General features: G+C 75.8%; 57 protein-coding genes (2 of these 57 running past the window's edge). 21 read left to right on the top strand and 36 right to left on the bottom strand.

What is annotated here, in order from left to right:
- The 3 genes from moeZ to ACI789_RS14685 form a co-directional block, all read right to left on the bottom strand.
- On the bottom strand, positions 1–355 hold the start of the coding sequence (gene moeZ / locus ACI789_RS14675; RefSeq protein ID WP_457010124.1) for an adenylyltransferase/sulfurtransferase MoeZ. It extends 806 nt beyond the left edge of the window; 355 of the gene's 1,161 nt are visible here — the first part of the coding sequence; it begins with the start codon at positions 353–355; the stop codon falls past the left edge of the window.
- Positions 356–475: 120 nt separating this feature from the next.
- Entirely contained in the window at positions 476–1,459 is a 984-nt protein-coding gene (locus ACI789_RS14680) for a DUF3152 domain-containing protein (protein ID WP_457010125.1), read from the bottom strand.
- A 206-nt stretch (positions 1,460–1,665) separates the two neighbouring features.
- The gene (locus tag ACI789_RS14685; protein WP_457010126.1) at positions 1,666–2,715 is read right to left on the bottom strand and encodes an alpha/beta fold hydrolase; all 1,050 of its coding nucleotides are present in this window, start codon (positions 2,713–2,715) and stop codon (positions 1,666–1,668) included.
- Between the two features lie 67 nt (positions 2,716–2,782).
- Between ACI789_RS14685 and ACI789_RS14690 the strand changes: the two genes are divergently transcribed.
- Together ACI789_RS14690 and ACI789_RS14695 are read left to right on the top strand one after the other, a co-directional pair.
- Entirely contained in the window at positions 2,783–3,421 is a 639-nt protein-coding gene (locus ACI789_RS14690; protein WP_457010127.1) for a TetR/AcrR family transcriptional regulator, read from the top strand.
- A gap of 98 nt (positions 3,422–3,519) precedes the next feature.
- Complete coding sequence (locus ACI789_RS14695; RefSeq protein ID WP_456908332.1) at positions 3,520–3,756, top strand: DUF3107 domain-containing protein; 237 nt, start codon at positions 3,520–3,522, stop codon at positions 3,754–3,756.
- A gap of 53 nt (positions 3,757–3,809) precedes the next feature.
- Here ACI789_RS14695 and ACI789_RS14700 read toward each other — a convergent pair whose 3' ends face one another.
- Complete coding sequence (locus tag ACI789_RS14700) at positions 3,810–4,460, bottom strand: ferritin-like fold-containing protein (RefSeq protein ID WP_457010128.1); 651 nt, start codon at positions 4,458–4,460, stop codon at positions 3,810–3,812.
- A gap of 260 nt (positions 4,461–4,720) precedes the next feature.
- Between ACI789_RS14700 and ACI789_RS14705 the strand changes: the two genes are divergently transcribed.
- The 4 genes from ACI789_RS14705 to ACI789_RS14720 are packed head-to-tail and all read left to right on the top strand — an operon-like array spanning position 4,721 to position 9,412.
- Positions 4,721–6,394, top strand: coding sequence for a DEAD/DEAH box helicase (locus ACI789_RS14705; protein ID WP_457010129.1), 1,674 nt, complete (start codon positions 4,721–4,723; stop codon positions 6,392–6,394).
- A gap of 12 nt (positions 6,395–6,406) precedes the next feature.
- Positions 6,407–7,588 (top strand): outer membrane protein assembly factor BamB family protein, encoded by a 1,182-nt coding sequence (locus tag ACI789_RS14710; RefSeq protein WP_457010130.1) that lies wholly within the window; start codon positions 6,407–6,409, stop codon positions 7,586–7,588.
- Positions 7,589–7,631: 43 nt separating this feature from the next.
- A complete protein-coding gene (locus tag ACI789_RS14715; RefSeq protein WP_457010131.1) occupies positions 7,632–8,561 on the top strand; it encodes an alpha/beta fold hydrolase in 930 nt (309 codons plus the stop codon).
- On the top strand, positions 8,558–9,412 hold the full coding sequence (locus ACI789_RS14720; RefSeq protein ID WP_457010132.1) for an oxygenase MpaB family protein: 855 nt from the start codon (positions 8,558–8,560) through the stop codon (positions 9,410–9,412). Before ACI789_RS14715 ends, ACI789_RS14720 begins: the two co-directional genes overlap by 4 nt.
- On the opposite strand, the gene ACI789_RS14725 is transcribed toward ACI789_RS14720, so the two are convergent.
- Complete coding sequence (locus ACI789_RS14725) at positions 9,402–10,289, bottom strand: LysR family transcriptional regulator ArgP (protein WP_457010133.1); 888 nt, start codon at positions 10,287–10,289, stop codon at positions 9,402–9,404. The genes ACI789_RS14720 and ACI789_RS14725 overlap by 11 nt on opposite strands.
- Before the next feature lie 76 nt (positions 10,290–10,365).
- On the opposite strand from ACI789_RS14725, the gene ACI789_RS14730 reads away from it, so the two are divergent.
- Positions 10,366–10,992, top strand: a complete 627-nt coding sequence (locus ACI789_RS14730; RefSeq protein WP_457010134.1) for a LysE/ArgO family amino acid transporter — start codon at positions 10,366–10,368, stop codon at positions 10,990–10,992.
- 1 nt (position 10,993) lies between these two features.
- Here ACI789_RS14730 and ACI789_RS14735 read toward each other — a convergent pair whose 3' ends face one another.
- The 5 genes from ACI789_RS14735 to ACI789_RS14755 all read right to left on the bottom strand — a co-directional run bounded on the left by ACI789_RS14735 (position 10,994) and on the right by ACI789_RS14755 (position 14,500).
- A complete protein-coding gene (locus ACI789_RS14735) occupies positions 10,994–11,854 on the bottom strand; it encodes a RecB family exonuclease (protein ID WP_457010135.1) in 861 nt (286 codons plus the stop codon).
- Between the two features lie 126 nt (positions 11,855–11,980).
- Positions 11,981–12,838 carry a PHP domain-containing protein gene (locus ACI789_RS14740; RefSeq protein WP_457010136.1) on the bottom strand — a complete coding sequence of 286 codons (858 nt, stop codon included), beginning with the start codon at positions 12,836–12,838 and terminating at the stop codon, positions 11,981–11,983.
- Entirely contained in the window at positions 12,838–13,578 is a 741-nt protein-coding gene (locus ACI789_RS14745) for a PH domain-containing protein (protein WP_457010137.1), read from the bottom strand. Before ACI789_RS14745 ends, ACI789_RS14740 begins: the two co-directional genes overlap by 1 nt.
- A 7-nt stretch (positions 13,579–13,585) precedes the next feature.
- Entirely contained in the window at positions 13,586–13,744 is a 159-nt protein-coding gene (locus ACI789_RS14750; RefSeq protein WP_456918643.1) for a hypothetical protein, read from the bottom strand.
- 132 nt (positions 13,745–13,876) lie between these two features.
- Complete coding sequence (locus tag ACI789_RS14755; protein ID WP_456918642.1) at positions 13,877–14,500, bottom strand: DUF6758 family protein; 624 nt, start codon at positions 14,498–14,500, stop codon at positions 13,877–13,879.
- Positions 14,501–14,572: 72 nt separating this feature from the next.
- Between ACI789_RS14755 and ACI789_RS14760 the strand changes: the two genes are divergently transcribed.
- Positions 14,573–14,998 carry an NUDIX hydrolase gene (locus ACI789_RS14760; protein WP_457010138.1) on the top strand — a complete coding sequence of 142 codons (426 nt, stop codon included), beginning with the start codon at positions 14,573–14,575 and terminating at the stop codon, positions 14,996–14,998.
- A 94-nt stretch (positions 14,999–15,092) separates the two neighbouring features.
- On the opposite strand, the gene ACI789_RS14765 is transcribed toward ACI789_RS14760, so the two are convergent.
- Positions 15,093–15,602, bottom strand: a complete 510-nt coding sequence (locus ACI789_RS14765; RefSeq protein ID WP_456918640.1) for a MaoC family dehydratase — start codon at positions 15,600–15,602, stop codon at positions 15,093–15,095.
- A 178-nt stretch (positions 15,603–15,780) separates the two neighbouring features.
- Between ACI789_RS14765 and ACI789_RS14770 the strand changes: the two genes are divergently transcribed.
- Positions 15,781–16,224, top strand: coding sequence for a hypothetical protein (locus ACI789_RS14770; RefSeq protein WP_457010139.1), 444 nt, complete (start codon positions 15,781–15,783; stop codon positions 16,222–16,224).
- Entirely contained in the window at positions 16,221–17,153 is a 933-nt protein-coding gene (locus ACI789_RS14775) for an MFS transporter permease (protein ID WP_457010140.1), read from the top strand. Before ACI789_RS14770 ends, ACI789_RS14775 begins: the two co-directional genes overlap by 4 nt.
- Before the next feature lie 22 nt (positions 17,154–17,175).
- Here the strand turns inward: ACI789_RS14775 and ACI789_RS14780 are convergent, their stop codons facing one another.
- On the bottom strand, positions 17,176–17,469 hold the full coding sequence (locus tag ACI789_RS14780; protein ID WP_457010141.1) for a WXG100 family type VII secretion target: 294 nt from the start codon (positions 17,467–17,469) through the stop codon (positions 17,176–17,178).
- A 149-nt stretch (positions 17,470–17,618) separates the two neighbouring features.
- On the opposite strand from ACI789_RS14780, the gene ACI789_RS14785 reads away from it, so the two are divergent.
- Positions 17,619–21,854, top strand: a complete 4,236-nt coding sequence (locus tag ACI789_RS14785; protein ID WP_457010142.1) for an FtsK/SpoIIIE domain-containing protein — start codon at positions 17,619–17,621, stop codon at positions 21,852–21,854.
- A gap of 20 nt (positions 21,855–21,874) precedes the next feature.
- Here ACI789_RS14785 and ACI789_RS14790 read toward each other — a convergent pair whose 3' ends face one another.
- The 4 genes from ACI789_RS14790 to ACI789_RS14805 form a co-directional block, all read right to left on the bottom strand.
- Positions 21,875–22,387, bottom strand: a complete 513-nt coding sequence (locus ACI789_RS14790) for a DUF6912 family protein (RefSeq protein ID WP_457010143.1) — start codon at positions 22,385–22,387, stop codon at positions 21,875–21,877.
- Positions 22,388–22,459: 72 nt separating this feature from the next.
- Positions 22,460–23,839: a WS/DGAT/MGAT family O-acyltransferase gene (locus ACI789_RS14795; RefSeq protein WP_457010144.1), complete on the bottom strand. Its 1,380-nt coding sequence runs from the start codon at positions 23,837–23,839 to the stop codon at positions 22,460–22,462.
- A 125-nt stretch (positions 23,840–23,964) separates the two neighbouring features.
- Positions 23,965–25,257 (bottom strand): AAA family ATPase, encoded by a 1,293-nt coding sequence (locus ACI789_RS14800; RefSeq protein WP_457010145.1) that lies wholly within the window; start codon positions 25,255–25,257, stop codon positions 23,965–23,967.
- On the bottom strand, positions 25,257–26,078 hold the full coding sequence (locus ACI789_RS14805; RefSeq protein ID WP_457010146.1) for an SAF domain-containing protein: 822 nt from the start codon (positions 26,076–26,078) through the stop codon (positions 25,257–25,259). Before ACI789_RS14805 ends, ACI789_RS14800 begins: the two co-directional genes overlap by 1 nt.
- Positions 26,079–26,318: 240 nt before the next feature.
- On the opposite strand from ACI789_RS14805, the gene ACI789_RS14810 reads away from it, so the two are divergent.
- Positions 26,319–26,606, top strand: coding sequence for a helix-turn-helix domain-containing protein (locus ACI789_RS14810; protein WP_457010147.1), 288 nt, complete (start codon positions 26,319–26,321; stop codon positions 26,604–26,606).
- 29 nt (positions 26,607–26,635) lie between these two features.
- Here ACI789_RS14810 and ACI789_RS14815 read toward each other — a convergent pair whose 3' ends face one another.
- Positions 26,636–27,205 (bottom strand): hypothetical protein, encoded by a 570-nt coding sequence (locus ACI789_RS14815; protein ID WP_457010148.1) that lies wholly within the window; start codon positions 27,203–27,205, stop codon positions 26,636–26,638.
- Positions 27,206–27,303: 98 nt separating this feature from the next.
- Here ACI789_RS14815 and ACI789_RS14820 point away from each other — a divergent pair, with 98 nt between their 5' ends.
- Positions 27,304–28,173 (top strand): hypothetical protein, encoded by an 870-nt coding sequence (locus ACI789_RS14820; RefSeq protein ID WP_457010149.1) that lies wholly within the window; start codon positions 27,304–27,306, stop codon positions 28,171–28,173.
- Positions 28,174–28,204: 31 nt separating this feature from the next.
- Positions 28,205–28,759 (top strand): Rv3235 family protein, encoded by a 555-nt coding sequence (locus ACI789_RS14825; protein WP_457010150.1) that lies wholly within the window; start codon positions 28,205–28,207, stop codon positions 28,757–28,759.
- Positions 28,760–28,861: 102 nt separating this feature from the next.
- Here the strand turns inward: ACI789_RS14825 and secA are convergent, their stop codons facing one another.
- Positions 28,862–31,981 carry a preprotein translocase subunit SecA gene (gene secA / locus ACI789_RS14830; RefSeq protein WP_457010151.1) on the bottom strand — a complete coding sequence of 1,040 codons (3,120 nt, stop codon included), beginning with the start codon at positions 31,979–31,981 and terminating at the stop codon, positions 28,862–28,864.
- A 58-nt stretch (positions 31,982–32,039) separates the two neighbouring features.
- Here secA and ACI789_RS14835 point away from each other — a divergent pair, with 58 nt between their 5' ends.
- Entirely contained in the window at positions 32,040–32,432 is a 393-nt protein-coding gene (locus tag ACI789_RS14835; RefSeq protein WP_456918626.1) for a pyridoxamine 5'-phosphate oxidase family protein, read from the top strand.
- Positions 32,433–32,525: 93 nt separating this feature from the next.
- Positions 32,526–33,077 (top strand): GNAT family N-acetyltransferase, encoded by a 552-nt coding sequence (locus ACI789_RS14840; RefSeq protein ID WP_457010152.1) that lies wholly within the window; start codon positions 32,526–32,528, stop codon positions 33,075–33,077.
- Positions 33,078–33,125: 48 nt separating this feature from the next.
- On the opposite strand, the gene hpf is transcribed toward ACI789_RS14840, so the two are convergent.
- From hpf to ACI789_RS14910, 14 genes are all read right to left on the bottom strand, one after another.
- Positions 33,126–33,800 (bottom strand): ribosome hibernation-promoting factor, HPF/YfiA family, encoded by a 675-nt coding sequence (gene hpf / locus ACI789_RS14845; RefSeq protein ID WP_457010153.1) that lies wholly within the window; start codon positions 33,798–33,800, stop codon positions 33,126–33,128.
- Between the two features lie 38 nt (positions 33,801–33,838).
- On the bottom strand, positions 33,839–34,606 hold the full coding sequence (locus ACI789_RS14850; protein ID WP_457010154.1) for a ComF family protein: 768 nt from the start codon (positions 34,604–34,606) through the stop codon (positions 33,839–33,841).
- 85 nt (positions 34,607–34,691) lie between these two features.
- Positions 34,692–36,389 (bottom strand): LpqB family beta-propeller domain-containing protein, encoded by a 1,698-nt coding sequence (locus ACI789_RS14855; protein ID WP_457010155.1) that lies wholly within the window; start codon positions 36,387–36,389, stop codon positions 34,692–34,694.
- A 14-nt stretch (positions 36,390–36,403) separates the two neighbouring features.
- Entirely contained in the window at positions 36,404–38,146 is a 1,743-nt protein-coding gene (mtrB, locus tag ACI789_RS14860; RefSeq protein ID WP_457010156.1) for an MtrAB system histidine kinase MtrB, read from the bottom strand.
- 28 nt (positions 38,147–38,174) lie between these two features.
- Positions 38,175–38,891: an MtrAB system response regulator MtrA gene (mtrA, locus tag ACI789_RS14865; protein WP_457010157.1), complete on the bottom strand. Its 717-nt coding sequence runs from the start codon at positions 38,889–38,891 to the stop codon at positions 38,175–38,177.
- 200 nt (positions 38,892–39,091) lie between these two features.
- Complete coding sequence (ahcY, locus tag ACI789_RS14870; protein ID WP_457010158.1) at positions 39,092–40,576, bottom strand: adenosylhomocysteinase; 1,485 nt, start codon at positions 40,574–40,576, stop codon at positions 39,092–39,094.
- Positions 40,577–40,715: 139 nt separating this feature from the next.
- On the bottom strand, positions 40,716–41,609 hold the full coding sequence (locus tag ACI789_RS14875; RefSeq protein ID WP_457010159.1) for a GmrSD restriction endonuclease domain-containing protein: 894 nt from the start codon (positions 41,607–41,609) through the stop codon (positions 40,716–40,718).
- Positions 41,610–41,669: 60 nt separating this feature from the next.
- Positions 41,670–42,845 (bottom strand): mannose-6-phosphate isomerase, class I, encoded by a 1,176-nt coding sequence (gene manA, locus ACI789_RS14880; protein ID WP_457010197.1) that lies wholly within the window; start codon positions 42,843–42,845, stop codon positions 41,670–41,672.
- A gap of 105 nt (positions 42,846–42,950) precedes the next feature.
- A complete protein-coding gene (locus ACI789_RS14885) occupies positions 42,951–44,690 on the bottom strand; it encodes a glycerol-3-phosphate dehydrogenase/oxidase (protein ID WP_457010160.1) in 1,740 nt (579 codons plus the stop codon).
- 133 nt (positions 44,691–44,823) lie between these two features.
- Entirely contained in the window at positions 44,824–45,786 is a 963-nt protein-coding gene (locus ACI789_RS14890; RefSeq protein ID WP_457010161.1) for a DUF808 domain-containing protein, read from the bottom strand.
- 200 nt (positions 45,787–45,986) lie between these two features.
- Positions 45,987–47,132: an SIS domain-containing protein gene (locus ACI789_RS14895; protein ID WP_457010162.1), complete on the bottom strand. Its 1,146-nt coding sequence runs from the start codon at positions 47,130–47,132 to the stop codon at positions 45,987–45,989.
- Positions 47,129–47,353: a Trm112 family protein gene (locus ACI789_RS14900; protein WP_456918613.1), complete on the bottom strand. Its 225-nt coding sequence runs from the start codon at positions 47,351–47,353 to the stop codon at positions 47,129–47,131. The genes ACI789_RS14895 and ACI789_RS14900 overlap by 4 nt, the downstream gene beginning before the upstream one ends.
- A complete protein-coding gene (locus ACI789_RS14905; RefSeq protein WP_457010163.1) occupies positions 47,350–48,714 on the bottom strand; it encodes a phosphomannomutase/phosphoglucomutase in 1,365 nt (454 codons plus the stop codon). Before ACI789_RS14905 ends, ACI789_RS14900 begins: the two co-directional genes overlap by 4 nt.
- A gap of 81 nt (positions 48,715–48,795) precedes the next feature.
- Positions 48,796–49,197 carry a DUF3499 domain-containing protein gene (locus tag ACI789_RS14910; protein WP_456918611.1) on the bottom strand — a complete coding sequence of 134 codons (402 nt, stop codon included), beginning with the start codon at positions 49,195–49,197 and terminating at the stop codon, positions 48,796–48,798.
- A 152-nt stretch (positions 49,198–49,349) separates the two neighbouring features.
- Here ACI789_RS14910 and ACI789_RS14915 point away from each other — a divergent pair, with 152 nt between their 5' ends.
- Entirely contained in the window at positions 49,350–49,805 is a 456-nt protein-coding gene (locus ACI789_RS14915; RefSeq protein ID WP_457010164.1) for a metallopeptidase family protein, read from the top strand.
- A 31-nt stretch (positions 49,806–49,836) separates the two neighbouring features.
- On the opposite strand, the gene ACI789_RS14920 is transcribed toward ACI789_RS14915, so the two are convergent.
- Complete coding sequence (locus ACI789_RS14920; RefSeq protein ID WP_457010165.1) at positions 49,837–50,727, bottom strand: phosphotransferase; 891 nt, start codon at positions 50,725–50,727, stop codon at positions 49,837–49,839.
- Between the two features lie 102 nt (positions 50,728–50,829).
- Between ACI789_RS14920 and ACI789_RS14925 the strand changes: the two genes are divergently transcribed.
- A complete protein-coding gene (locus ACI789_RS14925; protein ID WP_457010166.1) occupies positions 50,830–51,840 on the top strand; it encodes a hypothetical protein in 1,011 nt (336 codons plus the stop codon).
- On the opposite strand, the gene ACI789_RS14930 is transcribed toward ACI789_RS14925, so the two are convergent.
- Positions 51,815–52,669, bottom strand: coding sequence for a hypothetical protein (locus ACI789_RS14930; protein ID WP_457010167.1), 855 nt, complete (start codon positions 52,667–52,669; stop codon positions 51,815–51,817). The genes ACI789_RS14925 and ACI789_RS14930 overlap by 26 nt on opposite strands.
- 141 nt (positions 52,670–52,810) lie before the next feature.
- Positions 52,811–53,149, bottom strand: a complete 339-nt coding sequence (locus ACI789_RS14935; protein WP_456918606.1) for a WhiB family transcriptional regulator — start codon at positions 53,147–53,149, stop codon at positions 52,811–52,813.
- A 232-nt stretch (positions 53,150–53,381) separates the two neighbouring features.
- On the opposite strand from ACI789_RS14935, the gene cofD reads away from it, so the two are divergent.
- Genes cofD through rfbA form a run of 3 tightly spaced genes read left to right on the top strand, consistent with a single transcriptional unit; the run spans position 53,382 to position 56,299 of the window.
- On the top strand, positions 53,382–54,341 hold the full coding sequence (cofD, locus tag ACI789_RS14940; RefSeq protein WP_457010168.1) for a 2-phospho-L-lactate transferase: 960 nt from the start codon (positions 53,382–53,384) through the stop codon (positions 54,339–54,341).
- Positions 54,334–55,398, top strand: coding sequence for a coenzyme F420-0:L-glutamate ligase (locus ACI789_RS14945; protein WP_457010169.1), 1,065 nt, complete (start codon positions 54,334–54,336; stop codon positions 55,396–55,398). Before cofD ends, ACI789_RS14945 begins: the two co-directional genes overlap by 8 nt.
- A gap of 28 nt (positions 55,399–55,426) precedes the next feature.
- Positions 55,427–56,299 (top strand): glucose-1-phosphate thymidylyltransferase RfbA, encoded by an 873-nt coding sequence (gene rfbA, locus ACI789_RS14950; protein WP_457010170.1) that lies wholly within the window; start codon positions 55,427–55,429, stop codon positions 56,297–56,299.
- Here the strand turns inward: rfbA and ACI789_RS14955 are convergent.
- Positions 56,292–56,427, bottom strand: the 3' portion of a protein-coding gene (locus tag ACI789_RS14955; protein ID WP_457010171.1) for a hypothetical protein. Its footprint extends 2,180 nt past the window's final position; only the last 136 of its 2,316 coding nucleotides appear in the window; the start codon falls outside the window, past its right edge; the stop codon is at positions 56,292–56,294. The two genes, rfbA and ACI789_RS14955, sit on opposite strands and share 8 nt — an antisense overlap.

A 56,427-nucleotide genomic window follows, 5' to 3' on the forward strand; every position in this document is an offset into this window, starting at 1 on the left:
GCCGCGTCTCGTGCAGGCGGACGTCGACGTACGGGTTGATCTCCTTGATCGTGTCCCGCGCGCTCTCGGCCTTGGACCGGCCGACGTCGGACTTGCCGTGGATGATCTGCCGCTGGAGGTTGGACTCGTCGACGACGTCGAACTCGACGATGCCCAGCGTGCCGACACCGGCGGCGGCCAGGTACATCAGCACCGGCGAACCGAGCCCGCCGGCGCCCACGGCGAGCACCTTGGCGTTCTTCAGCCGCTTCTGACCGTCCATGCCGACGTCGGGGATGATCAGGTGCCGGCTGTACCGGCGGACCTCGTCGATCGACAGGTCCTCGGCGGGCTCCACCAGGGGTGGCAGGGACACGGGTTGCTCCTCAGTCACTCGACAGCGGCCCGCGGGGGGCCGGCGTTCGTCGGGACAACAGCGTGACACGCGGGGCTGTTCCCACCCACGGGGTGGCCGCCTCGCCGGCCGGGGAGCCGGCTACGGGTGGGGCCAGGGGTTCTTGGCGCAGCCCTGCAGCCCCAGCGTCTGCTGCTGCATGACGGGGGCGAGCTGCCCCGGTCCCGGGCACTGCTGGTGGCCGTTGCCCAGGGCGTGTCCGACCTCGTGGTTGACGACGTACAGGCGGTAGGTCGCGACGTCGCCCTGGTAGTCCGGGACGGCGGTCTCCCACCGCGCCAGGTTGATCACCGCCCGGTCGCCGTACCGGCAGGAGGTGTAGCCGCCGGTGCCCACGCCGGGGCAGTAGGTCTCCATGTTCCCGGGGCTGATCAGCGTGACCTTGAAGTCGTACGCGCCGGCCGCGGCCTCCTCGGTCCCGACCCGCTGGAAGGACATCCGGCCGCCGGCGCCCCACGAGCGGGGGTCGCCGAGGGTGGCCTCGACGGCGGCGGCGAAGGCGGCGCCGTCCACGCCGATGCCGTCCTCCACCTCCACGACGAACCGCTCCAGCGGCCCGCTGCCGTAGACCTGCGAGGTGCCGGGGACCACGGTGACCGTGCCCGCGCCCTTCTGCACGAAGCCCGTCGCGGGAGCCTCCGCCTCCGTCGGCCCGGCATCACCCTCGGCCCGCCCGGCGTCCTCCGACGGCTCGCCGTCGCCGGTCGGCCCGGCGTCCTCCGTCGGCTCGGCGGTCGGGGCCGCCGCCGACGGCCTGGCGACGGCCGGGGCGGACGACGCCGCGGAGCCGGCCGTCCGGGACGTCGTCCCGGCGCCGGAGGCGACCAGGTCGAGGAGGGTCAGCACGGTCGCGATGGTCAGCAGCGGGATGGCGTAGGCCCGCCAGCCCCACCGGGTCAGGAACCGGCGCAGTCCGCCTCGGGGCTGCCGGGCGGGCGCGGGCGGACGGCGGTCGGCCGCGGCCCGGCGGGAGCCGGGCGGGTCGCCGGGTGCCGGGCGCGGACGGGGCCGGGGGTCGGCGACCGCGGCGCGGTCTCCGCTCCGGCGGCCGCTCGGCGGCGGCACCCGGGGCAGGCCGCGCGCCGGCACGCCGGCGCGGCCGCGGGGTGCGCCGGGCGGAGGGGGGAACGGGGGTCCGGGAGGCCGTCCCGGCCCGCGGCCGGGAGGGGCGTCCGGACGGCTCACCCGGCCAGGCTCTCACGTCAGGGAGGCGTCCGTGGAGACCTGATCGTCACGGCGCGTACCGGACTGTGTCGTCTCGGTGACGGCCCTCAGGAGGCGCGCGCCTCCGGGACGGCCTCGGCTGCGGCGACGTCCTCGGCCAGCCCGAGCACGGCCCGGGCGGTCGGCTCGGCCGCCTCCATCATCGCCACGTGGCCGACGCCCTCGAGGAGGAGCAGCCGCCCGTCGGGGACGGCGGCGGCCAGACGGGGCGCGAGCGCCGGGTCGACCAGCCGGTCACGGTCGCCCCACACCACGAGCGTCGGCGTGCGCAGTGACCGTGCCATCCGCCAGGCGTTGGCCGCACCGACCCGCAGGTAGGAGGTGATCAGCCCGCGCATGCTGCGGGTCAGCGCCCGCACCGCCCAGGGCTGCTCGGCGCGCTCGCGCATCTCCGCCAGCGCCTGCTGCAGCCGTGCGCGCGGCACCCGGGAGGGGTCGCCGAAGCACATCTGCACCATCCCGCGGACCTGCTGCTCGGGCGTCACCCCGGCGAGCCGCCGTTCGGCGACCGAGGGGATGCCGGGCAGCAGGAGGAGCAGCAGCGCGCGGCTGAACGCCGGCGGCACCCGGTAGACCGGCATCGCCGGGGACACCAGCGTGAGGGTGGCCACCAGGTCCGGCCGGCGGGCGGCCACGATAAGCGACACCAGGCCGCCCAGGGAGTTGCCCAGCAGGTGCACCGGCCGGCCCTGCGCCTCCCCCGGCTCGGCGGAGACCCGCTCCAGGACGTCGACGACGGCCTGCACGTGCCCGCGGATGGAGTAGGAGGTGCGCGCCGGCGGGTGGGAGCGGCCGAACCCGGGCAGGTCCACCGCCCAGCCGTCGAAGCGGACGGCCAGCAGGGCGGCGAGGTCGGTCCAGTTGGTCGAGGCCCCGCTGAGGCCGTGCACGTACAGCGCCCGCTCCCGGGGGGCGCCGTCCCGCGGCCCGTCGACCGGCCCGGACCACGGCGTCCGCCGGACGAAGACCTCCCCGCCGCGCACCGCCACCGGCTCCCCGGGCCACGGCTCCGGCAGCGCGCCGGGGCGGGGCAGCCGGGCGGTCGAGGGGCGGGCCTGCGGGGCTGGGTCGGAGGCGGGTCGGGGCGAGGGGGTCACCTCCCGAAGGTAGGTCAGCCCCGACGGGGCGCGCTGCCCGGTGACCCGCCGGTAACATCCGGGCGTCATGTCACTGCCCCGACCTGCACCCGAGTCCGTCCGTCGTTCGTCCCGCCTGCCGCGCGGGGCCCGGCGGCTGCAGCTGTTGCACGCGGCGCAGGAGGTGTTCGTCGCGCAGGGCTACCACGCCGCCGCGATGGACGACATCGCCGACCGGGCAGGGGTCAGCAAGCCGGTCCTCTACCAGCACTTCCCGGGCAAGCGGGAGCTGTACCTGGCGCTGCTCGAGCAGCAGGTCACCGCGCTGACCGACCGGGTGCGCGAGGCCATGGAGGGCACCGACGACAACCGCACCCGGGTGAACGGGGCCGTCGGGGCCTACTTCGACTTCGTCAACGCCGAGGGCGCCGCCTTCCGGCTGGTCTTCGAGTCCGACCTGCGCAACGACGACGAGGTCCGGGGCCTGGCCGACCGCGGGCACCTGGCGTGCGTGGAGGCGATCGCCGAGGTGATCGCGGCCGACACCGGCCTGGACCGCGAGCGCTCGCTGCTGCTGGCCTCCGGGATGACGGGGCTGGCCGAGACCAGCGCCCGCTGGTGGCTGCCCCGCAAGGGCACGGTGTCCCGGGACGAGGCGGTGTCGCTGATGACCGCGCTGTCCTGGCGCGGCATCTCCGGGTGGCCCCGGCTCGACGGCGAGCACTGAGCGTCCCCGTTCGCTGACGGCGCAGCTGCGCCGCAGGTCGGGGTCTGGCCGCTGCACTAGCGTGGGGTGCAGCCGCGCAACTCGAGGAGGCATCCCCCGTGGAAGTCAAGATCGGTGTCCAACACTCCCCCCGGGAGCTGGTCATCGACAGCCCCAACACCCCCGACGAGATCGCAGCCGAGGTGGCCAAGGCCATGTCCGGCGCCACGAAGGACGGCCTGCTGACGCTCGTCGACGACCGTGGCCGGCGGGTCCTGGTGCCGGTCGACCGGATCGCCTACGTGGAGATCGCCCAGGCCGACCAGCGCCGGGTCGGTTTCATCGCCGGCAGCTGAGACCTCGTGCGACGGGGCGTCTCCGCACTCGCGGAGGCGCCCCGTCGCCGTTCCTACGGGTTCAACCCGAGGGTGCGCATCCGCTGGGTGTGCGCGGCGGTGATCCGCTCGATCAGCCGCCCGAGCCCGGTCAGGTCGCCGGTGCCCACCATGATCAGCTGAGCCAACTGGTCCCGTTCGGCGATGACCGCCTGCGACTGGGTGATCGCCTCGCCCACCAGCCGCCGTCCCCAGAGCGCGAGGCGGCCGGAGACGGTCCGGTGCGCGGCGATGGCCGCCCGGACCTCGCGGACGGCGAAGTCCGCGTGGCCGGTGTCGGCGAGCACCTCCAGGATCAGCGCCCGGTCGGGGTCGGGCAGGAACGTGGCGATCTCCCGGTAGAAGTCGGCCGCCAGCCCGTCGCCCACGTAGGCCTTGACCAGGCCCTCCAGCCACGTGCGCGGCCGGGTCGACTCGTGGAAGGCGTCGAGCGCCGCGACGAACGGCGTCATCGCCGCGGTCGGGTCGGCGCCGAGTTGGGTGAGGCGGGCGGTGAGCCGGCAGTGGTGCCCGATCTCCGCGGCCGCCATCTGCGCCAGGGCCGCCCGGCCGGCCAGGGTGGGGGCCAGCCGGGCGTCCTCGGCGAGCCGGTCGAAGGCGGTCAGCTCGGCGTAGGCCAGCACCCCCAGCAGGTCGACGACGGCGCGCTGGTCGACCGCGGTCACGGGCGGCTCCTGTGCTCGGTGGTCCCGCCGCGCGTGCCCCGGTCGGGTGAGGCCCGGCCTCCCGGGCAGCGCGGCGCGCAGAGGCTAACCGTTGCGCACGTTACGATGGGAATCGGCGAGCCGCGCGGTTCGCTTGTGTATCTGTGCGCTGACGACCGCTGGACGACGCCCTCCGGGCTGTCTCCCGGGCCGATCCGTCGCCCGGTCTGCTGGCCGCGTCGGCGCTGGAACTGATCCCGCGACACCCGACGGGACCAGGTGTGACGCGGCCTCCCCGCCGCCGGAGCCGGTCCCCCAGCAGACCAGAGGCGAGAGCACTGACCTCCATCGACGACAACACCCCCACCGACCTCGAGCACGCCGAGACCGGCGCGCCCGCCCCCGAGCAGCTCGAGCAGGCCGCCGAGGAGCTCGGCGGCGCCCCCGTCGCCGCCGACGCGCCGCTGTTCAGCGACTTCGACGTCCACCCCGACGTCGTCGCGGCGCTGGCCGAGGCCGGCATCACCCGCACCTTCGCCATCCAGGAGCTGACCCTCCCGCTGGCGCTGGCGGGTCACGACCTCATCGGCCAGGCGCGCACCGGCACCGGCAAGACCCTCGGCTTCGGCGTCCCGCTGCTGCAGCGCGTCGTCCCGGCGGCCGAGGGCGGCGACGGCGTCCCGCAGGCACTGGTCGTCGTCCCCACCCGTGAGCTGTGCGTCCAGGTCGCCCGCGACCTGTCCACCGCCGGGTCCATGCGCGGCATCCGGGTGCAGGCCATCTACGGCGGCCGCGCCTACGAGCCGCAGGTGCAGGCGCTGCAGGCCGGCGTCGACGTCGTCGTCGGCACGCCGGGCCGGCTGCTGGACCTGGCCGAGCAGGGCCACCTGATCCTGGGCAAGGTGCAGGCGCTGGTCCTCGACGAGGCCGACGAGATGCTCGACCTGGGCTTCCTGCCCGACATCGAGCGGATCCTCGGCATGGTCCCCACCAAGCGGCAGACCATGCTGTTCTCCGCGACGATGCCCGGCCCGATCGTGAACCTGGCCCGCCAGTTCATGACCCAGCCGACGCACATCCGCGCGCACGGCAACGACGAGGGCTCGACCGTCCCGCAGACGACGCAGTTCATCTACCGCGCCCACAACCTGGACAAGCCCGAGCTGCTCGCCCGCGTGCTGCAGGCCCGCGGGCGCGGCCTGGTGATGGTCTTCTGCCGCACCAAGCGCACCGCGCAGAAGGTCGCCGACGAGCTCGTCGAGCGCGGCTTCGCCGCCGCCGCGGTGCACGGCGACCTCGGCCAGGGCGCGCGTGAGCAGGCGCTGCGCGCGTTCCGCAGCGGCAAGGTCGACGTCCTGGTCGCCACCGACGTCGCCGCCCGCGGCATCGACGTCACCGGCGTCAGCCACGTCGTCAACTACCAGTGCCCCGAGGACGAGAAGACCTACGTGCACCGGATCGGCCGCACCGGCCGCGCCGGGCAGACCGGCGTCGCGGTCACGCTGGTCGACTGGGACGACATCCCGCGCTGGCAGCTGATCAACAAGGCGCTCGGCCTGGACTTCGACGAGCCCCAGGAGACCTACTCCACCTCGGCGTGGGTCTACACCGACCTGGACGTGCCCGAGGGTGCGACCGGCCGGCTGCCCAAGGCCCAGCGCACCCGCGAGGGCCTGGACGCCGAGGCCGTCGAGGACCTCGGCGAGACCGGCAAGCGCACCCGTGGGGGCTCCCGCGGTCCGGCCCGCGAGGACGACGAGAAACCGGCCGCCGCCCGCAAGAGCCGGTCCCGCCGGCGCACCCGGGGCGGCGGCGCCGCGGCCGCCGCGCCGGACTCCGGCGCCGAGCAGGCCCCGGCGACCGAGCCCGCGGCCGAGGGCGCCGCGTCCGCGCCGCGCCGTCGCCGTCGCCGCCGCGGGGGCGCCAACCGGGGCTCCGCCGAGCCCGCCGCGTAAGAGAGGACCCCCTTGCCCCCCACCGCTCACGGGCTCGCGGCGGGACCCTGCAAGGGGGCCGCGCGCCGCCCGCCCCTGCGGGTGTGGGTCTGGACGGCGGCCACGCTGGCCCTCGTGGTCGTCGCCGCGCTGCTGTGGCGCGGCTCCGACGCGGCGGCCACCGAGAGCACCACGGCAGCACCGGCCGGTGTCCCCGACGGGACGCCGGCCGGCGCCGTCTCCGAAGCGTGGACGTCCGCGACCGCGACGAGCGGGGACCGGCCGCGCGCGACGGTGCACGAGGGCCGGGTGCTGGTCGCCGAGGCGCACGGCGTCCGGGCGCTCGACGTCGCCACCGGCACCGAGGGGTGGCACTACACCCGGGCCAACGCACAGCTGTGCGACTGGACGGCCGTCGGCAGCGTGGTGGTCGCGGTCTTCCGCACCGAGGACCGCTGCGACGAGGCGGTCGCGCTGTCGGCCGACACCGGCGTGCGCGCCTGGACCCGCAACGTGAACCTCAGGACCGACGTGGTCCTGCACAGCACCGACGGGATCGTGCTCGCCGCCTCGCCGTTCGGGGTGGTCACCCTCGACCCGGTCGGGGACAACATCCGCTGGCGGCAGGCCCCGACGCCGGGGTGCCGCCTGCTGGGCGCCGACGTCGGGCAGACGGGCGTCGTCGTCCTCCAGCGGTGCGCGGAGACCGCCGCGCTGCAGCTGCGGCTCTTCGACGGCTACGACGGGTCCGCGGTGTGGAGCCGCGACGTCCCCGACACGACGGCCACGCTCGCCGGCGTCGACCGGACGGTGGCCGTGGCCGGAGCCGCCGGGGTGCAGCTGCTCGCCGCCGCGGACGGCGCCCCGCTGGGCTCCCCGGTCCCCGGCGCCGGCCCGGTGCTCGTGCGCGGCGTCGGCGACGACCTGCTCGTCCTGGCCGGCGGCACGCTCTCCGCGGTCGCGCAGGACACCGGCGCGGTCCGCTGGTCCACCCCGGCGACCGGGCTCCCGGGCGACGTCGCCGGCAGCAAGCAGCTCGGCGTCGAGGCGCCGGTGCCGGTCCCCGAGGACGGCGCCGTCGTCCTGCGGGACCTGGCCACCGGCGCCGAGGTGGGCCGGAGCACCGTGGAGGAGCTGCCCGCCGGTGGGGTCGCCACCGTCGCGGGCCCCGTCGTCGTCCTCCAGCTGACCGACCGGGTGGTCGGCTACCGCTGACCCGGGACGCCGCCCCCGGCTCGCGCCGGGGTATGACTGGGGCATGGTGATGCCCGGCGGCCCCGACCACAGCGCTCCCCTCTCCATCGCCCCGGACGACCTGCGGCAACTGGCCGAGCACGACGCGCACCACCGCACCTTCCCCGGCGGCGCCGGGCCGCTGACCGCGCTGGACACCGGCAACGACGGCGAGCGGGGCACCGTGCTGATGGTCGCCGGGTACACCGGGAGCAAGGAGGACTTCGCGCCCCTGCTGCGGCCGCTGTGCGCGGAGGGGTACCGGGTCGTCGCCCTGGACCAACGGGGGCAGTTCGAGTCGCCCGGTCCCGACGACCCGGCGCGCTACACCGTGGCGGAGCTGGCCGCCGACGTCGTGGCCGTGGGCCGGTCGCTGGCGGACGAGGCGCGGGCCGGGCTGCACCTGGTCGGGCACAGCTTCGGCGGGCTGGTCAGCCGGGCCGCCGTACTGGCCGACCCGGCGCTGTTCGCCTCGCTGACCCTGCTCGGCTCGGGACCCGCTCGGCTGACCGGGCCGCGGGCCGACCTGCTTGAGCACCTGTCCCCGCTGCTGGACGCCGGCGGGGTCCCGCTGGTGAACGAGACGCTCGAGCAGCTGGCCATGACCGACCCCCGGGCGCAGGCGGTGCCGGCGCCCACCCGGGCGTTCCTCTCCCGCCGGTTCCTCGCCAACAGCGCCGCCGGGCTGCGCGGCATGGCCGACGCGATGACCACCGAGCCCGACCGGGTCGCCGAGCTGGCCGCCACCGGCGTCCCGGTGCTCGTCGTACACGGCGCCGCGGACGACGCCTGGTCGCCGGCCGCGCAGGAGGACATGGCCCGGCGGCTGGGCGCCCGCTACGCGGTGGTCCCCGGCGCCGTCCACTCCCCCGCCATCGAGAACCCGTCGCGGACGCTGGAGGTCTTCGTCCAGTTCTGGGCCGCGGTGGCCACCCGGACCGGAACCCCGTCGTGAGGCTCTCGGCCCGCGACTGGACGCCGGAGGAGGACCTGCTCGGGTTCTTCGGTCCCGGCAGCGTGACCTGGCGGGTGCACGCCGACCCGGTGTTCTCCGTCGGCGGGCTGCGCGCGCTGCTGCTGCAGGCCCTGCACCCCGTCGCGATGGACGGCGTCGCCACCAACTCCCTCTTCCGCGAGGACCCGTGGCCGCGGCTGGTCCGCACCGCCGCGTACGTCGACACGCTCACCTTCGGCACGCGCGCCGAGGCGGTGCGCGCGGTGCGGCGGGTCCGCGGCATCCACCGCCGGCTGGGCGGGGCCGTCGACGGCCGCGCCTACCGGGTCGACGACCCCGACCTGCTGCTGTGGGTGCACTGCTGCGAGGTCGACTCGCTGCTCGACGTCGCCCGCCGCGCCGGCGTGGTCAGCGGCGCGGACGCCGACCGCTACGTCGCCGAGCAGGTGACCGCCGCCGTCCTGGTCGGGTGCGCCGAGGACGACGTGCCGGGGACGGTCGACGCGCTGGCCGGGTACTTCGCCGACGTCCGCCCGGCGCTCGCGCCCACCCCGGCCGCGCGCGACGCGGTCCGCCTCGTGCTCGCCCCGCCGATGCCGGCGTGGGTGCGGTTCCTGACCCCCGCGCGCCCGGCCTGGGGCTCGCTCGCCTCGCTCGCGGTGGCCACCCTGCCGCGGTGGGCGCGCCGGATGTACTCCCTGCCCGGGCTCGGGGTGACCGACCCGGCCGCGACGGCCGCCCTGCGGGCGTTCCGGCTGGGCATGCTGCGGCTGCCGCAGCGGGTCCAGCGCTCCCCCATCGTCTGGGCGGCGTACGAGCGCGTCGCGCAGGCCGAACCCGTCAGCGCGTGACGGCGGCCTGGTCGAGCGTCCGGCGAGCGGCGGCGAGGACCACGGCGGCGACCCGGTCCAGCGACGGCGAGCGCAGCTTCCACTGCTGCCAGTGCAGGACGACGTCCACCGCGCCGTCCGGGTCGAGCTCGACCAGCTCCCCGGCCGGCTCCTGCTGCGCGGGCACCATGCCCCAGCCGAACCCCAGCCGGACGGCGGTGACGTAGTCGGCCGACGCGGGCACGTGGTGCACCGGGGGCTGCCCCGCGTCGATCCCCCGGCCGCGCAGGTAGCGGTACTGCAGGTCGTCCTTGCGGTCGAAGACCACCACCGGCGCCCGGGACAGGGCCTGCTCGGTCGCCCCGTGGGGGAACCACCGCCCGGCGAACGCCGCGGTGGCCATCGGGCGGTACCGCATGCTGCCCAGCCGGGTCGCGGTGCAGCCCGGCACGGGGTCGGGATCGGCGGTGACGGCGGCCATCACCCGGCCGTCCCGCAGCAGCGCGGCGGTGTGCTCCTGGTCCTCGCGGTGCAGGTCGAAGGCGAGGTCGCCGGACAGCGGCGCGAGGGCCGGCAGCACCCAGGTGGCCAGCGAGTCGGCGTTGACCGCGATCGGGAGGGTCACGGGCCCGGTCGTGCCGTCGTCGGCCAGTTCCCGGGTGGCGTCGGCGGTGAGCAGCGCCACCTGCCGGGCCAGCCGCAGCACCGCCTGCCCGGACTCGGTGGCCCGCACCGGCTTGCTGCGCACCAGCAGCACCCGCCCGGTGGCCGCCTCCAGCGCCTTGAGCCGCTGGCTGATCGCGCTCGGCGTGACGTGCAGCGCGCGGGCGGCGCCGTCGAGGGTGCCCGCGGTGACGGTCGCCTCCAGGGCACGCAGGTGGGCGAGGTCGAGGTCCACGACGCCATTAGAGCGGCTTCAGGTTCTGCAGGAACTCCGTGGGCGCTTATGGCGCTGGTCCGCCTACCGTCCGTCCGTGTCCCCCGCACTGCTGGCCGCCGTCTCCGGCCTCGGCCTCGGCCTGTCCCTGATCGTGGCGATCGGCGCGCAGAACGCGTTCGTGCTGCGGCAGGGCCTGCGGTCGGAACACGTGACCGCCGTCGTCGCCATCTGCCTGCTCTCCGACGTCGCCCTGATCACCGCCGGGACCGCCGGTGCCGGCGCGCTGGTCTCCCGGCTGCCGGCGCTGCTGACCGTCGTCTGCTTCGCCGGGGCGGCGTTCCTGTTCGTCTACGGGCTCATGGCCGCCCGGCGGGTGCTGCGTCCGGCCGCGCTGGTCACCGAGGCCGCTGGCCGCCGGGCCGGCCTGGTCGTCACCGTGACCACCTGCCTGGCGCTGACCTGGCTGAACCCGCACGTCTACCTGGACACCGTCGTGCTGCTCGGGTCCCTGGCCGGTACCTGGGACGACCTCCGCTGGTGGTTCGCCGCCGGCGCGGCGGCCGGCAGCGCGGTCTGGTTCATCGGCCTCGGCTACGGAGCCCGGCTGCTCCGGCCGGTGTTCGCCCGGCCCGCCGCCTGGCGGGTGCTCGACGCCGGGATCGCCGTCGTGATGCTCTCGCTGGCGGTCTCACTGGCCGTGCGCGGCGTCCAGGGCGGCTGAGTCAGGCCGGAGCGACCTGCGTCTCCTCCTCGGCGAGGAAGCTCCAGGTCTCCCGCGCCGGGGTGGCCGCCTGGCCGACCGGGCAGCTGGGCCGGAAGTCGCACCAGCCGCACTGCCGGCCCGGAGCGGCGGGGAACGCCTCGTCCGGGTCCCGCCCCTCGTCCAGCGCCGCGGTCGCCGCGCCGATGTCGGCGGCGACGTCCTCCGCGCGCCGGACGTGGTTGGCCAGCGAGCGCTCGGTGTGCTCGAACGCGGCAACGGTGCCGCTGGGCAGGTGGTGCAGCTCCACCCGGCGACACGGCCGGCGCAGCGTCCGGCGGACACCGAGCACGTAAGCGGCCAGCGCCGGTGATCCGCGGGCCTCGTCGTCGGTGCTGGGCACCCGGCCGGTCTTGTAGTCGACGATCACCAGCTCGTCCCCCCGCTGGTCGATCCGGTCGACGCGGCCGGACAGCGCCAGCCGCTCGGTGGTGGCCGCGACCTGCCGCTCGGTGCCGACCGGCTCGTCGGCCGGGTCCAGCCCGCCCACGTAGTCGGTGAGCCAGGTGGCCGCGCGCGCCCGCCAGCGGTCGGCCTGCTCGGCGTCCCGGAACCCGGCCGGGGACCAGACCGAGTAGAGCAGCTGCCGGATCGAGACCGCTGTGCGCTTCGACAGCGGCAGCTCCCACCACGAGCGCAGCGCCGCGTGCACCCCGGACCCGACCGAGTTGTGCGCCCAGGCCGGGCCCTTCTGCGGCGTCGGCCGGTCGACGTAGGCGTACCGGTACCGGCGGGGGCAGTCGGCAAAGGTCGCCAGCTTGCTCGGCGTGGCCGGGAACAGCCGTCGCGGCATGCCCGGCATCTCCAGCTGCGTGCCTCCCACACCCGCCACGCTAGCCGCGGGCAGCGACGGCTCGGCGCACCGCGGCACGGCGTGGTTCGGACGCGGTGCCGGCGTGGTTGCGGCGTCCGGCCGGCGTGGTTGCGGCGTCCGGCCGGCGCCCCCGCGTCAGTCCCGGTACGGCGGGACGCCGGTGCCGGCGGCCAGGATCGCCTCGAGCTGCTCCGGCGCGGTGGTGCACGCGGCGATCGGCGTCGTCTTGTTGGTCCCGTGGTAGTCGCTGGAGCCGGTCACCAGCAGGTCGAGCTCGCCGGCCAGGCCGCGCAGGTGCGCCCGCTCGTCGGGGTCGTGGTCGGGGTGGTCGACCTCCAGGCCCAGCAGCCCGGCGGCCACCATCTGCGCGATCGCCTCGTCGCCGACCACCCGTCCCCGCTTGGTGGCCAGGCCGTGCGCGAAGACCGGCACCCCGCCGGCGGCCCGCACCAGCGCGATGCCGTCGAGCACGTCGGTGTCGGCCTTGGCCACGTAGTAGGGGCTGCGGTGGTGCAGCAGCGTGGCGAAGGCGTGGTCGACCGACTCGACGACACCGGCGTCGACCAGCGCCCGCGCCACGTGCGGGCGGCCGACGACGCCGCCCCCGGATCGCTCGACGACCTGGTCCCAGGCCACCGGGAAGCCTGCCTCGGCCAGCGCGGTCACGATGCGCTCCCCGCGGCCGAGCCGCTCGGTGCGCAGCCGCGCCCGCTCCTGCGCCAGCCCGGGGTGCTGCGGGTCGAACAGGTAGGCCAGCAGGTGGACGCTGATCGGCGGCGCCGCCGCGGGGAACCAGCGGCAGGACAGCTCCATGCCGGGGACGACGGTCATCCCGGCGGGGCGGGCGGCCGCGGCCTCGGCCCAGCCCGCCGTGGTGTCGTGGTCGGTGAGCGCGACGACGTCCAGGCCCGCGGCGTGCGCGGTGGCGAGGAGCTCGGCTGGGCGCTCGGTGCCGTCGGAGACCGACGAGTGGGTGTGGAGGTCGATCCGCATCACCGGTCAGCCTGCCGCACCCGCCGTCCGGCGACGCGGCGGCGCGACGGGCGGGCCCGCGGGATCGGCTCGGTGTCGCGCCGTCCGTCGTCCGGGGCGGCGCGCGGGCCCCTCGGCGTGGGCGGGGGCGGGGACGACGGCGGCTCCGGCTCGCCCTCGTCGTCCCCGGAGGACGCGGCACCGCCGCCGCCGAAGAGCAGGTCGCTCACCTTGCGGTACAGCTGGTCGGCGTGCGGCAGGTAGGTGATCTCCGCCAGTGCCTGCTGCTGGCCCGCGGACTCGAAGCGGAACGTGCCGTAGCCCAGCAGCTGACCGACCAGGGTCTCCCGGTAGGTGAGGTCGGTGATCCGCCGCAGCGGCAGCAGGGCGACGGTGCGGACGACGATCCCGCTGGTCAGCAGCACCCGCCGGTTGGTGACGATGAAGTGCCGCATGTACCACTCCCCGATGCGCAGGCCGAGGTAGACCAGCGCGCCGACGAGCACCAGGAAGCCGGTCGTGGTGGCGACCTGGTTGTCGCGGTCGGCGTTCGCGGTGCCGATGTGGCCGGCCCCCCACAGCAGCAGCCAGCCGCCGACGACCAGCGCGGGCAGCGACTTGGCCAGCGGCTCGACGAGCACCGCCCAGTGCCGCCGGGTGGCCACCACCGGCGGGCGCTCCTGCGGGAGCGTGAACTTGTCGGTGTCCTTGCTCCACCTGGGCCGGCGGCCGTTGGTGGGCCGGGGTGCCGGGCCGGTCATGTCCCGGCTAGATCAGCGACCCGACGAAGTCGGCCAGGGACGACGCTGCGTCGCCGAGGGCGTGACCGGCGGTGCGCACGATCTCCGCGGAGCTCTCGGGAGCCTGGATGATGTAGAAGAGGACGAAGGCGACGACCAGCCAGGTGAGGACCTTCTTGAGGTTCACCGTCACCTCCGTGGGTGCTGTGCGGAGCGCCGGGACGGGGGTGCCCCAGCGGCGAGCACCATGGGTAACACACGCCTCACGACTCCCTCCCGGGACACGCCGCCGGGGTTGCGGCCGGTCCGGTCCGGTCCGTCACGGCCCCGGCAGCAGGTGCTCGCTCGGCGGGCCGAGCGGCAGATCGGGGTACAGCCGCTCGCGCAGGTCGAGCAGTTCCAGCTGCTCGGCCAGCAGCCAGGCGGCCGACATCGGCCACATGACCAGCCACAACCAGACCCCGAAGGCCTCCCCGACGAAGGCCGCGCGGTCGTCGGAGGTGGGCACGGCCCACAGCGGCGCGTGCTGACCGGCGGCCTTGACGTCGGCCGAGGAGGGTCCGGAGAGGACGTCACCGGGATCGGGGCCGGGCAGGCCCGCGTAGCCGCAGCCCACACCGGTGCCCGGCTCCTCGGCGATGAGCACCAGCTCGGCGGAGCCACCCAGCGGGGCCGGTCCGGCACAGTCCACGACGATCGCGCGCGCCCCGGGCTCCCCGCCCCACGCCAGCCCGGTGACCGACCAGCCCGACGGCATGGGGTCGGGCACCCAGGCCGGGACGCGGGCGTCGGCGGTGACCGCGGCGATGGCGTCGTGCGCGACCAGCAGCGTGTGGTGCAGCGGCGTCACCGCGCCGTGCACGTGGCACCAGGCCTGGCCAGAGTTCCCCGGGCGGACGACGAGTCGTTCACCGCACCGGGGACAGACCGTGGTGGCAGTCATCGCGCATCACCGTCCTGTGACCGGAGGGGTTCGTCAAGCGTTGGCACCGACGGCGCTGCGTACCGTGCGGGCGTGTCCTCCCCGAACGATCCCGCGCCAACTGTGGTGGCCTGCGTCGGGGCCGTGGTGCACGACGCGCGAGGTCGGTTGCTGCTCATCCGCCGCGGTCACGAGCCCAGCCGGGGGCTGTGGTCGGTGCCCGGGGGACGCGTCGAGCCCGGGGAGACGCCCGAGGCCGCCGTCGAGCGGGAGGTGCTCGAGGAGACCGGCCTCCGGGTGCGCGCGGGTGCGCCGGTCGGCCGGGTCCGCGTCCCGGGCGCCGGCGTCGTCTACGACGTCGTCGACCTCGCCTGCACCCTGGTCGACCCCGACGCCGTCCCCGTGGCTGGGGACGACGCGGACGCCGTCGCCTTCGCCGACGCCGCTGAACTGGCGGCGCTGCGGTGCACCCCGCGGCTGGTCGAGACCCTGGCCGGCTGGGGCGCGCTGCCCTCCTGACCACGCGCCTCCGCCGCGCGACACGAGCGCGGGCGCCTGCGTCGCGGGGCGTGCACTCGCGGCAGGCCCACGGCGGGGCGTGCGCGCGCGGCGCTCAGCCGCGGGGCGTCGGCTCCGGGCGCCCGGGCTGCTCGCCGCCCCGGGCCTCGCCGTAGGAGCGCTTGGGCACCATGACCTTGCGCCGGAAGGTGCAGACGACGGTGCCGTCCTGCTTGTAGCCGACGGTCTCGACGTGCACGACGCCGCGGTCGTCCTTGGACCGCGACTCGGTCTTGTCCAGCACGCGCGTCTCGCCGTAGATGGTGTCGCCGTGGAAGGTCGGCGCCACGTGCCGCAGCGACTCGATCTCCAGGTTGGCGATGGCCTTGCCGGAGACGTCGGGGACGCTCATGCCCAGCAGCAGGGAGTAGACGTAGTTGCCGACCACGACGTTCCTGCCGAAGTCGGTGGTCTCCGCCGCGTAGTGGCTGTCCAGGTGCAGCGGGTGGTGGTTCATCGTGATCAGGCAGAACAGGTGGTCGTCGTACTCGGTGACGGTCTTGCCGGGCCAGTGCTTGTAGACGGCCCCGACCTCGAACTCCTCGTAGTACCGACCGAACTGCATGGACGTCCTCCGGTGTCGACGCTGACGGCGGGACCCGGACGACGACGGGAGGGCCTCCGCGAGCGAGGGGCCAGTTGCCCACGACGCCGCGTCGGTGACCCATCTGGACGGGCGCCGATCCTACGATGCGCGGGTGCCACCGGCTCCCCCCGTTCGTGATCCCGGGGAGGCCGGCGTCGTGACGCTCTCCCCCGCCGGCCGGCTGGTCCGGCTCACGGCCGCCGCCGCCGTGCTGCTGGTGCTGCTGGCCGGTTCCGTCTGGGGATCCGACGCCTCGTTCCCCTTCGGCCCGTTCAAGATGTACTCGACCCGGGCCGACCCCGACCGTCCGGTGGTCTCCACCCGCGTGGTCGGGATGACCGCCGACGGCGTGGAGGTCCGCCTCTCCGGCGGCGAGGTGGGGCTGCGCCGGGCCGAGTTCGAGGGGCAGCTGCCCCGCCTCGTGGACGAGCCGGAGCTGCTGGCCCTGCTGGCCGGCACCTACGCCGCCCACCACCCCGACGCCGAGCCGCTGGTCGAGGTGCGGGTCGTGCAGCGCCGCTACGAGCTCGAGGGCGGCCGCCAGACCGGCGAGGTCACCGACAGCGTCCTCGTCGCCCAGGACCTGGAGGGCACCCCGTGAGCGCCACCTCCTCCCCCGGCTCCCAGCCGGCCGGCGACTCCCGGGTGGCAGCCGGCCGGCACGGCTGGTGGTTCCGGCCCGTGCCGCTGGCCCGGATCGCGGTCTTCCGGACCATCGCCTACCTGTTCGTCCCGGTCGACGTCTTCCTGACCACGGCGTGGGTGCGCGCGCACGCCGACGTCCCGACCGAGTACTACCAGCCGCTCACCATCGGCCAGCTCCTCCCGCTGCCTGTCCCCACGTCCACCGTGGTGCACGTCGTGCAGTGGGCCCTCGTGGCCGCGGCGCTGGCGGCGGCCACCGGGCGAGCGCCCCGCCTGCTGGGCACCGCGGTGTTCCTCCTCTACTTCGAGTGGATGGTCATCGCGATGAGCTACGGGAAGGTGGACCACGACCGGATCGCCTACCTCGTCGCGCTCGCGGTGCTGCCGACCATCGGGCGGGTGCGCTGGCGCGACCGCCGCTCCTCGGAGGCGGCCGGCTTCGCCATGGCCGCGGTCTTCGTGACCGTCATGCTCACCTACTTCCTGGCCGCCTGGGCGAAGATGCGGTTCGGCGGCTGGGACTGGGCCACCGGCTCGACGCTGGCCCGGGCGATCGTGCGCCGCGGCACCGTCCTGTCGGACTGGACGCTCGAGGTCCCCGGTCTGCTGGTGGCCGCCCAGTGGGCGATGCTCGTCCTCGAGTTCCTCGCCCCGCTCATGCTGCTGGTCTGGTCCAACCGCGCGCGGGTGGCCCTGGTCGTCTTCCTGCTCGGCTTCCACGTCGCCGTCTTCGCCAGCGTGAAGATCATCTTCTTGCCGCACTGCGTGGCGATCCTGTCGATCCTCCCGTGGGAGCGGCTGCCGGACACCGCACGGGAGCTGCGCGGGCGGATCGGACGCGGCGGGCCGGCCACGGTGCCCGCCGACAGCGCCCCCGCGCCCTGAGCGCGCATCCTCCCGGCGGCCGTCACAGCAGCGCGCTGATCCGCGCGGCCACATCCGCCTCGTGCTGCTGGTACGAGGCGGCCACGCTCTCGATCAGCCCGCCCATGCCGGTGAGGGCGTCGCTGACCCCCTGCGCGCTCAGCCGCCACTGCTCGTAGAGCTCGCTGAACCGCACGGCGGCCTGGCTGTCGGTCCAGCCGTCCAGGACCGACGCGTTGACGCTGCTCGACAACGTGGCGTGGCGCGCTGCGCTCTCGGCGGCCTCGGACCGGCACTGCCCGGCCATCGACTGCAGGGTGGCGATGTCGACCTTCACTGCTCCTCCTCGACCCGGGCCCGTCCCGGTCGCGGCGAACGGTAGGGCGCAGCCGGGTACCTCCAATTCCGTCGTCCACAGGCCCGGTGCCCGTCCACAGATGTCCTGCCCCGGCCCGCTCCCGGCAGGCCGACGGTGAGGGTCGACGCGTGCGTCCCCGTCTCGAGTCCTCCCCGCCCGCGGCCCGTCGTTGGTCCCTCGTCACCGCCGCCGGCACGGTGGACGTCGAGGTCACCGCGGCCGGCGACGAGCGGCTGGGCGCCGTGCTGCCCGCCCTCGCCGAGGCGCTGCGACTGCCCGAGGCGGAGCTGTGGGCCGGCTCCGCGCGCCTCGCGGGCGACGTCCCGCTGACCTCCTCCGCGCTGGCGCACGGCGCGCTGCTCGGGCTGGGCCGCGCCGGTCCTCGCGGTGCCGCGGCGGATCGAGCCAGCGCCCTGGAGCTGCACGTCGTGGGCGGCCCCGACGCGGGCACGACCCTCCCCCTGGCACGCGGCCGGCACGTGGTGGGCCGTGGCGGGGAGGCCACTGTCCGGTTGGAGGACCCGGACGTCTCCCGGCGGCACGTCGTCGTCGACGTCGGCGCCGGAGGTCTGGCGGTGGCCGACCTGGCCTCCACCAACGGCAGCCGGCTCGGCGACGAGGTGCTGTGCTCGAGGCCCCGCCCCTGGCCCGCCGGCACCGTCCTGCGGATCGGGGCGAGCGCGCTGGTGCCGGCCATCCCCACGGACCCTCCTGCGGCCGCGCAGCCGGCGCCCGGCGGACGGCTGCGGCTGCGCTCCCAGCCGCGCCTGGACCCGGTCCGGCAGCCGGTCGAGGTCCGTCTCCCGGCACCCCCCGTCCGCACTCCGCGGCGACCGCTGGCCTGGGCCGCCGTCGCCCTGCCGGTGGTGGCCGGGATCGTCCTCGCCTGGGTGCTCGGCACTCCTCACTTCCTGGTGTTCACCGCGCTCGGTCCCGTCGTCGCGGTCGGCACCTGGCTCTCCGACCGGTGGACCGGACGGCGGGGCGGACGACGGGCGGCGGCCGAGCACGCCGCGGCCTCGCGCGCGGCGGAGGAGCGGGTCGCCGAGGCCGTTCACGCCGACGTGCTCGCGCTCGGGTCGGCTCACCCGGACCTCGCCGCCCTCGCCACCGCGGCACGGCGCCGCACGACCGCGCTCTGGCGGCGGTCACGGGACGACGCCGACGCGCTGACCGTCCGCGTCGGCACCGGCCCGGGCGCGACCGCCGTGACGCGGGTGCTCGCCGACGGCACCCGGGAACCCGTGACCTCCGAGCACCTCCCCGCGGTCGTCGCTCTCGCCGCGACCGGCGGGCTGGGCGTCAGCGGCCCGCGCGCCCGCGTCCTGGGCGTGGTGGCCGGCGTGGTCGCGCAGCTGGCGGCGCTGCACTCCCCGGGCGACCTGACCCTGGCTCTGCTCACCTCCGACCACCGGCTCCGGGACTGGAGGTGGGCACGCTGGCTGCCCCACCTCGCCGACGACGACGTGCAGGTCGGCGCCTCGCCAGCTGCCGACGACGACGGCCCGCTGCTGCGGTGGCTGGCCGGCCTGGTCGCCCGCGGCGGCCCCGCAGGCGGCGTCACCGGCCCGGGAGCGCACGCGGGGGCCTCCCGGTGGACGGTGGTCGTCGTCGACCGTCCGGTGGGTACCCGGCTGGCCACGGCGCTGCGCGCCGCCCGCCCGGCCGGGGTCGTCGTCCTGGCTGCGGGGCCGTCGAGGCAGCAGCTGCCGGTCGCGGCCGACGCCGTCCTGGAGTCGGCCGGGGAGACGGGCACGGGCGCGCTCCTGCACCGGGTCGGCAGCGCCGGCCCGGTGCAGGTGACCGTCGACCACCTGCCGCTGCGGGTCGCCGCCGCGCTCGCCCGCGACCTCGCCGGGCTCGCCTCGGCGGCCGCCGAGGACGAGCTCCCCCGAGAGGTGTCGCTGCCCGGCCTGCCGCGCCCCGGCCTGCGGGTCGAGGACGGCGTCGTGCGCGGCGAGTGGTCGCGGTCTCGGGACTCCCTCGTCGCCACGCTGGGCCGCACGGCCACCGGGCTCGCCACGGTCGACCTGTGCCGGGTCGGCCCGCACGCGCTGGTCGCCGGCACCACCGGGTCGGGGAAGTCGGAGCTGCTGCAGACCCTGATCGCCAGCCTGGCCCTCGCCCACCCGCCGGACCGCTGCTCGTTCCTCCTGATCGACTACAAGGGCGGCGCCGCCTTCGCCGACGCCGCCTCGCTACCGCACACCGTGGGGCTGCTGACCGACCTCGACGGATCGTCGACGGCCCGGGCGCTGCGGTCGCTGAGCGCCGAGCTGACCCGCCGGGAGGCTCTCCTGGCGGCACACGGCGCCACGGACCTCGCCGCCCTGCCCGACTCGGTGCCGTTGGCGCGGCTGCTCATCGTCGTGGACGAGTTCGCCGGGCTCGCCGAGGAGCTGCCCTCCTTCGTGTCCGGGCTCGTCGGCATCGCCCAGCGCGGCCGTTCCCTCGGTGTCCATCTCGTGCTGGCCACCCAGCGCCCGGCAGGCGTGGTCTCCCCGGAGATCAAGGCCAACTGCACGCTGCGCATCTGCCTGCGGACGACGGACGAGGCCGACTCCAGGGACGTGCTCGGCACGCCCGCCGCGGCCCGACTTCCCGTCGGCGTCCCGGGGCGGGGGCTCCTGCGCGCCGGTGCGGGCACCCCGGTCCTGTTCCAGGCCGCGCGCCCCTCGGCACCGGCCGCGGACGCCCGGTCGCAGGACCCTCGGGTGCGGACGCTGCGCTGGCCGTCCCCGGGAGCCGAACCGGTCGAGCAGCCGCCCGGCGGACCGTCGGAGCTGGCCAGGCTCGCCACGGCGCTGTCCCGGCACGCGGCGGAGACCGGCACCCCGAGTCCGCACCGGCCGTGGTGTCCCGCGCTGCCCGAGGTCCTGCGCGCCCGGGACCTGCCGGCCGGTCCACCCGCCGAGAAGACGGACGCCCCGTCGCGGCTGCGGATCGGGCTCCTGGACCGTCCCGACCGGCAGGTGCAGGAACCACTGGTCCTGGACCTGGGCCGCGGCGGGAGCTGGCTGGCGGTGGGCGGCGCCCGCAGCGGCCGCACGACGTTCCTGCGCACGGTGCTCGCCGAGGCGGTAGCGGCGCTCCCGCCCGACGAGCTCCACGTCCACGTCCTCGACCACGGCGGTGGAGCGCTGGCGGCCGGCGTCGCGGGCCTGCCGCACACGGGGACGGCGGTCGGCGGCGAGGACCCGCTGCGGACCGTCCGGCTGCTCGACCGGCTGGGTCAGGAGGTGGCCGCGCGGCGCGCCGGGGCGTCGCCGACGCCGTGGCCGAACCTGGTGCTGCTCGTCGACGGCGTGGAGGCGCTCAGCGCCCAGCTCGACGAGGCGGAGCCCGGCCGCGGTGCCGCAGCACTGCTCCGGCTGCTGCGCGACGGCGCGGCTGTGGGGCTGACCTGCCTGTTCACCGCCGACCGGGCCGTGCCCGGCGGGCGGCTGGCCGGCGCCGTCGGCACCCGGCTGGTGCTGCCCCTCCCCGACCGCGCCGACTACGCCGTCGCCGGCATCCCCGCCCGCGCCGTCCCCGACCGGCGGCCCCCGGGCCGGGCTCTGCTGGGCGAGGACGCCGTCGAGTGCCAGCTCGCACTCCCCCGCGAGCTGCCGCCGCCGGCGGCGTACCGGGTTCCCGCGGGCGCACGCCGGCCGCTGTCGGTGCCGGAACTACCGGCCGATCCGGTGCTGCCGCCGACGCCCCGCACGTCCGCCGGTCCGGGCCTGCCCCTCCCGGTGGGACCGGGCGGGGACGAGGGCGCCGTGCTCCTCGTCGATCTCGCCACCACGGGCGGGCTGCTCGTGGCCGGCCCACCGGGGAGCGGCCGCAGCAGCGCGCTCGATGCCTTCACCCGCCACCTCTCCACCGCCGGGGTGCCGGTGCTCCGAGTGGTCCGAGGCGCAGCCGCCGTGCCTGGCGCCGGGGATGGCGGCGACACCCGCATCGCCGACTCGGACGTGGCGGGGTGGCGGTCCTGGCTGACGTCTCTGGACGGCGCGCGCGGCGCGGTCGTGGTCGACGACCTCGGCACGGTCGCCGAGTGCCCGGTGCTGACGGCCATCGCCGCGGACACCGGAGCCGACCGGCTCGTCGTCCTCGTCGCGGGAACGGCGGCGGAGCTCTCGTCGGTCTACCGGGGGCCGGTGCCGGCGCTGCGCCGGGGCCGTGGCGGCCTGCTGCTCTGCCCCGCCCCCGGGGACGCCGACCTGCTGGGCATCCGACTCCCCCGGACCCCGGTCCCCCAGCGACCGGGGTCGGGATGGCTGGTCACGGGCGGGGTGCCCCAGCGGGTCCAGGTGGCTCGGCAGCGTCTGGCGTCACCGGCCGGGACGCCGGACCTCGCAGGAGCCGGAGCCGCGGCGTGAGACCGGCGCCCGCGGGAGGGTCAGAGCAGCTCCAGCACCGTGCCGATCTCCTGGCTGGCGTACCAGGCCAGCTCGTGGCCCTCGGCCTGGTCGACGACGAACTGCGCGTCCTCGCTGCCCAGGTCCGCCTCGAGGACGACGTTGACCGCGGCGCGCACGTCGTCCTCGGCGTCGGCGCCGTCGATGTGGGCGCTGGCGACGTCGCGGAGGGCGATGTCCCCGGTCACCCGCACCGCGCCGGGGTCGGCGTCGGGGTCGTCGACCTCGGAGACCGCAGCGTCGGGCACGTCGGCAGCGACCACCACCCGGCGCCGCGCCGCGGTCGGATCGACGTCGATCAGCCGCAGGCTCGCGCGGGCCGCCCCCAGGAGGGCGGCGTACTCGAGCTCCTCCACATCCGCCTCGGCGTCGCTGAGCGCGTAGAACGCGCGCAGCCGCGGGGTGACCGCGAAGGCGGTGTGCGGACCGGCGAGGCGACCGTCGTCCACCAGGGTCTTCAGGGCGCTCGTCGTCGCAGGCAGGTACACGCGCACCGGGCAGGCTCCTCCTCGCTGGTGGACTGCGCGACGGTATCCCGGCGCCGACCGCGGCCGTTCGCCCGAGGGTCAGCCGGCGGTCTCCACCAGCACGCCGATCTCCTGCTCGAGGAGGTCGGCGAGGACGTCGACGTCCCCGACGCTGTCGCGGTCGGCGTTCAGGCCGAAGAACAGATGACCGTCGTAGCTGGTGATGCCCACGGACAACCCCTGGCCGGGAGCCAGCGGGATGACGGGGAAGACCTCGCGCATCCGGCCTCCGGCCGCGTACAGCGGCATCTGCGGGCCGGGCACGTTGGTGACCACCAGGTTGGACATCCGCCGGGTCAGGCCGCGCGCCGCCCGGGCGCCCAGGGCGTGCAGGGTCGGCGGGGCGAACCCGGTGAGAGCGATCAGCGTCTCCGCGCCGACCGAGCGGCTGTGCTGGCTCACCCCGCGCATGGCGTAGCTGATCCGGGCGAGCCGGACGCGCGGGTTCGGCTCGCCGACGGGGAGGTCGACGAGGTAGCTCGACACCCGGCTGCCCGGCGCCTCCTCCCCCTCGCCCTGCACGGACACCGGGACCAGCGCCCGCACCGAGGTCGAGCCGACGACCGCCTGGCCGCGGGAGAGCAGCCAGTCCCGCAGCGCGCCGGCGACCACCGTCAGCAGGACGTCGTTGACCGTGCCGCCGTGGACCTTGCGGACCTGTTTCACGTCGTCGAGCGCCGCCCGGGCCACCGCGACCCGGCGCTGGCTGCCGTTGGCGGCGTTGAGCGGGCTGTGCGGGGCCGGGAACAGCGCCGAGCGGGCCGTGCGGGCCACGCCGCGCGCCGCGCTGGTCAGGCGCACGCCGGTGGAGCGCACGTCGGCGACCGCCTGCCGCGCGGTGTCGACCACCGCCGTGGGCCGCTGCACGTACTCACCGACCGCCTCGCGGACCAGCCGGACCCCGCTCGGCAACCGCCGCGGCCGCCACGGTCCGGGTTCCGGCAGCGCGGCGTCCGGGGAGGAGTCCAGGAGCACCTGACCGATGTCGACCGTGCCCAGCCCGTCGACCAGCGCCGGATGGGTCTTGGTGATGACCGCGACCCGGCCGCCGGCCAGCCCCTCCACGAGGTAGACCTCCCACAGGGGGCGGCCCCGGTCCAGCGGCCGCGCGGTCACCCGGGACACCAGGTCCAGCAGCTGCGACTCGGTTCCCGGACGGGGCACCGCCGAGCGGCGCACGTGGTAGTCGACGTCGAAGTCGGGATCGTCGGCCCAGACCGGGTTGGCCAGGTGACCCGGGACCTCCAGGACCCGCTGCCGGTACCGCGGCACCAGCGGCAGGCGCGCCTCGACCAGGGCGGCGATGGCCTCCAGCCCATGCTGCGGAGGCTCGAGCACCAGCACCCCTGCGACGTGCATGGGGCTGTCCGGTCTCTCCAGGTAGAGGAACGAGGCGTCCAGGGTGGTCAGGCGCTCCACGGTCGGTCTCCTCCTGGTCGGGAGGTCACGCTACGACGCGCCGCGGTCGACCGGCCACCGGCGCACGCCCTCCGGCCCGGGCCCCCGGTCGCCCGGCCGCCGCTCACCACGCGGTGCCGGCCACGTCAGCCGGCCCGGCGGCGGAGCCGGGAGCGCCGGGCGTCGAGCGGCGCCGGCACGCCGGTGACCGCCGCGGCGAGGGCCCGCAGCTCACGGCGCAGGGTCGAGGCGGGGGCGACCTCGGCGAGCGTGCGGCCGGCCGCCAGCGCCGCGTCGGTCGCCCGGCGATCGGCGGGCAGGAAGAACGCCACGTCGTGTCCGGCGAACCGCTCGAGGGCATCGGCGATCTCCCGGCGCGGGTCGCCCGGCACCGGGCCGCGCCGGACCTGGTTGACCACGATCACCGGTTCGACGTCGGGGAGGACGTCACGCAGGTCGCTCAGCGCCCGGATGCTGCGCTGCAGCGCCACCGGGTCGGCCCCGCTCACGCACAGCACGGTGTCGGCGGCCTCGAGCACGGTCAGCGTCACGCCGTTGCGGCGCGGCGCGGCGGTGTCGAACGAGAGCTCCTCGTCCTCCTCCAGGCTGAACGCGCAGTCCACGACGGTCAGGTCGGCCGCCCGGCGGGCCTCCTCGAGCACGGCCGCGACGCCCTGCGGGCGCAGCTCCGGCCAGCGGTCGGCGCGGGCCAGGCCGGTCAGCACCCCCAGTCGCGGGCGCACCGCCCAGGACAGGCGGGCCAGGGCGGCCTCGTCGAGAGTGCCGGCGACCGCGTGGCGCGCGGCACCGGCGAGGCCGGGCGACTCGTCGAGCAGTCCGAGCACCTGGGCGACCACGCCGCCGTACACGTCGGCGTCGACGAGGAGCGTCGGGACGTCGAGCCGGGCCGCCTCGTCGGCGAGGCCCACCGCGACCGTCGTCCGGCCCGGGGCGCCGGTGGGGCCCCACACCGCGACGACCCGTCCCCGGCCCGGCGCCCGGCCCTCCGGTTCCTCGGGCAGGCTCGTCGCCGGCAGGGCGGCCCGCGGATCGGCGATGTCGCGGCCGGCCGGGAGCCCCCCGGTCACCGCCTCGCGCAGCGCGCGGGCGATCGCGTCGGGCTCCGTGTCGGCGGGCAGCACGTGGGTGACCCCGAGCGCGCGCAGCCGGTCGGCCGCCCGGTCGTCGCCGGGCTCGACCAGCCCCACGACCGCGACACCGGCCGCGGCCAGCCGGGCGACCGCGTCGCCGTCCAGCCGCCGGAGGTCCGCCGACAGCAGCGCGGCCTGGCCCGTCCCGGTGGCCGCCGCGGCCAGCAACTCCGAGACGTCGACGCAGCGACGGACGACGGTGACGCCGTGGTCGGTCCGGTCGAGGGCGCCGACCAGCGTCGACTCCCAGTCGGCTCCGGTGACGGCGGTGAAGACCTGCAGCGCCATCAGTCCGTCGGCTCCGCGGCGCTGCCCGGACCGGTCGCGGCAGCGGCCTCGCGCGCCTTCGACGTCCGGCTGTCCCCGGCGGCACTCGGCGCGGAGGAGCCCGACGTCCGGGACGACCGCGACGGCGAGGACTCCGTCGGGTCGGCATCCGCCGACGCGGACACCTCGTCGTCCGTCCCGGCGACCGCCGGGCCACCGTCATCCACGGACTCGTGGACGACGACAACGAGCGGACGCCCTCCGATCGCCTCGAGGACCTCCGGCGCCGCGTCCGTGGGCACCGACACCACGACCTGCACCGTGGTGGTCGCGGAGGACAGCACGCCCTCGCTGCGACCGGACACCGCCTGCACCGGCGCCGCCTCGACGACCAGCGCGACCCCGGCCTCGTCGTCCCGCGCCGCGGCGACCGGGTCGCTCACGGCGTAGACGTCGACGACCTGACCGCGGACCAGCCCCGGCGGCACGTAGCCCGCCTGGACCGGCAGCGCGAGCTGGACGAGCTCGGCCGGCTCCTCCAGCGCCGACCGCGGGAGCAGTTCCCCGCTGCGCACGGTGCGGGCGAGGGTGCGCCCCTCCGGGCGGGTCGAGGTCGCGAGGTAGGACCCGGCGGCCTCGTCGAGCCGGACGTCGACGGGGACGAGGTCGGCCTCGGCGAGCACCGTGCCGGCGGCGAGGTCGCCCGCCGCCGACCAGACCGGCACCGTGGCGTCCGCGGCGGTGACGATCCGGGCACCCAGCAGCACCGACCCCAGCACGAGGACCACGCCGAGGACCAGCCGCAGGTCCAGCCAGCGCGGCGGGCGGACCCGGCGTGGCACGGGCCCGGCAACGGGATCGGCCGTCGACGGCGCGGACGGGGTGAGGCGCGCAGAAGTCACGGCCAGCGGTTCCTCCGATCTGCGACGAACCGTGGACGAGCTCGGTGGGCCACGGTCGAACGCAGATGATGCGATATGAACGCTGATGCGCGCAGTCGCCGTCCACACGATCGGGTGTGGACGGCGCCCATGCCACCCGGACGGGGCTGCCAGACTGTGCGGGACCGGACGGAGACCCCGATGCCCACACCGCGCTTCCTGACCCTCGACGACGTCGCCGAGATCCTCAACGTCTCGTGGGCGCAGGCGTATGCGCTGGTCCGCCGCAAGGAGATCATCGCCATCCAGATCGGTGGCCGGGGCCAGTGGCGGGTCGAGGTCGACGAGCTCGAGCGGTTCATCCAGCAGAAGTACGCCGAGGCCCGCGGCGGCACCGTCCCGGAGGAACCGGCGGCCGTCGAGCACGACGAGACCGCCCAGGACGCCGACAGCACCGCCCCCGCCGGCGGAGGCCGCCGCCGGCGCTGAGCCGACGCGCCCGCCGGCGCTGAGCCGGCTCAGTCCAGACCCGGAGCGAGGGTCCGCACCACCGCGACCGCCGGCAGCGCGAGCGCCCGGACCCCGCGCACCGCCGCCGCCCGCCGCGGCTCGTCGGCCGCGTGCTCGGCCATCTCCACGAAGTCCGCGCCCACGGCGTCCACCGTCCCGACGTGGGTCGACCCGTCGTCGAGGACCACCTGGACGACGCTGCGGTCGCGGGCCAGCCCGCGCAGGGCCCGCCGCAGGTCCAGCCGGGGACGCACCGATCCCGCGGAGTCCGTCGGCGCCGTCGTCCGCACCAGGCCGGTCACCGTCCGCACCACGGGGAGCGCGACGAGGACGTCGCGGCGCCGGTCGTCCACCAGGAGCAGCCAGTCGCTGCCGACCTCGGCGAGCACGCCGGCGACGTCGCCCGCACCGCGGCAGCGCAGGACCACCGACCGTCCCCGGGCACCGGCGAGCCGATCGGCCAGCCGGACCGCACCCGTCTCCGCGCGCCGACGCGAGCCGTCCTCGGCGCGCTCGGCCGCCACCTCCGCCGCGTCGAACTCCGCCTGCAGATCGGCGAACAACTGCTGCCAGCGCATGACCGCCACCCCCTGCCCACAGCCTAGATCCATGCTGACTCTTGCGTTTAATTGCGTTTGCTTGATTTAGTCTCCGCCGACCGAGTCGAGGAGGAGACATGTCGATCCGCCGCCTGCTGGCGACCGCCGCAGGGATGGCCGCAGTGGCCACGGCCCTGCGCGCGCTCACCCCGGACCTCTCCCCGCTGTTCTCGAGTGGCCTGGACGTGCAGCGGGTCGTGGACGCCCACGGCCCGGAGCACCTGCTGCTGTCCGGGGTCGCTGTGCTCGCCTGGGCCATCTGGGCCTGGGGTGTGCTCGGCCTGCTGCTCACCGCGCTGTCCGGCCTCCCGGGGCTCGCCGGCTCCGTCGCCCGGGCGCTGACCCGCGGACTGCTCCCGGCCGGCCTGCGCCGGGCGGCCGCGCTCGCCCTGGGGGTCGGGCTGGTGACCGGGCCGGTGGTCGCCGGCTGCACCACCCCGCCCGCGCATCCCGGTACCGGGCTGGCGCTCGCTGCGGCCACCGCGGGCCCGGTCCCGGACTGGCCGACCACGGGGGCAGCACCGGCGGCGCCCTCCGCCGGTCCGGTGGCCGACTGGCCGACGGCCACCCCGGCCCCGGCGCCGTCCACGCCGGCGCCGTCCACCCCGGTGCCGTCCACGCCGGCGCCGTCCACGCCGGCGCCGTCTCCCTCGCAGTCCCCGCCATCCCCGCAGTCCGCGCCGGACGCGCCGTCCGACCCGGCGGCGACCGCCTCCGACCCCGCCCCCGACTGGCCGCTGCCCGGTCCCGGCGACCGCGTCGTCCTCCGCGGCGAGTGCCTCTGGCAGATCGCCGCCGGCGACCTGCGCACGTCGCTGGCGCGCGAGCCGAGCGACGCGGAGATCGCCGCCTCGGTGCGCGCCTGGTGGCAGGCCAACGCCGCGGTGATCGGCCCCGACCCCGACCTGCTCCTCCCCGGGCAGGTCCTGCACCCACCCGCGCGATGACCCCGCCGACTCACGAGCCCTGGAGCCCCCGATGACCGCACCCTCCCCCGCCGACACCGAGCGGCAGGTCCTCAGCGCCGCCACCCTGCGACTGACCGTCGTCCCGACGCCGCAGCCGCCGCTGGAGGAGGGACCGGCCCTCCGGCTCGTCCTCCCCGGTGTGCCGGTGCCGCGGCCGGTGCACCGGCCCGGTCCCCGGCCGCGTCCGGAGGTCCAGCCCGGCTCCTACCCCGCGGGGTTCGAGCCGACCTGGTCGGGACGCGCCGACCTCCCCGACCCGAACCTGGCCGGACGGCGGCTGCTCACGCTGACCCTGGAGGCGCTGGCCGGCCGGCGACCGCTCACCCAGGTGCAGCCGCTGACGTCGGTCGGCGTCTACGCCGCACTGAGCAGCGGGCGCCGCCCCCGCTGGTGCTCGGGCGGCACCGCACCGCTGCTGCTCGGGCGGGTGCACGTCTGCGAGCCGGTCGACGGCGTCGCCGAGGTCAGCGCGGTGGCGCGCCGCTCCGGTCGGGCGCACGCGGTCGCCGCAAGGCTGGAGGGCATCGACGGCCGGTGGCGCTGCACCGCTCTGCAGATCGGCTGAGCAGGACCCCGGGAGGACCCTCCGCGCGGGACCCGGGACGGTGCCTGACGAGACGACGACGCCCCCGCCGGCGGACCGGCGGGGGCGTCGTCGTGACGAGCCTCAGGAGCGGGACGGCGCTCCGTGGCAGACCTTGTACTTCTTGCCCGACCCGCAGGGGCAGGGCGCGTTGCGCGCCGGCTCCTTGGTGCCGGTCACCGTGGCCGACTTCGCGGCCTTCGCCCGGCCGGCGTCCTTGGCCGACGCGTCCAGGCTCGGCGCGGAGTAGGTGAGGTTCTCCGGGCTGCGCCGTGGCTCGTCCAGCCCCTTGACCGCCAGCTCCGGGCCGGTGTCCGACGGCGCGGCCTGCGCCGCCGGAGCGGCCTGCGCCGCGGCGGGCTCGGCCTTGGCCGCACCCGACCTGCGAGCGGACGGCGTCGGAGCCGCGGCCGGGGCCGGAGCCGGGGCGGAGGGAGCCTCCGCCGCGGGAGCGGCCGCGGAGGGGGCAGCGGGCGCCGGAGCCGCAGCGGGAGGAGCCGCGGGCGCCGGGGCCGCCGTAGCCGCCGTAGCCGCCGTAGCCGCCGGGGCCGGAGCGCCGTCGCCGTCCACAGCGGCCGGAGCCGGCGCCGGGGCGGCCTGGGCCGCCGCCTGGCGGGCCAGCACCCGCCGGGTGCCCTCCTGGGCGGCGGCGAGCGCGGCGGCCTCGGCTTGCGCCTGCTTGGCCTGGGCCTCGGCCGCCTGCTGCTCCTTGGTCTTGACCTCCAGGTTGAACAGGAAGCCGACCGACTCCTCCTTGATGCCGTCGAGCATCACGTTGAACATGTCGTAGCCCTCGCGCTGGTACTCCACGACCGGGTCGCGGTTGGCCATCGCGCGCAGGTGGATGCCGGCCCGCAGGTAGTCCATCTCGTAGAGGTGCTCGCGCCACTTGCGGTCGAGCACGGAGAGCAGCACCCGCCGCTCCAGCTCCCGCATGACCTCCGAGCCCAGCGCCGTCTCCCGCTCCTCGTAGGCGCGGTGGACGTCGGCCAGCAGCTCCTTCTTCAGGACGTCGGCCGTGAGCGCGGCCTGCTCGCCGTCGGCCGCGCGCTCGAGCAGGTCGTCCACCGAGAAGCCGACCGGGTAGAGCGCCTTGAGGCCGCTCCACAGCTGGTCGAGGTCCCAGTCCTCGGCGTAGCCGGTCTCGGTCGCGCCGTCGACGTAGGCGCTGATGACGTCGTCCACCATGGCCTGGACCTGGTCGGCGAGGTCCTCGCCGTCGAGGATCTTGCGGCGCTCGTCGTAGATGACGGTGCGCTGGCGGTTGAGCACCTCGTCGTACTTGAGGACGTCCTTGCGGACCTCGAAGTTCTGCTGCTCGACCTGGGTCTGCGCCGAGCGGATCGCCCGGGTGACCATCTTCGACTCGATCGGCTGGTCGTCGGGGACGCGCAGCGTGGTCATCATCGACTCGAGCATCGGCCCGTTGAACCGGCGCATCAGGTCGTCGCCGAGGGAGAGGTAGAACCGCGACTCGCCCGGGTCGCCCTGCCGGCCCGACCGGCCGCGCAGCTGGTTGTCGATCCGGCGGCTCTCGTGCCGCTCGGTGCCCAGCACGTAGAGGCCGCCGGCGTCGGTGACCTCCTGGTGCTCGGCCTCGACCTGCTCCTTGGCCTTGGCCAGCGCGTCGTCCCAGGCGGCCTCGTACTCCTCCGGTGTCTCCGCCGGCGACAGGCCGCGGGCGCGCAGCTCCTCGTCGGCGATGAACTCGGTGTTGCCGCCGAGCTGGATGTCGGTGCCGCGGCCGGCCATGTTGGTGGCCACGGTGACCGCACCCAGCCGCCCGGCCTGGGCGACGATGTGCGCCTCCCGCGCGTGGTTCTTCGCGTTGAGCACCTCGTGCGGGATGCCGCGGCGCACCAGCAGCTTGGAGAGGACCTCGGACTTCTCCACGCTGGCCGTGCCGACCAGCACCGGCTGGCCCTTCTCGTGCCGCTCGGCGATGTCGTCGATGACGGCGTCGAACTTGGCCTGCTCCGTCTTGTAGATGACGTCGGAGCGGTCCTCGCGGACCATCGGCCGGTTCGTCGGGATGGGGACGACGCCCAGCTTGTAGGTCTGGGAGAGCTCGGCCGCCTCGGTCTGGGCGGTGCCGGTCATCCCGGAGAGCTTCCGGTAGAGCCGGAAGTAGTTCTGCAGCGTGATCGTGGCGAGGGTCTGGTTCTCGTCCTTGATCTGCACCCTCTCCTTGGCCTCGATGGCCTGGTGCATGCCCTCGTTGTACCGCCGTCCGGCCAGCACGCGGCCGGTGAACTCGTCGACGATGAGCACCTCGCCGTTGGTGACGATGTACTGCTGGTCGCGGTGGTAGAGCTCCTTGGCCTTCAGCGCGTTGTTCAGGTAGCTGATCAGCGGGGAGTTGACCGCCTCGTAGAGGTTCTCGATGCCGAGCTGGTCCTCGACGAACTCCACGCCCTCCTCGGTGACGGCGACCGTGCGCTTGGCCTCCTCCACCTCGTAGTGGACGTCGCGCTTCATCAGCGGCACGATCCGCGCGAACTCGACGTACCACTTGCCGGCCGACTCGGCCGGACCGCTGATGATCAGCGGGGTGCGGGCCTCGTCGATGAGGATCGAGTCGACCTCGTCGACGATCGCGTAGTGGTGCCCGCGCTGCACCAGGTCGGCCTTGTTCCAGGCCATGTTGTCGCGCAGGTAGTCGAAGCCGAACTCGTTGTTCGTGCCGTAGGTGATGTCGCAGGCGTACTGCTCCCGGCGGTGCGCCGGCCGCTCCCCGGAGAGGATCGTGCCCACGTTCAGGCCGAGGAACCGGTGCACCCGGCCCATCCACTCGGCGTCGCGCTTGGCCAGGTAGTCGTTGACCGTGACGACGTGCACGCCCTCGCCGGTCAGCGCGTTGAGGTAGGCCGGGAGGACGCCGGTCAGCGTCTTGCCCTCACCGGTCTTCATCTCGGCGATGTTGCCCAGGTGCAGCGCCGCGCCGCCCATGATCTGGACCCGGAAGTGCCGCTGGCCGAGGGTGCGCGTGGCGGCCTCCCGGACGACGGCGAAGGCCTCCGGCAGGAGCTGGTCGAGGGTCTCGCCCTCCTCCAGGCGCTCCTTGAACTCGTCGGTCTTGGCGCGCAGTTCCGCGTCGGTGAGGTCGGCGACGTCGTCCGCCAGCGACTCGACCGCGTCCGCGATCTTGTTCAGTCGCCGGAGGATCTTGCCCTCGCCGGCGCGGAGGATCTTCGAGAACACCACGGGCACCAGCGTAGGCGGCCCGTGCGCGAGACCCCGTCGAATCGCTCACAATCCCCGGGTGGCGCACGACCTGGACGACCTCGGCCCCGGCCTCCTCACCTTCCTCACCGAGCGGCACCTGGCCACGTTGACCACGCTGCGGCCCGACGGGACGCCGCACGTCGTCCCGGTCGGGATGACCTACGACGCCGCCACCCGCACCGCCCGGGTGATCACCTCCGGCACCTCGGCGAAGGCCCGGCACGTGCGCGCGGGCCAGGGACGGGTGGCGGTCTGCCAGGTCGACGGCCGCCGGTGGGTGACCCTCGAGGGGACGGCGGTGGTGCGCGACGACCCCGCCGCCGTGGCCGACGCCGAGCAGCGCTACGCCCGCCGGTACCGGACCCCCCGGGAGAACCCGGCGCGGGTGGTGCTGGAGATCTCGGTCGACCGGGTCCTCGGCACGGCGTGAGAAAGGACCCCGTCCCCCTCACCGCTCGCAGGCTCGCGGCGAGCCTCTGGACGGGGCCGGACGTCCGGCCGGAACGTGCCTGACCATCGGGGTATGGACCTCGACGGGATCGACCTGACCACCGAGGTGGTGCGCACCGAGCGGCTGGTGCTGCGCCCGCACCGCCCCGACGACGAGGACGCCGTCTTCCGGGCCTGCCAGGACCCTGGGATCCAGCGCTGGATCACCGCGATCGCCGTCCCCTACACGCGCGCCCAGGCGCACGGCTGGGTGGCCGAGGTGGCGCCGCGCGAACGGGCCGAGCGCCGCGGCCTGCCGGTGGCGGTGGAGGCGGACGGCGAGTTCGTCGGGTCGGCGGGGCTGCACCTGCGGGAGGGCCGGTTCGGTCCCGAGGTCGGTTACTGGATCGCCCCGTGGGCCCGCGGCCGGGGGTACGCCGCCGAGACCGCGCACGCCCTCGCCGAGTGGGCGCTGGGGCTGGGCGCACCGCGGGTGCACCTGGTGGCCGACGTCGACAACCTGGCCTCGCAGGCGGTGGCGGTGCGCGCGGGCTTCACGCGGGAGGGCGTGGTGCGCTCCTGCCTCGACCGCCGGGACGGCACCCGGGCCGACGCGGTCCTCTTCGGGCGGGTGGCCGGCGACTGAAGGCGCACGGAGGCGGGGCGCCGCGCGCCCCGCCTCCGTGGGCGGGGTCTAGAGAGGGGCCGCCGAGGGCTGGGCGGGCTGCTGGACGGCCTGGCCGTCGAGGGGTGCGTCGACGAGTCGGATGAGGCCGTAGTCGTAGGCGTGCCGGCGGTAGACGACCGTCGGCTGGCCGGTGTCGGCGCACTGGAACAGGTAGAAGTCGTGGCCGACCAGTTCCATCTCGTGGAGGGCCTGGTCGACGGTCATCGGGGTCGCGGGGTGGTGCTTCTCCCGGACCACCCGACCGGGCAGGTGCTCGTCGAGGTCGGTGACGTGCGGCCCCTCCGAGAGTTGACGTTCGCGGTCCAGGGCCTCCAGGACGTCGGTGTCGGCGCCCCCGCTCACGCGGACGGAGGCGGGAGTGCGGCGGCCGTGGTGCACACGGCGGCGGTCGGCTGCCTTCCGCAGCCGGTGGTCGAGCTTGCCGCAGGCCAGGTCGAGCGCGGCGTAGAAGTCCGGCGCGCTCGCCTCGGCCCGGACGACGGGACCCTTGCCCCGGAGGGTGATCTCCACACGCTGGCACTGTGCGGACTGGCGGGGGTTCTTCTCGTGGAAGAGCTCCACGTCGACGCGGAGGATCTTCAGCTTGCCGTCGAAGCGTTCCAGCTGGCCGACCTTGTCCTCGACGTGCGTTCGGTAGTGCTCGGGGACTTCGACGTTCCGGCCACGGACCACGATCTCCATGAGACCTCCCGGTTGTTCGGGCTGTGATCGGTTCCACGCTAGTCGCCGTTGCCGGGTCCCGACAGTCGACGGCGCGGACCCGGCGGGACCGGAACCGGCCCGCCCGGAGCGGCCCGCCGGGGCGTCGCCGCGACCACCGCGGCGAGCACGGGTGGGCCTCCCGGAGCGACAGCCGGCCCCAGCACGGCGGCGGTCTCGGTGAGCGTCGCGCCGCTGGTCACGACGTCGTCGACGACGACCAGGGCCGTACCCGCAGGGAGTGGGGGGACGCCGTCGGACAGGGCGAAGGTGCCCGCCAGGTTGGCCCTCCGCTGCGCCGCCGACAGACCCGCGGAGTCCCGGACCCGGCCGGTGCGGCGCAGCAGCCGCTCCTCGGCCGCGGGCAGTCCGGCGGCACGCAGCTCGGCGACCGCGCGGCCGGTCAGCTCGCGGACGTGGTCGCGGCCGCGGGAGCGCAGCGCCGCCCGCGAACTGGGCACCGGGACCAGCCGCACCGTCGCCGGGACCGCGGGCAGCCCGGCCAGCACCCCGGCGACCGCCAGCGCCAGGGCGGTCCCCAGCGGGCGGGCCAGCTCGGCGCGGCCGCGCTCCTTGAACGCGTTGACCGCCGGGCGGACCGGGCCGGTGTACGCACCGGCGGCCACGGTGGGCGGGAACCCGGCCGGGAAGCGGCGCGGCTGGGCCAGCCGCGGAGCGGCGAGCAGCGCGGCGCACCGGCGGCACAGCACCGCCCCGGGCAGCTCGCAGCCGGCGCAGGTGCGTGGCAGGAGCAGGTCGACCAGCGCCGAGAGCAGCCCGCCGTCCACTCCCCCAGCCTCGCGCCTGCACCTCGGGCCCGCCCAGATCTCCCGGCCGGTTGTGGACGACGCCCCGCTCTCCCCGAGGCGGCCCTCAGAGCGGGTAGAACGGCTCGTTGCCGGGCTGTGGCTGGGCACCGCGGACGAGGGTCACCCACGTCCCGCCGGCCACCTGCCACTGCCAGATGGTGCCCCCGGCACTGACCAGCGGCACCCGACCCGGGGCGGCCGCCACGCGGGTCGGCTGGCTGGGCAGCCCGGCCGTGGGCACCTCGCTGAGCCCCCAGCCGTCCACGCCCACCACGTAGGGGTCGATGCGGTCCTGCCCGGCGTCGCCGGCCAGCACGAGCAGGCTGCCCGCGGTCCGCCAGGCCACGTCGACGACCGACGACAGGGTCGGCGCCACCGCCCGCAGGTCGCGCAGGGCCACCGGCCCCTCCTCGGACCGGACCACGGTGCCGACGTAGAGGCTCTGCCCCTGCCCGTTCTCCGCCACGACGGCGGCGCGCGCCCCGTCCGGGGACAGCTGCAGCACGGTGGTCCGCCCGAGGCCCGGCAGCGTCGGCGCGTTGACCGGCTGCGCGGTGCCGCCCGCGGGCACGCGCACCACCGCCCCGCCGTCCCGGACCACCCAGAACTCCGCCCGGGTGGCGGCGACCGTCGGCACGCTGAGGGTGCTGCCGGACAGGACCGGGACCAGGTCGCCGCCGTAGGGCCCGGCGAGCAGCGTCGCCTGCCCGTCGGCCTCGGTGACGCCGACCATCTGGTCGAGCTCCCCGGTGCTCCCGCTGGAGACCGCCGCGCTGGTGAGCCGGTAGGCGCCGGTCCCGGCCGGGCCGGGCGCCGGGGCGGCGTCCACGGTGCGCAGGACGCCTGCGTCGAGGTAGTGGCCGACGGCGTCCACGGGGACCGCGTCGGGGTCGAACGCCGCCCAGGTGTCCACCGTCTGGTCGGCCGGGACGCCGTCGAGCCGGACCGGGTCCCCGTCGAGGCGGATCTCCACCGACTGCACCGTGAGCGGCTCCAGCGTCCAGACCAGCTGGGCGCACACCGCGGCCAGGCGTGCCGGCTCGGCGTCGGCCAGGCCGGTCAGGTCGACGGTGAGCGTCTGGGTCGACGCGGTCACAGTGCTGCGCAGCCCGGCCCCGGCCAGCTCGTTGCGCACCCCCGCCGACAGCATCGACGACGGCCCGTCGAGCAGCCGCTCGACCAGCACCGTCGGCTGGGACTCCCCGCTGATGAGGTAGCGGGGGTCGGGCACCACGCGCTGCCCGGTCTGGTCGACGAAGTAGAGGTCGCGCCGTTCGTAGAGGCGCTCGAAGTCGGGCTCCAGCATGAGCAGCCCGTCCGGCGGGTCGGTGATCCGCCACTCGTTGGCGACCTGCTGGAGCGTGAACTCCCGCGTGTAGACCTCCTGCGGGGCGACGGTGAACACGCCGCGCTGGTCGATCGTGCCCAGCTGGTTGGCGGTGAGGACGACGGAGCCCGCGTCGGTGGTGACCGTCGTGTAGTCCTGGCCCAGGACGGTGATGCCCGCCTCGTCCGACCACGTCCCCGCCGCGTCCGGGGCGAGGTGCTCGCGGGCCACCGGGTGGGTGCGGACGGCGCTGGCCGCGGCCTCGACGAACCCCCGCACGACCTCTTCCGGGGTCGCCCCCGGCTCCGGCGACAGCGGCTCGATCCCGACGTCCCCGTCCGGGCGGCTCGGCGCCTGGGTGATCTGCACCGTCGGCGAGGACGTCGGCACCGTGGAGCACGCGCCCAGCAGGACGAGGAGGACTGCGGCCAGCACGCCTGCCCGGCCCCTCATCCCGCGGCCCCCGGACGGCGGGCCACCGCGGGCCGCAGCGGCAGCGGCGAGCTGGTGAGCTCCACGCCGGCGGTCAGCGGCACGGTCAGGCGGAACTGGGCGCCGGCGCCGGGCTGGCCCCAGACCTGCAGCCAGCCGCCGTGCAGCCGGGCATCCTCCAGGCTGATCGACAGCCCCAGGCCGCTGCCGCCGACGGTGCGCACCCGCGACGGGTCGGCCCGCCAGAACCGGTCGAACACGTGCTGGGCCTCCGCCGAGGAGAGCCCCACCCCGTGGTCCCGGACCGTGACCGCCGCCGCCGTCCGGTTCGCCGCCCAGGTGATCTCCACCGGCCTGCCCGAGCCGTGCTCGATGGCGTTGCCCACGAGGTTGCGCAGGATCCGCTCGACCCGCCGGGCGTCGACCTCGGCGATGACCTCGTGGTCGGGGCCGGTGACCGACAACGCGCAGCCGTGCCGCTCGGCCAGCGTCGACATACCCCCGGCCACCCGCCCCACCAGGGCGCCGAGGTCGGTGGGCGCCGCGTCGAGGACGGCGGCGCCGGCGTCGTAGCGGCTGATCTCCAGCAGGTCGGTCAGCAGCGCCTCGAACCGGTCCAGCTCGGTGTGCAGCAGCTCCGCCGAGCGGGCCACCGACGCCGGGAAGTCACCGCGCGACTCGTAGAGGATCTCCGCGGCCATCTGCACCGTCGTCAGCGGCGTCCGCAGCTCGTGCGAGACGTCCGAGGTGAACCGCTGCTGCAGCTGGGACAGCCCCTCCAGCTGGGTGATCTGCCGCTGCAGGCTGTCGGCCATCGCGTTGAAGCTGGTGGCCAGCCGGGCGAGGTCGTCCTCGCCGCGCACCTCCATCCGCTCCTCGAGCTGGCCCTCCGCCAGCCGCTGGGCGGTGCCGGCCGCCTGCCGCACCGGGTCGACGACCAGCCGGGTCACCAGCACGCCGATGCCGACGACGAACAGGGTGAGCGCGATGCCGCTGATCGCCACGGTGCTGCGGATCAGCGACAGGCTCTCCTGCTCCTGGTCGAGCGGGAAGGCGTAGTACAGCTCGATCCGCTCGGCCGACGACGCGTCCGAGGGCACCGGGGCGCCGATGAGCAGCGTCGGCCGCGGCTCGCCGGAGGCGTCGGGGACCATGGCGTACTGGGAGAACTGGCCGCCGGAGGCGACGTCGGAGCGCAGCTCGTCCGGGATGGCCGGGTAGACGTAGCGGCGGCTGGTGGCGGTGCGCTCGGTGTCGCCGCTGCGGTGCACCATGACGACGTCGAAGTCACCGGCCGGGCTGCCCCGCTCCAGGAGGCTCTTGACCGTGCGGTCGAGGGTGGAGCGCACGCTCGCGGCGTCCCCGGTGGCGATGCCGGCGACCTCGGTCTGCGCGTACAGCACCCCGGCCTGCGCCTGGTCGACCGCGGCCTGCCGCTTCACCGACAGCAGCTGGTCGCGGATCTGGCTGAACAGCACCATGCTGACGATCACCACGACGGTGCCGGCGACGACCATCGTGATCGCGCCGACGCGCACGTGCAGCGACGACCGCCACGCGTGCAGCGCCCGCGCGGCCAGTCGCCGGGTGACCCGGCGGACCCGGCCCGCGCGGCGGCGCAGCTGCCGGCGCAGCGCCGCCAGGTCCCCCGGCAGCCATCCGCCCGCCGGTGCGACCACGCCGGCCGAGGACGACGGCGGCGCCGCGGCCTGCTCGGGGACGGACTCGACCTCCGGGACCGCCGGCCGGGTCGTGCTCACGGTCGACCCGGGGCGTCCAGGACCTCGCTCACGGCGGCCCCGCCTTGTAGCCGACCCCGCGCACCGTCAGCACGATCTCCGGCTTCTCCGGGTCGCGCTCGATCTTGGCGCGCAGCCGCTGCACGTGGACGTTGACCAGCCGGGTGTCGGCCGCGTGCCGGTAGCCCCACACCTGCTCGAGCAGCAGCTCGCGGGTGAACACCTGCCGCGGCTTGCGGGCCAGCGCCACCAGCAGGTCGAACTCCAGCGGGGTCAGCGCGATCGGGACGCCGTCCCGGGTGACCTGGTGGGCCGGGACGTCGATCTGCACGTCGCCGATGGCCAGGTTCTCCGCCTGCCCGGTCTCCCCGCGGCGCAGCTGCGCGCGCACCCGGGCGACGAGCTCGACGGGCTTGAACGGCTTGGTGACGTAGTCGTCGGCACCGGCCTCGAGGCCCTGGACGACGTCGATCGTGTCGCCCTTGGCGGTGAGCATGACGATCGGGACGGTGGACTGCTGCCGGATGTCCTGGCAGATCTGCAGGCCGTTGCGGCCGGGCAGCATCAGGTCGAGCAGCACGATGTCGGGGCGGGTCTGCTGGAACACGCCCACCGCGCGGTTGCCGTCGGAGACGAACGCAGGCTCGTAGCCCTCGCGCCGGAGCACGATGCCGAGCATCTCGGCGAGGGCGGCGTCGTCGTCGACGACCAGGACTCGGCCGCGGCTGGACCCGTTCTGGGGAGCGGTGGGTGGCACGACGACCATTCTGCGCTGGTCCCGGACGAAAGCGGGGGCACCCGCCCGGTCGGTCGACCGGACGGGTGCCCCACACGTGTCCCCAGTCGCAGGAGTACGCCCCCACGAACTCGGGAGAGGCCCCTTACAGGGCTGGTGACGTACTGGAACGGCCACCCTTCAGGGCCCCGCGCCGAGCGTGCGAGGCGTGGGGGGGAAGGGTGGTCCTTTCAGTAGCGGTAGTGGTCGCTCTTGAACGGACCCTCGACCGGCACGCCGATGTAGTCGGCCTGCACCTTGGTCAGCTCGGTGAGCTTGACGCCCAGCGCGTCGAGGTGCAGCCGGGCCACGTGCTCGTCGAGCTTCTTCGGCAGGACGGTCACCTCCGGCGCCTTGCCCTCGTAGGCGGCGCGGTTGCTCCACAGCTCGATCTGGGCGAGCACCTGGTTGGAGAACGACGCGCTCATCACGAAGCTGGGGTGCCCCGTGGCGTTGCCCAGGTTCAGCAGCCGGCCCTCGGAGAGCACGATGATCGTGTGGCCGTCGGCGAACCGCCACTCGTCGACCTGCGGCTTGATGGTGGTCCGCTCGATGCCCGGGGTGCGGGCCAGGCCGGCCATGTCGATCTCGTTGTCGAAGTGGCCGATGTTGCCCACGATCGCCTGGTGCTTGGTCCGGCCGAGCTGCTCGGCGGTGATGATGTCCTTGTTCCCGGTGGCCGTGATGATGATGTCGGCCTTGCCGATCACCTCGTCGAGGGTGGTCACCTCGTAGCCGTGCATCGCCGCCTGCAGCGCGCAGATGGGGTCGATCTCGGTGACGATGACGCGGGCGCCCTGGCCGCGCAGCGACTCCGCGCAGCCCTTGCCGACGTCGCCGTAGCCGCAGACCACGGCCACCTTGCCGCCGATCATGACGTCGGTCGCGCGGTTGATGCCGTCGATGAGCGAGTGCCGGCAGCCGTAGAGGTTGTCGAACTTGCTCTTGGTGACCGAGTCGTTGACGTTGATCGCCGGGAACAGCAGCCGGCCCTCACGGGCGAGCTCGTACAGGCGCATGACGCCGGTGGTGGTCTCCTCGGTCACGCCCTCGATGGCCTGGCCGATGCGGGTCCAGTACTGCCCGTCCTCCGCCAGGGTGCCGCGGAGGACGTCGAGGATGACCCCGTACTCCTCGGAGTCCACCTCCGTCGTCTCCGGGACGGCGCCCTCGGCCTCGAAGCGGGTGCCGAGATGCACCAGCAGGGTGGCGTCACCGCCGTCGTCGAGCAGCATGTTCGGGCCGACGACGTCGCCGTTCTCGTCGCGGAACTCGAACAACCGCTGGGTGCACCACCAGTACTCGGGCAGCGTCTCGCCCTTCCAGGCGAACACCGGGACGCCGGTGGGCTCCTCGGCGGTGCCGTCGCCGACGACGATGGCCGCGGCGGCATGGTCCTGGGTGGAGAAGATGTTGCAGCTCACCCACCGGACCTCGGCGCCGAGCGCGCGCAGCGTCTCGATGAGGACGGCGGTCTGCACGGTCATGTGCAGCGAGCCGGCGATCCGCGCGCCGGCCAGCGGCTGCGCGTCGCCGTACTCGGCGCGCAGCGCCATGAGGCCGGGCATCTCGTGCTCGGCGAGGGTGATCTCCTTGCGGCCGAAGCCGGCGAGGGAGAGGTCGGCGACCTTGAAGTCGCCGTCGGTCAGGACGCGGGTGCCGGTCGAGGCAGTCATGTCGCTCCAGGTTCCGGCCCGGCCACCCGGCCAGGCCATGCGTGGTCGCTTCGATCCCCGCGCACGGCGGGGAGAGCGAGCATGCCGAGGCTTCGGCGGGGCTCGTGCCGGCGTCCACGATACGCGGGCGCCGCGCGGGTCACTCGCAGCCGACGCCGTCCCCGTCGCCGTCGAAGGTGTCCCGCCAGCCCGGTTCACCGCGCCGGATGGGGGCGGCCCCGGCGGCCCGGACGGCGGCGCAGTCGGCGTAGGTGACCTCGGCCGACCCCGGCGCGGCGGGGGTCGCGCCGGGCAGGGGCTGGCCGGGGCAGCTGGAGAGCACCGTCGCGGCGGCGTTGCGCTCGGCCCGGGTCGCCCACAGGCCGTAGCCGGCCTTCACCGCGACCTGCCGGGCGACGTAGGTGCAGCGGTAGGCGGTGTTGGGCGGCAGCCAGGTGGCCGCGTCGCCGTCGCTCTTCTGCTGGTTGAGCGGGCCGTCGACGGCCAGCAGGTTCAGCGGGTCGTTGGCGAAGGCGGTGCGCTTCTCCGCGGTCCACTGCTGGGCGCCCTTCTGCCAGGCGTCGGACAGCGCGACGACGTGGTCGATCTGCACGTCGTCGCTGGTGTCCTCGCCGCGCCGGAAGGCGATGGTCCGCCCCGAGTAGGGGTCGGCCAGGGTGCCGGTGAGGACGACGCAGTCGCTGCCCCGCCGGAACGTCTCACCGGTCAGGTCCCGGGCCAGGACGTCGTTGCGGGTGTCGCAGCCGTTGCGGTCGGTGTCGACCCAGCCGTCGCCGAACCGCGTCCGCTCGTACCCGGTGCGCGGCGCCCGGCCCTTGACGGCGATCTCGCCGAGTGTGGCCAGCGCGCTCCCCGCCGGCGCCCTGGCGATGGCCTGGTCGGCGGCGTCGTCGGAGAGGACGCCGGTGAGCGGGCCGCCGTCGGCCCCGCCGGTGCCGGTGAGCAGTTCGCAGCCGGCGAGGCCCCCGGCGAGGGCGAGCGCGACCGCGCCGGCGGCGAGCCGGCGCAGCGGGGAGCGGGAGCGGACGGACACGACCTCCCGACGCTAGGCCGCGACGACGGCGTCAGGGGGCTGACACGCCCTGCCCGGCGGTCACGCCAGGTTGGTGGTCGTCCGGTAGAGCAGCGCGGGGCCGCGGGCGGTGATCGGCTCTCCCGCCCGGACGAAGGCCGACTCGCCCTTGTCCAGGACCAGCTCGCCGTCGCCCGCGCTCAGCACGGCGCGTCCCTCGGTGCACAGCAGCACCTGCGGGCCGCGCGTGGTGAGGGTGCCCGGCTCGATGCCCAGCTGGACGCGGGTGAGGTCGAAGTCCTCGACCGGCACGGGGTAGCGCAGGCCGCCGGGCCCGAGGACGGGGTGGATGACCGGCACCTTGCCGTCGCTGAAGTCGAGCACCTCGATCAGCGCGGCCAGGTCGACGTGCTTGCTGGTCAGGCCGCCGCGCAGCACGTTGTCGGAGCTGGCCATCACCTCGACTCCGGCGCCGCTGAGGTAGGCGTGCAGGTTGCCGGCGGGCAGGAAGACCGCCTCACCGGGCGCCAGCTTCAGGTGGTTGCACATCAGCGAGATGACCACGCCCGGGTCGCCGGGGTAGGCCTCCGCGAGCGTGGCAGCCCACCGGTAGGTGTTGATGAACTCCGGGTCGTGGGCGGCGACGAAGCGCGCCCCGGCCTCTGCCACGGCCTCCACCAGGGAGGTCCGGCGCCGCTCGGACAGCGCCAGCAGCTGCGGGATCGCCGCCCGCAGGCCGCCGCGGGCCAGCGCCGCGATGGTCGGCTTGAGCTCGGGCAGCTGCAGCTTGGCCAGGCAGTGCAAGGACTCCTCGACCGGCCGGAAGCCGCACAGCGCCTCGAAGGTGGTCAGCGCCAGCAGCAGCTCGGGCTTGTGCCACGGGTCCTTGAACGTCCGGGTCGGGTCGTCGTGCGGGACACCGGCGGCCACCTCGGCGGCGAAGCCGGCCGCGGCCTGCTCCATCGTGGGGTGCGCCTGCAGCGACAGCGGCCGGTCGGCGGCCAGGACCTTCATGAGGAACGGCAGCCGGGGACCGAACCGCTCGACGACGCCCGGACCGAGCAGCCGCTCGGGCTCCTCGGCGATGGCCTTGTCAAGGGGACGGCCGTCGGCCAGCAGGCTCGGCTCGTCGGGGTGCGCCCCCATCCACAGCTCCGCGTGCGGACGCTCGGCGGGGCTGGGCTGCCCGAGCAGCTCGGGGATGACGGTGCGGCTGCCCCATGGGTAGAAGCGGACCGCGCTGGTGAGCTGCCACATCACGGACGAGGCTACTGGTGAGTCGAGCACACCTGTCATGTCGGAACCGTTCCGTGCCCGGTGGAGCCGCCGCCGGGGGTCCTCCCCCTTCGGGGTGAGGCCGGCTCACACGGCCGATCGCACGTCCGGGGCGCCGAGCCGCGCGGCGTCCGCGGTGCGGTCGTCGGGCATCCGCTGGGACTCCCGCTCGGCGGCGACCCGGGCCGCGTAGTGCGCGACCTCCCGCTCGGCCTGCTCCCGGTCCCAGCCCAGCGGCCCGGCCATCAGCGCGGCGACCGCGGCCGCGGACTCCGTCCCCCGGTGCGGCGTGGTGATCGAGATCCGCGTGCGCCGGGTGAGGACGTCGTCGAGGTGCAGCGCCCCCTCCACCTGCACCGCGTGCACCACCTCGGCGGCCAGGTGCGCCGGCGCCCCGGGGAGCGGCCGGCCCAGCCCCGGGTCGGCGCGCACCAGGTCGAGCACCTCCCCCACCTCGTCGCCGTGCCGGTGCAGCAGCCGGTCGACGGCGTCGACGGGCAGGCCGACGGCGGCGGCCAGCTCGGGAGCGCGGTCGCGGACGGCGGCCCAGCGGTGCGCGCCGACCAGCGGCAGGTGCGCGGTGCGGGAGGGCGGCACGCCGGGGAGCGCGGCGGTGGCCGCGTCGACGGCGTCGGCGGCCATCACCCGGTAGGTCGTGTACTTGCCGCCGGCGACGAGCACCAGCCCGGGGACCGGCGTCACCACGGCGTGCTCGCGGGAGAGCCGGCTGGTCTGGTCGGCCTCCCCGGCGAGCAGCGGGCGCAAACCGGCGTAGACGCCGACGACCTGGTCGGCGGTGACCGGCTCGGCCAGCACCCGGTTGACCTGGTCGAGCAGGTAGGAGATGTCGGCGCTGCTGGCCGCGGGGTGGTCGCGATCGAGCTTCCACGGCGTGTCGGTGGTGCCGATGATCCACTGGTCGCCCCAGGGGATGACGAACAGCACGCTGGTCGGCGTCCGCAGGATCAACCCGGACCGCTCGCCGTCCGGGAGGTCGCCGCCGTCGATCGCCGAGCGCGGCACCACCAGGTGCACCCCCTTGGAGGCGCGGACCCGCAGGCTCGGCGCGGACGTGCCCAGCATCGCGCCGACGTCGTCGCTCCAGACGCCGGTGGCGGCCACGACGCTGCGCGCCCGGACGGCGAAGGACGTGCCGTCGGTGAGGTCGGAGACGCGCACGCCGACCACCGGCGCCCCGCTCCCCTCGCCGTCCCGGAGCAGCCCGGTCACGCGGGCGCTGGAGAGGACGCGGGCGCCGTAGCCGGCCGCCGTCCGGACGACGGCGAGGGTGTGCCGGGCGTCGTCGACCTGGGCGTCCCAGTAGCGGATGGCGCCGGACACGGCGTCGGGGCGCAGGCCCGGGAACGCGGCCAGCGTGGCCCGGCGGGACAGGTGCCGGTGCGCGGGCAGCGCACGGTCGGCGTCCAGCGCGGCGCCGAGGACGTCGTAGAGGGCCACGCCGGCGCCGTAGTAGGCCCGCTGCCAGCCGGCGGGTAGCGGGAGCAGGAACGGCAGGGGGCGCACCAGGTGCGGGGCGATCGTCTGCAGCAGCCGGGTCCGCTCGTGCAGCGCCTCGCGGACCAGCGGGAACGCCAGCTGCTCCAGGTAGCGCAGCCCGCCGTGGACCAGCTTGCTCGACCGGCTGGAGGTGCCCGCCGCCCAGTCCCGCGCCTCGAGCAGCCCGACCGACAGCCCCCGGCTGGCCGCGTCCAGCGCCGCGCCCGCGCCGGTCACCCCGCCGCCGATCACCAGCACGTCGACGACCTCGTCGGCCAGCCGGGCACGGTCGGCCCGTCGGCGCGCCGGCGACAGGTGCGTGCGGTCCATGGCTCCACTCTCCCCCGCCGCGGTGACCGATCGCGGCAGACACGGCTCCGCCCCGTACGGGTCCCGCCCCCGCCCGCGGCGTGCGGGCGGCGGGGCAGGGTGTCCTGCTACCGGCGGGGAGCCGGGGAGACGCTCAGTGCGACTCCGCCTTGCCGGCGCGCTGGGCCTTGAAGCGGTGCACGGTGAGGTTCATGACGGCCACGATCACCGCGCCGACGACGAGCCCGAGGACGGCGCTGGCCAGCGTGTTGGTCAGCCAGCCGACGACGCCGCCGAGCGCCCCGGTGGCCTCGTGCGCCGCCTCTTCCCAGTGGTGCACGGTCTCGTACAGGAAGTGCAGGCCCAGCTCGTCGGTGCCCACCAGCAGGATGTGCCCGCCGACCCAGAGCATCGCGGCGGTCCCGACCACGGTGATGACGGCGAGGAGCCGCGGCATCGCCTTCACCAGCCCGTGACCGAGCCGGGACACGGCCTTCGACGGGCGCTGCGACAGGCTCAGCCCGACGTCGTCCATCTTCACGATGAGGCCGACGACGCCGTACACGAGGACGGTGATCGCGATCGCGACGACCGCGAGGATCGCCGCCCGCGCCCAGAACCCCTCGTCGACCACCTCGTTCAGGGAGATCACCATGATCTCGGCGGACAGGATGAAGTCGGTGCGCACGGCGCCGGACACGATGCTGTCCTCGTCCGGGGGCGCCGCCTCGCCGTCGCCGTGGCCCTCGCCGTGGCCGTGGCCGCGGATCTTGTGCCAGACCTTCTCCGCACCCTCGTAGCAGAGATAGGCGCCGCCGATCATGAGGATCGGGGTGAGCAGCCACGGCAGGAACTGGCTGAGCAGCAGGACCAGGGGCAGCAGGATGAGCAGCTTGTTGCGCATCGACCCCTTGGCGATGCGCTTGATGATCGGGATCTCGCGCTCGGCGGCCAGGCCGTGCACGTACTGCGGCGTGACAGCGGTGTCGTCGACGACGACGCCCGCGGCCTTCGCGCTGGCCCGCCCGGCGGCGGCGCCGATGTCGTCGACGGAGGCCGCGGCGGCGCGCGCCAGCGTCGCCACGTCGTCGAACAGGGCTACGAGTCCACCCGCCAAGGGAAGTCCTTCCGGTCGGTCAGCGCTGTCGTCCTGTCACCGTGATGGTGACCTGTCGGGCCGTACCACGCGCGGTCACCGGCTCGACGTTCCCGACGGTGGTACCCGGCCGGGCACGTCGAACGCCCCGACCGGAGCGGACGGGGCGTCCGGCGGGTGGCGCACCTACGCGGGCTCGCCGGGCGCCTGCCGCAGCGCCGTCACGGGCGGGTGCCCCGCTCGGAGTCCAGCGCCAGCGCCAGGTAGACGGCGGTGAAGTCGGCCACGGCCAGCTGCCGGGCGAGGTGCGGCAACCGGCCGTAGCGCTCCGGTTCCCCGTGCTCGGCCAGTCCACTGACCGGGACGTTGGACGATGCGGCCGTGCGCAGCGCCTCCTGCAGCGCCTCCGCGGCCGAGCGGGGCTCCCGCTCCCCCGCCCCGTCGTGCTCGCCGGCGTGGGTGTCGCGGACGGTGAGCAGCCGCAGCCGGCGGCCGGTGTCCTCGGCCCGGTCGCGGAAGAAGTCGTCCTCGCCGCCCTGCGGGGCCAGCGGACCGCCGAGCACCGCGCACGCGGCGACCCGCTGGTCGGGCATGCGGAAGGTGGTGACCGGCAGCCCGGCCAGGGTGGCCAGCTGGTCGGCGATCCGCGCGGCCGCCGTCCCGGCCAGCGGCCCCTCGGCGGCGATGACCGGCAGCGCGTCGAGCAGCTCCAGCGCGAGGGTCTTGGCCGGGTTGACGAACGACTCCTGCGCCGGTCCGCACTCGGAGGCGACCTCGTCGAGCGCGTCGGCGACGGCGGTGAGGTCGGCCACGCCAGGTGAGAGCAGCTCGAGGTCGGTGGCGAGCTGCAGCAGCGGCGTGAGCAGCGACCACAGCGTCGTGTGCCGGACCCGCGAGGACGGCAGCGGGACGTAGGGAGCGCGGGCGGTGGAGCAGGCCGCGCGCAGCGGCGCGTCGTCCGCTCCGATGCCCAGCAGCGTCACCCCGCGGCGGGCGGCCTCGTAGGCGGGGGTGACCGCGTACCGGCCGGCGCCGGTCCGGGTGGCGACGACGGCGATGTCGCTGGGCCCGGTCCACACCGGCAGGTCCGGGCCGGGGACGACGTCCACGGTGACCGGGCTCGACGGCCCGAGCAGCGCGCGCAGCACCTGCGCGGCGACCGCGCCCTCGCGGCGGGCGACGATGACCAGGCCGCGCGGCCGGCCTCCCGCGGTGACCCGTTCCAGGCCGGCCTCCTCGGTCAGCCGGGCGGTCTCGCGGACCTGTGCCCCGGCGCCGGCGACCGCCGGGAGCAGGCCGCGCGGGTCGCGGGCCCGCAGCACGTCGAGGTCGTCGAGGACCTCTTCGGCGAGCTCGGGCGAGGTCACGGCGTCCGGTCCCCGCTGCCGCGGTGGCGTGCCTCGTCGAGCAGCAGCACCGGGATGCCGTCGCGCACCGGGAAGGCCCGGTCGCACGTCGGGCACACCAGCTCGCCCGCGGCCTCGTCCACCGTCAGCGGGGTGTGGTGGGTGTCGGGGCAGGCGAGGATCTCCAGCAGCAGCGGGTCCAGCCCCAGCGGGCCGCTCGTGTCGGGTGACGAACTGGTCATGCGCGCACCATCTCCAGCACTCGGTCCCGCAGCTCGGCCATCCGCGCCTCGTCGGGCGCCTCCACGTTCAGCCGCAGCAGCGGCTCGGTGTTGCTCGCCCGCAGGTTGAACCACGACCCGTCGGGGAGGCCGACGGTCAGCCCGTCGAGCTCGTCGACGGTCACGCCGTCCTCGTCCCCGAACGCGTCGCGGACGGCCTTCGTGCGCCCGGCCGCGTCCTCGACGGTCGAGTTGATCTCGCCCGAGGCCGCGTACCGGCTGTAGGCGGCGGTCAGCTCCGAGAGGGGCCGGCTCTGCTCGCCGAGCGCGGCGAGCACGTGCATGGCGGCGAGCATGCCGGTGTCGGCCCGCCAGAAGTCGCGGAAGTAGTAGTGGGCGGAGTGCTCACCGCCGAAGACGGCGTCCGTGCGGGCCATCTCCGCCTTGATGAACGAGTGCCCGACGCGGGTGCGCACCGGCTCGCCGCCGTGCTCCCGGACGATCTCGGGCACCGCCCGCGAGGTGATCAGGTTGTGGATGATCGTCGTCCCCCGGCCCTTGGCCAGCTCCCGGACGGCGACCAGCGCGGTGATCGCCGAGGGGCTGACCGGCTCCCCCCGCTCGTCGACGACGAACACGCGGTCGGCGTCGCCGTCGAAGGCCAGGCCGATGTCGGCGCCGGTGCGGCGGACCTCGGCCTGCAGGTCGACGAGGTTGGCCGGGTCGAGCGGGTTGGCCTCGTGGTTGGGGAAGGACCCGTCGAGCTCGAAGTACAACGGCAGGACCTCGACCGGCAGGTCGGCGAGGACCACCGGGACGGTGTGCCCGCCCATCCCGTTGCCGGCGTCGACGACCACCCGCAGGTGCCGGATGCCGGAGAGGTCGACCAGCGAGCGGAGGTGGGCGGCGTACTCGGCGAGGACGTCGCGCTGCGCGATGGACGCCGCCCGGTCGGGGACGCGGTCGTAGGAGTCGCGCTCCGCCCACTCCCGGACGGTGGCCAGCCCGGACTCCTGCCCGACCGGGGCGGCGCCGGCGCGGCAGAGCTTGATGCCGTTGTAGCGGGCCGGGTTGTGGCTGGCGGTGAACATCGCGCCGGGGATGCCGAGCGACCCGGCGGCGAAGTACAGCATGTCGGTGGAGCCGAGACCGGCCTCCACCACGTCGACGCCGCGGCTCAGCGCGCCCTCGGCGAAGGCCCGCGACAGCGGCACCGACGAGTCGCGCATGTCGTGGGCGGTGACGATCGCCGTCGCGCCGCTCTCCCGGGTCACGAACTCCGCGAAGGCGGCGCCGATGCGGCGGGCGACGTCCTCGTCCCACTCGTCGGGGACGACGCCCCGGACGTCGTAGGCCTTGATGATCGAGGAGAGGTCTGCCACGCGAGCGACCCTATAAGGACCCCGTCCTCCTCACGCCTCGCACGCTCGGCGCGAGCCTCTGGACGGGGCCGCCACGGGGGTCTAGGTGATGTCGGGGAGGACCCGCAGGTGGCCGCGGCGGGTGCCGCTGCCGTCGTCCGCCGGGTTGCGCGGGGGCTCGGGCCGGGCCGCCTCACGGACGGCGTCGGCCAGGGCCAGCAGGTCGTCCCCGGTCGGACCGGAGTCCTCGACGTCGATCTCGTGGCGCACGACCTCCCACCCGCGCGGCACGGTCAGCCGCTCGGCGTGGAACTCGCACAGGTCGTAGCTGTGCGGCTCCGAGAACGTCGCCAACGGGCCGACGACAGCGGTCGACTCCGCGTACACGTAGGTCAAGGTCGCTGCCGCCGGTTGCGCGCAGCCGCTGCGCGAGCAGCGACGTGACTGCCTCACCACCGGTTCCTCACGCAGGGCACAGTAGACGCGTACCCGGCCGGTTGGCATCAGGCACACCGGGTTTCTCGGCCCCGGCGGAGCAGCAGCCACATCCTCCACGACGGTCACGGACGCCCCGGGCGCGGGACGACGCCGCGGGGACCGGCGGCGGGCCTCCGGAGCGCACACCCGTCCGCACCGGCCGTACGCTCGCACACGCCATGACCCGACCCGCCCGTTCCCGCCGCGACCGGCACGGCCGCGGCCTGCGCGGGCGTCTGGTCCCCGACGGGGTGCCGCTGGCCCGCAGCCGCGCCGAGCAGTTCGACGACCTCGTGCTCGACGCGGTCGAGGACCTCGAGCGCCGGTGGGAGAAGGAACTGGCCGGCGTGGAGTTCGCCGTCGAGGACGTCCCGTGGGTCGAGCACACCAGCCCCGACGAGGTCGTCCTGGACGCCGACGTGCTCGACGACGGCAGCGTCCCGCTGGCCCGGGTGCTGCCGGCCCACCGCGAGAACGGCCGCGAGGTCGCCCCGCGGATCGTGGTCTACCGGCGGCCGCTGGAACTGCGGGCGCACGACCGCGACGACCTCGCCGACCTGGTTCGTGACGTCGTCGTCGACCAGGTCGCCGTGCTGCTGGGCCGGGACCCCGAGGAGATCGACCCCACCGGCTGAACGAGGACCCCCGCGCGGGTTCGCGGCGGGGTCAGCGGGTCCGGACCGGGCTGCCGAGCTCGGCGGCGATGCCCCGCGCGTCGGCCAGCCGCGCCCGGCAGAAGGCGAGGTCGAGCCCGTCCCCGCGGTCGGCCCGGGTGATCCGGGCGACCAGCTGCTCGAGGGCGACCGCGTGCCACAGCAGCCCCACGTCGGGCTCCTCCCACCCCGCGGTCCGGTCGAGGACCACCCGGGCGATCTGCGCCCGGTCCTCGTCGCCGACGGTGCTCGCCCACAGGGTCAGCAGGTCGCGGTGCCGCGGGCCCGGGCGCACGCCGGTCCACTCCAGCACCACCATCCGGCCCTCGTCGTCGAGGAGGGCGTTGGCGGCGCGCAGGTCCCCGTGCGTGACCTCCGACAGCGGCAGCTGGGCCGCCGCGGCCCGCACCGCGCGGAGCTCCCCCAGCCGGATCCCCCCGCGCACCAGCCGGCCCGTGTCGCCCACCGTGGCCCGCGCGCGGCGCAGCGCCGGGCGGGCCGGCGGCTGCCAGGGGCTGCCCGACGGCCCCGGCAGCGGGGCGATGCGCACCGCGGCGTCGACCGCGGCCTCGGTCCACCGCGGACCGCCGGTCGGCCCGGGGTGGACCCGGCGCGACAGCAGCCACCGGCCGTCGTCGGCGGCGGCCAGGACCTCGGGGACGCCGATCTGCCGCTCCTCGGCCCAGCGCCGTCCGCGCAGCTCCGCCCGCAGCCGCCGGCGCCCGCTCTCGGTGACCGCGAGGTCGACCACCCGGTCGGCCAGCACGCCCTGCACCACGCCCAGCGAGGCGGACAGGTCGGTGGCCGCGGTGAGCGGCTGGTCGACGCCGAGCTCGGTGAGCAGCGCGCCCACCCTCTCCCGCACCGCGGCCTCGGCCGCCGTCGCCCCGCTGCTGGTGTTCACCGGAGGGATCGTCCCAGCCCCTCCCGTGCCGCGCACGGAGCGCGCGCCCCCGGGCCGGTCGCCTGCCCGGGGGCGCGGACGACCCCTGCGATGCTTGCCGGGATGGACTCCTCCGCGCCGGCCGCCGTGCCCTGGGTCGTGCTGGGCGTGGCGCTGCTCGCGCTGGCCGGGCTGGTCGCGGTGGGGCTGCGCAGCCGCCGCGGACGGTCGCGGACGCCGGTCGCCCCGGCCGCGCCGCCCCCCGAGCGGCCGCGGAGCCGCTATCCGCACGACGACCTGCCCGGCTTCCTCGAGGCACCCCCGGGCACACCGGCGACCGCGCCCGCGGCCGCCGAGCCCCCCTCGCCCGCGCCGCCTCCCCCGGCCGACGACGCGCCCGGCGCCGGTCGGGCGGTGGCGGGCATGGCCGCGGCGGCCCTGGTGCTCGTCGCCGCCGTCGCGCTGGTGGCCGCGCTCGTGGGCGGGGACCACTCCGCGGCGGCGCCGCCCGCGCCGTCGTCGGTCCCCCGGCCCACGGTCGCGTCGACGACGGCCGCCCCGCTGCCGGCGCTGCCCGGCGTCCCGTCGGACCCGCTGCCCGGCGAGTCCGGCGCGGGCGCGCTGGCCAGCCGGTCGATCCCCCTCGGTGCGGACGGCGTGACCGCGACCCTGGGCTTCGGCGGCGTCGTCGTCGAGGAGCACGCCGTCGGCGTCACCGTCGCCTACCCCACGGTGAGCGTGACCGCCGCGGGTGACCCGGCCGAGGACGGCGTGGCGCTGGCGCACGTCCGGTTCCCGACCTGGAACTGCCTGACCGACACCGCGCCGGCCGACCCGGAGGCCGCCGGGTGCGTGCGGTCGAGGACGGAGTACGCCGACCTGCCCTCCCCCGCGCTGACCGTGACCCGCGAGGGCGACGACGTCCGGCTGACGGGCCGGTTCCCCACCTACACCCGGCCGATCGGGACCGCACCGGCGTACACGGGGCGGGTCTACGAGCTGACCGTGACCGTCTCGCCCGCCGCCGAGGTGCGCCACGGCCGCGCGGCCGCCGAGGGGACCCTCTTCCTGGGCACCGACCGGGCGACGACGGTCGACGCGCCGGGGGTCAACGTCGTCCGGTACGGCGGCTGAGCAGCTCGGCCGGCCCGCCGCCGTCCAGGGTCACCGTCACCAGGGGCGCCCTCATCTCCCGCCGGAGCCCGCCGACGTCGGAGAAGCCCCACCACGGGCGGCGGTCGAGGCCGTCGTCGAGGACCAGCAGCCCCGCGCGCAGCCGGCCGCCGTCGGAGAGGACGGCGACCTCCAGCTGGCCGATCGCCGCGTGCAGCCGCGCCGACGCCCGCAGGAAGGACCGGGCCCGCGGGTCGGGCTCGCGGGCCAGCAGCTGCGGCAGCCACCGCTCCAGCTCGCGGGGGTCGCGGCTGCGGTCCACGGGGCCGACCTCGTCGAGGGCGTCGACGAGCGTCGCGCTGCGGGCGTTGGCGAAGGCGGTCTCCGGCCGCAGCCGGCCGAGCTCACGGGTCGTGGGGTCGCCGAGCGGCAGGCCGGTCAGCCGCAGGGTCCAGGGCCGCCGCAGGCTCTCGACCAGATCCAGGACGCCGGCGGCCAGCTGCGCCGCGGCCGCGTCGTCACGCACCGGCACCCGGGCCGGCGCCGAACCCGGGGGCACCGGGCCGGCGCCGTCGCCGAGAAGCGTGACCAGCACCCGCGGGCCGCGGCCGTGCAGGACGAGCGCGGCCAGGGCTGCCGTCTCCGCCGTCGCGCCGGAGCCGGGCCGGTCCACGACGACGGCCAGCGGCCGGACGCCGGCCCAGCGGCGCGGGGACTGCGCGTTGAGCACGACGGTGAGCCACGGTGGCCGCGCCGGGACGGGGGCGCGGACGCGGGCCAGCAGGGGGCCGGCCGCGCGCAGCTCCCGTACGACCTCGGCCCGCCCGGCGGCCACCCTTGTCCCCGTCACACCCCGAATGGCACCACAGCCGCCGACGGCGATCCGTCGGCGGCTGTGGAACTGCTCGGCGCTGGTGTCAGAGGCGCCGTGTCCGGCCCCCTGCAGGGCCCCGCCGCGAGCTTGCGAGGGGTGGGGGCAGGAGGTCCTTGCTCAGACGGCGCGGCGGCGCAGGCGGCGGCGCTCACGCTCGGACAGCCCGCCCCAGATGCCGAAGCGCTCGTCGTTGGCCAGCGCGTACTCGAGGCACTCGGCCTTGACCTCGCAGCCGGTGCAGATCTTCTTGGCCTCGCGCGTGGAACCACCCTTCTCGGGGAAGAACGCCTCCGGGTCGGTCTCCGCGCAGAGGGCCCGCTCCTGCCACGACTGGGCGTCGGCCTCGAGGCCCAGGCTCCACAGGCCGGCGAACGCCTGGCCCGGGCCGGCCGGCCCCCGGTCGGCGTTGCGCTCCGAAGCGCTGACGTAGTCGCGAAGCCACGAGACCTCTGCCATGACGATGCGTCCCCTCTCGCTCTCGTCCCGAAGTGCGCTCCTCGGGACGTTCCCGGGCCGCTCAGCACTCGATGACACCGCCGGAATTACACGCGTGTCGTTGCGTAGGCGTCAACTTCGCTCGGTGTAAGCGACTCGCCACACCTGCCCCACCCGTCACGCCCTGTTCGTCACTTCTCGTCCCACCCCTCGACACGCCCGCCAAACAGTCGACAACTGCCCATCGGGCACGATGACTTTCGTGCAGATCGTCGTGCTCGCCGGAGGGGTCGGCGGGGCCAGGTTCCTGTCCGGTGTCCGGGCCGCCGCGCCCGAGGCCCGCGTCACCGCCGTCGTCAACACCGGGGACGACGTGACGATGCACGGGCTGCGGATCTGCCCCGACCTGGACACGGTCATGTACACCCTCGGCGGCGGCATCGACGCCGAGCGCGGCTGGGGGCGAGCCGGCGAGACCTGGACGGTCAAGGAGGAGCTGGCCGCCTACGGCGCGGAGCCGACCTGGTTCGGCCTCGGCGACCGGGACCTCGCCACCCACCTGGTCCGCACCCGCATGCTCGACGCCGGCTACCCGCTGTCCCAGGTGACCGCCGCGCTGTGCGACCGCTGGCAGCCGGGCGTGGCGCTGCTGCCGATGAGCGACCAGCGGGTGGAGACCCACGTCGTCGTGACCGATCCGGACAGCGGCCGGCAGCAGGCGATCCACTTCCAGGAGTGGTGGGTGCGCCACCGCGCCGCGCTCGACGCCTCGGCCTTCGTCCAGGTGGGCGCGGACTCCGCCCGGCCGGCGCCGGGGGTGGCCGAGGCGTTCGCCGCGGCCGACGCGGTGCTGCTGGCGCCGTCCAACCCGGTGGTGTCGATCGGCACGGTCCTGGGCGTGCCCGGGCTGCGGGAGGCGCTGCTGGCCACGCCGGGCCGGGTCGTCGGGGTCTCGCCGATCGTCTCGGGGGCCGCGGTCCGCGGGATGGCCGACCGCTGCCTGCCGGTGGTCGGCGTCGAGGTCAGCGCCGAGGGCGTCGGCCGGCACTACGGGGCCCGCGCCGACGGCGGGCTGCTCGACGCGTGGCTGGTGCACACCGGCGACGTGGCCGAGGTGCCCGGCGTCGACGTCCGTGCCGTGCCGCTGCTCATGACCGACCCGCAGGCCACCGCCGCGCTGGCCCGGGCCGCCCTGGATACCGCTGGTGTCTGAGCAAGGACCCCCTGAGGGCGCCCTGACCGTCCTGCCGGTCACGGGGCTGCCGGAGTTCTCCCCCGGCGACGACCTGGCCGCGGCGATCGCCGGCGCCGCGCCGTGGCTGGCCGACGGCGACGTCGTCGTCGTGACCTCCAAGGTGGTCTCCAAGGTGGAGGGCCGGCTGGTGCCCGTGGAGCCGGGCACCGACCGGGAGGCCGCCAGGCAGCGGGCCATCGACGCGCAGACCGTGCGGGTGGTCGCCCGCCGGGGGCCGCTGAGGATCGTGGAGACGCCCCAGGGCTGGGTGGTGGCCGCCGCCGGCATCGACGCCTCCAACGTGCCCGGCGACGCGCTGGTGCTGCTGCCGGAGGACGCCGACGCCTCGGCGCGGTCCCTGCGGGCCCGGCTGGGCGAGCTGCTCGGCGTGGAGGTGGCGGTGGTCGTCAGCGACACCTTCGGCCGCACCTGGCGGGAGGGGCTGACCGACGTCGCGGTCGGGTCGGCGGGCATCCCCGCCCTGCTGGACCACCGCGGGGACGTCGACGCGCACGGCAACCGGCTGGAGACCACGCAGGTGGCCGTCGTCGACGAGCTGGCCGCCGCGGCCGACCTGGTGAAGGGCAAGCTGGGCGGGATCCCGGTCGCCGTCGTCCGCGGGCTGCGCTTCTCGCCACCGGAGGACGACCCCGGCACCCGCCCGCTGGTCCGGCTCGGCCCCGGCGACCTCTTCCCGTACGGCAGCCGGGACCTGGTGCCCAGCCGCGCCCCGGCCGACGACCTGGTACCGCGTCCGGGCGAGCTGGACGCCGTCGCGGAGGCGTTCCGGGTCGCGGTCGCGGCGCTGCCGGAGTTCCCCGTGGTCCTGCGCTACGGCGGCGAGGGCGACGGCGTGGTCGACGTCCACCTGCCCGACCGGGCGACGACGACGCACGCGCTGAACCTGGGCGCGCTGGTCGGCGCGGTGATCGTGCAGCTGCACGCCGAGGGCTGGACGACGCGCTGGGAGCCGATCGCGACCGCCGGCGGCACCTCACTCGTCGGGAGGTTGTGGCTGGGTTCCCCGGCTCCCTGACCGGCCGCCGCCGGTAGCGTCGGTGATCATGCGCGGGATCATCCTGGCCGGGGGCACCGGCAGTCGCCTGTTCCCGATCACCCAGGCGGTCAGCAAGCAGCTGATGCCGGTCTACGACAAGCCGATGGTCTACTACCCGCTCTCGACGCTGATGATGGCCGGCGTCCGCGAGGTGCTGGTCATCACCACCCCGGGCGACCAGGAGGCCTTCCGGCACCTGCTCGGCGACGGCAGCCGGCTGGGCATGCGCATCGAGTACGCCGTCCAGCCCCAGCCGGAGGGGCTGGCGCAGGCCTTCCTCATCGGTGCGGACTTCCTCGCCGGCGAGGCCGCCGCGCTGGTGCTCGGCGACAACATCTTCTACGGCGCCGGGCTGGGCACCGCCCTGTCCCGGCTGCCCGAGCCCGAGGGCGGGCACGTCTTCGCCTACCACGTGGCCAACCCGCAGGACTACGGCGTGGTGGAGTTCGACGCCGCCGGCCGGGTGCTGTCGATCGAGGAGAAGCCGGCGAGCCCGAAGAGCTCCTACGCCGTCCCGGGCCTGTACTTCTACGCCGGCGACGTCGTCGAGGTCGCCAAGGGCATCACCCCCAGCGCCCGCGGCGAGCTGGAGATCACCGCCGTCAACGAGCACTACCTGCGCGAGGGCCGGCTGACCGTCACCGCCCTCGACCGCGGCACCGCCTGGCTCGACACCGGGACGTTCGCCTCGCTGCGCCAGGCCACCGAGTTCGTCTCCGTGGTCGAGGAGCGGCAGGGCCTCAAGATCGGCTGCATCGAGGAGGTCGCCTGGCGGCAGGGCTGGCTGGACGACGACGGCCTGCGCCGCGCCGCCGAACCGCTCGGCAAGAGCGGCTACGGCGACTACCTGCTGCGCCTGCTCGACGACCGGCTCAGGTAGTCCCCGGCGGACGGTCCGTCCCGGAGCGGCGCCCGGCGAGCACGGCGCCGCCGGCGAGCAGCACCAGCCCGGCGGCCTGCAGCGGCCAGAACAGGCGCACGCCGAGCGGCTCGTAGCGCACCGTGAGA

This window comes from Geodermatophilus sp. SYSU D00965 (assembly GCF_054050075.1).

Excerpts from the sequence above, each read along its gene's own strand:
- ACI789_RS14740 (WP_457010136.1), bottom strand. The coding sequence starts at position 12,838 with ATGCGGATCGACCTCCACACCCACTCGTCGGTCTCCGACGGCACCGAG.
- ACI789_RS14935 (WP_456918606.1), bottom strand. The coding sequence starts at position 53,149 with ATGGCAGAGGTCTCGTGGCTTCGCGACTACGTCAGCGCTTCGGAGCGC.
- ACI789_RS14755 (WP_456918642.1), bottom strand. The coding sequence starts at position 14,500 with ATGACTGCCACCACGGTCTGTCCCCGGTGCGGTGAACGACTCGTCGTC.
- rfbA (WP_457010170.1), top strand. The coding sequence starts at position 55,427 with ATGCGCGGGATCATCCTGGCCGGGGGCACCGGCAGTCGCCTGTTCCCG.
- ACI789_RS14825 (WP_457010150.1), top strand. The coding sequence starts at position 28,205 with ATGACCGCACCCTCCCCCGCCGACACCGAGCGGCAGGTCCTCAGCGCC.
- ACI789_RS14800 (WP_457010145.1), bottom strand. The coding sequence starts at position 25,257 with ATGGCGCTGCAGGTCTTCACCGCCGTCACCGGAGCCGACTGGGAGTCG.
- ACI789_RS14925 (WP_457010166.1), top strand. The coding sequence starts at position 50,830 with ATGGACTCCTCCGCGCCGGCCGCCGTGCCCTGGGTCGTGCTGGGCGTG.
- hpf (WP_457010153.1), bottom strand. The coding sequence starts at position 33,800 with ATGGAGATCGTGGTCCGTGGCCGGAACGTCGAAGTCCCCGAGCACTAC.
- ACI789_RS14745 (WP_457010137.1), bottom strand. The coding sequence starts at position 13,578 with ATGACCGGCCCGGCACCCCGGCCCACCAACGGCCGCCGGCCCAGGTGG.
- manA (WP_457010197.1), bottom strand. The coding sequence starts at position 42,845 with ATGTGGCAGCTCACCAGCGCGGTCCGCTTCTACCCATGGGGCAGCCGC.
- ACI789_RS14820 (WP_457010149.1), top strand. The coding sequence starts at position 27,304 with ATGTCGATCCGCCGCCTGCTGGCGACCGCCGCAGGGATGGCCGCAGTG.
- cofD (WP_457010168.1), top strand. The coding sequence starts at position 53,382 with ATGACTTTCGTGCAGATCGTCGTGCTCGCCGGAGGGGTCGGCGGGGCC.
- ACI789_RS14715 (WP_457010131.1), top strand. The coding sequence starts at position 7,632 with ATGGTGATGCCCGGCGGCCCCGACCACAGCGCTCCCCTCTCCATCGCC.
- mtrA (WP_457010157.1), bottom strand. The coding sequence starts at position 38,891 with ATGGTCGTCGTGCCACCCACCGCTCCCCAGAACGGGTCCAGCCGCGGC.
- ACI789_RS14910 (WP_456918611.1), bottom strand. The coding sequence starts at position 49,197 with ATGCCAACCGGCCGGGTACGCGTCTACTGTGCCCTGCGTGAGGAACCG.
- ACI789_RS14690 (WP_457010127.1), top strand. The coding sequence starts at position 2,783 with ATGTCACTGCCCCGACCTGCACCCGAGTCCGTCCGTCGTTCGTCCCGC.
- ACI789_RS14765 (WP_456918640.1), bottom strand. The coding sequence starts at position 15,602 with ATGCAGTTCGGTCGGTACTACGAGGAGTTCGAGGTCGGGGCCGTCTAC.
- ACI789_RS14810 (WP_457010147.1), top strand. The coding sequence starts at position 26,319 with ATGCCCACACCGCGCTTCCTGACCCTCGACGACGTCGCCGAGATCCTC.
- ACI789_RS14915 (WP_457010164.1), top strand. The coding sequence starts at position 49,350 with ATGACCCGACCCGCCCGTTCCCGCCGCGACCGGCACGGCCGCGGCCTG.
- ahcY (WP_457010158.1), bottom strand. The coding sequence starts at position 40,576 with ATGACTGCCTCGACCGGCACCCGCGTCCTGACCGACGGCGACTTCAAG.
- ACI789_RS14815 (WP_457010148.1), bottom strand. The coding sequence starts at position 27,205 with ATGCGCTGGCAGCAGTTGTTCGCCGATCTGCAGGCGGAGTTCGACGCG.
- ACI789_RS14900 (WP_456918613.1), bottom strand. The coding sequence starts at position 47,353 with ATGACCAGTTCGTCACCCGACACGAGCGGCCCGCTGGGGCTGGACCCG.
- ACI789_RS14885 (WP_457010160.1), bottom strand. The coding sequence starts at position 44,690 with ATGGACCGCACGCACCTGTCGCCGGCGCGCCGACGGGCCGACCGTGCC.
- ACI789_RS14840 (WP_457010152.1), top strand. The coding sequence starts at position 32,526 with ATGGACCTCGACGGGATCGACCTGACCACCGAGGTGGTGCGCACCGAG.